Genomic DNA, 57,671 nt, shown 5'->3' on the forward strand with positions numbered 1-57,671 from the left:
AAAATACAAACTTGGCTGATCAATTCCTTGTGGCGGCAAAGGCTCACCTTCACGCACATAACAGATACTGATCTGATTAATAACCTGACCAATAGCACTATCTGATAATTGATTAAATGGTTCTATCGCTTTGATAAAATCATGAATGTCTGCCAACTCTGTACTCATCTAAAGTTCAACCTAGTTATATCGCATACTAATAGTTTTACTTGATCACCGAAGTTAACTCAACCAATAGCCACAAAACCTAGACTAAAGGTGTAGACCAAGGTGTCTGACACCTTGATATTGAGTTGCTCTTGACTAAAGCCGATAGGCTTCTGTTGATAAGCTTTATGATGAACTAATAAAGTATATGAAAACTCCAACCGCAGGTTGCTGTCGTCAGGATTTATGAGGTACGAATAAATATGCTATAGACTCTTTTTTGACTAAAGCTGAAAGCTAATATAAAAAATCAAGGTGTCTGACACCTTGATGTAAACTCGCTCTTGACTAAAGCCGATAGGCTTCTGTTGATAAGCTTTATGATGAACCAATAAAGCATATGAAAACTCCAACCGATAGGCTTCTGTCGTATAGGTTTAATAAGAATTATTAAACCTGTTATAGACTTGCTCTTGACTACAACCGACAGGTTGCTGTCGATAGGGTTTATGAGGTACGAATAAATCCGGTATAGACTAAAGTTTAATATTCTTCCCTCCCCATCATTGCTAGTGTGTTAGTTAGAAAAAGATTTTGCCGATGATTTGTAGGTCTTTTTGCCTAACTAATTAGCTTCAACATTAGTATGTTAGGTAAAAGCTCCAATAGATGCAGTATCGCTAGTCTTCTTCCTTAACTGATACTTACAACAAGATTTAATAATTATAAAAATATCTATAACGAGGAGAACATTGTGGAGAATAACGCAAATTATTGGCGCGAAAATCTACGCCTAATACTTATCTGCCTTGTCATTTGGTTTGTAGTTTCATTTGGCTTTGGCTTGCTTTTAGTTGAGCCGTTAAATGAAATCAGACTCGGTGGTTACAAGCTAGGTTTCTGGTTCGCGCAACAAGGCTCTATTTACACGTTTGTTGCTTTAGTTTTCTGGTATTCATCGCAGATGAACAAACTAGACAAAAAATATAACGTCGAGGAATAAGCAATGGATGAGTTAAAACTATATACATATATTGCCGTATTTGGCTCGTTTGCCATTTATTTCGGTATCGCTTGGTGGGCTCGAGCAGGCTCAACTAGTGATTTCTACGTTGCTGGTGGTGGCGTTACGCCAATACAAAACGGTATGGCGATTGGTGCCGATTGGATGAGTGCTGCATCATTCATTTCAATGGCTGGTCTTATTGCTTTCTTAGGTTACGGTGGCTCAGTATTCTTAATGGGTTGGACTGGTGGCTACGTATTACTTGCAACATTGCTTGCACCATACATGCGTAAACACGGTAAGTTCACTGTACCTGAGTTTATTAGTGATCGTTATTACTCAAAAACGGCACGTGTTGTAGCTGTTGTTTGTTTAATTATTGCCTCGCTAACTTACATCATTGGTCAAATGAAAGGTGTAGGTGTTGCCTTCTCTCGCTTCTTAGAAGTTGATTACGGCTTAGGTTTAGGCATAGGTATGATGGTTGTTTGGGTGTATGCAGTACTTGGTGGTATGAAAGGTATTACTTACACGCAAATCGCGCAATATTGTGTACTTATTTTTGCTTACACAATTCCTGCAGTATTCATTTCATTACAACTAACTGGTAACCCTATTCCGCAACTTGGTTTAGGTAGTACTTTAGCTGACGGTAGTGGCGTTTACTTACTTGATAAACTTGACTTAGTTGTTACTGATTTAGGCTTTAAAGAGTACACCACAGACAATATGGGCGGCACATTAAACATGTTCGCTTACACTATGTCTCTTATGATCGGTACTGCTGGTTTACCTCATGTAATTATGCGCTTCTTCACTGTACCTTCAGTACAAGCAGCTCGTTCTTCAGCAGGGTACGCTTTAGTATTTATCGCTTTACTTTACACTGTTGCTCCTGCAGTAGGTGCAATGGCTCGCTTTAACTTAATGAACACAATTGAACCAGAAGCTGGTCAACACATGGTTTATGAAGAGCGTCCACAGTGGTTTAAAGACTGGGAAAATACTGGTTTACTTAAGTTTGAAGATAAAAACGGTGACGGTAAAGTTCAATACGTAGCGGATGCTGAGAAAAATGAAATGGTTAAAGTTGACCGTGACATTATGGTTCTTGCAAACCCTGCGATTGCAAACTTACCTAACTGGGTTATAGCTTTAGTTGCCGCCGGTGGTTTAGCCGCTGCACTATCAACAGCAGCCGGTTTATTATTAGCAATATCATCCTCTATTTCACATGATTTAATGAAAGGGGTGCTTACGCCAGACTTGTCGGAGAAAGCAGAGCTTAGAGCCAGTCGTATTGTAATGACCATCTCTATCTTAATATCTGGTTATCTCGGTCTCAACCCGCCTGGATTTGCCGCCGGTACGGTTGCTCTAGCCTTTGGTTTAGCTGCATCGTCAATATTCCCGGCATTAATGATGGGTATCTTCTCGAAGAAGATCAGTGGTAAAGCTGCAGTAGCTGGTATGTGTTCTGGTATCGGTGTAACTATGCTGTACGTGTTCCAACACAAGGGCATTATGTTTATCCCTGGCACTTCATTTATGGGTGGCTTAGAGCAAAACTGGTTCTTCGGTATTTCACCAAACGCATTTGGTGCAGTTGGTGCATTAGTTAACTTTGCTGTTGCATTTGCAGTATGTAAAGCAACTGGTGAAGCGCCTGAAGAAATTCAACATTTAGTTGAAAACATGCGTATACCAAAAGGTGCAGGTGAAGCTCACGCTCACTAATAACCTTGAGTAATTAATAAAGGCTCCTACGGGAGTCTTTATTTTATCAAAATTAAAATAAATCAAATTAAAACAATAAACTATAAGCATTTGTTATTTTATACTCGCAATTAATATGAAATACTAAATACATATAGTTTCCAATCTCTGCCAAGCTCGATAATGATCAATTTTGGCATTTTTGCTTAGCATTCATTCATAGGAAAATGTTTGATGAACAGACACACAAAACTTGCCATTCTTATTGCACCAATTTTAGCTATTGGTGGCTATATCGCCTCTGACTTTTATTTAGCGCACGATGCAGAGCAAACAAAATTTATTCAACTAACGACGGAAAGCTCTTGTGATGTGCTCGCCGGTAAGTGTGTATTAAGCAGTGGCGAGTTCAAAGCCAACGTATATGATGAAAATGGCGTAACTCATGTAAACACTACATTTCCTCTTGATACTGCAACATTATTTTTAGTTGATTCATCTGATGTAGCAACGGTTTACCCTTTACAAATGAGTGACTCTCCTTATTATTGGTTTAATAAAACCCCACTTAGAGAGCTAAATGGTACACAAGGTGATAGTCAAAAAATGCGATTAGTGTTACAAATAAAGGGTGGGCAATATATAAGCGAGTTTTATACTCAAAATGGTGGCTAGCGGCCATTTGCTAACACATTAAACAATAATAGAGAGCAATTAAATGTTCCAAAACTGGCAATTAGCCACATTAAGTTTAGTTTATATCGGTTTACTCTTTATTATTGCCTATTTAGGCGATAAATATAGACATAAATTAGTCGGCAATGCCAAAGCGATAATTTACGCTCTTACCTTAGGGGTGTATTGTACTTCTTGGAGTTTCTTAGGAACTACAGCACAAGCCTCAACCAATATATTTTCTCATATCCCTATCTATTTAGGCCCTATTTTACTGTTTGTTTTTGCTTGGCCTTTCATCCAGCGCATTATTAGAGTCAGCTTAAAACTAAATTTAACATCGATTGCCGACTTACTTGCCGCCCGCTTTGGTAAGTCACATAACTTAGCCATTCTTGTGACTATAGTTGCTTTGATTGGAACCTTGCCATACATGGCTTTACAGCTTAAAGCGATAGTCTACTCTTTCGAGTTGTTGCAAATAAACAATAACGTTAATGCATGGCAGTTAGGTTTAATCATTTCCCTGGTGTTAGCGGTATTTACTGTCGTTTTCGGCATTAGAAATATCGATGTTCATGAATGTCACCCTGGGGTTATGTTGGCTATTGCATTTGAATCATTGGTTAAGCTTTTTGCCTTTATTGCTGTAGGCATTTTTGTCTGTTTTATGCTGTTCGATTCCCCTTCTCAATTATGGCAAAAAGCAAATATCGATACCGAACAACAACTATCCCTACCAAATATTTCAGCCATGCTCGGCATGTTAATTATCGCCATGGCAGCGTTTCTGTCATTACCAAGACAATTCCAAGTGATGGTGGTTGAAGCTAGAGGTGAAAGCGATACTAAGTTTAGCCGCAGAGTATTTCCAATTTATATTTTGATATTTGCATTACTCGCGATTCCTCTTGGTTTAGCTGGTGAAATGTTATTTGATAGCAGCATAGCTGAAGATTCGTATGTGCTATTGCTGCCAGGCTTAGAGAATCAGTTTTGGCTTTCATTACTGGTTTTCCTTGGCGCAATTTCAGCAGCAAGTTCTATGCTGATCATCTCATCAATTGCCCTTAGTACTATGATCAGTAACGAGATAGTGTTCCCGCTATTATTCCGCAGCGGTCAGCAGCAGAATAATTATGAGAGTTTCCGCTTAAAGCTACTGAACATAAGAAAATTCTTAGTCTTACTCATTATTATGCTTGGTTACGGTGCTTTTTTAATGGTTTCACCTGGCGCGCTTTCCTCTCTAGGTGAAATATCATTTGGTGCTATAGCGCAATTAACTCCAGCTCTGGTAGCCGCATTTTACTGGCGACATGCTAGTTTAACCGGTGTATTTAGTGGTATTGCTACCGGATTTTCTTTGTGGTGTTTGTTGAACTTTTTACCCGCTCTAGGTTTTTATCAACAACCATTAAGTGGCGTTTCTTTATCGGTAAATACTAGCTCTACGTTAATCAGTTTAGGCTGTAACATCATTGTTATGTGGGCAATTTCATTATTAAGCCGTCAAAGCGTACATGAACGAGTACAAGCAGCTTTCTTCTCAGAAGATTCAACCAATGTAGCTATCCCACAAAGAAAAAGCAGCATTGATAGCTCCGAATTAAAGTTGTTATTAGCAAACTTTGTTGGTGAAGATAAAGCCGAATTAAGCTTTGTAGAGTTTGAACAAAGCATTGATAAAAGTGCAATGAACAACAACCAATATAAACAAGCACTATTGCAGCATTGTGAACAAACACTGGCAGCGGTAATGGGCTCAGCCTCAGCAAAGTTGGTATTAAAATCGGCCTTACAAGGACGAAACATCAACCTAACTGAACTAGCGAAATTAGTTGAAGAAACCTCAACTCAGCAGCAGCAATTTAATCAAAACGTATTACAAAGTGCCATCGAAAACGCCAGCGAAGGTATTTCCATTGTCGATAAAAACTTAAACTTGATGGCATGGAATAAAAAATATCTAGAGCTATTTAATTACCCTGAAGAGATGATTTACATCGGCAGTCCAGTTGAAAATTTAATACGTTACAACGCGTTGCAGGGCTTTTGTGGTGATGGTGATATTGACAATGAGGTAGAGAAACGCCTTAACCATTTACGGGCAGGTACATCACATATTTCTGAAAAAGAGCACAACACAGGCCAAGTTATCCGTATTGAGGGCAACCCTTTACCTGATGGCGGCTTTGTTATGATTTTTAGGGATATAACTAAATACCGCCAAGCAGAAAAAATATTAAAAGCAGAAAACTTAGATCTAGAAAGCTTAGTTGCCGAGCGCACTAAAAAACTTGAATCAGTTAATAGTGAGCTTGCTATAGCTCGAGAAAAAGCAGAGCAAGCTAACCGTAAAAAAAGTTTATATTTAAAAGCATGTAGCCATGATCTAATGCAACCATTAGAAGCGGCACGCTTGTTTACTTCGGCATTAACTGATGAAAACAAGCTCAGTGATAGCCAAAAACGACAAGTAAATAATATTGATCATGCCTTGCGCGTAGCCAACGATTTACTGGCAAATTTAGGTGAAATGGCTCGCATTGAAGGCGGTAGCATAAAGCCAAATATCGAGTCTTTTTGTTTAAATGATATCTTAAGCCAACTCGAACAAGAGTTCTCTGCTGCAGCGCTTGAATACAATATTGAATTTAAAGTGTTCACCTCACATCAATGGATCCGCTCAGACAAACACTTACTGCGTCGTATACTGCAAAACTTATTAACCAACGCATTTCGTTATGCCAGTCCAGGCAAGGTGGTGGTTGCGGCAAAATTATTTGAGGATCAGTTAAAAATTCAAGTCGTTGATAACGGCCCAGGTATTCCTCTTGATAAGCAAAAGCTAGTATTTGAACAATTTACACAATTGCATACCAATGCCAGTCAAAGCGCTAAAGGGTTAGGTTTAGGCTTAAGTATTACGCAATCTTTGGCACAAATGTTAGGCCACCAACTACAGCTAGAGTCTGAGCCTGATCATGGCTGTAACTTTTCAATAATGGTGCCACAAACAGGCGCAGAGCAAATCGTAGATATAGCGCCAACTCCTAAGGTTGGCTTACAAGGTGTTACGGTAATGTGTATCGATAACGACCCTAAAGTTTTAGAGGGGATGCTAGACCTACTTAACGCTTGGCAATGTAATGTTTATGGGGCAAGTTCAATTCAACAAGCCAAAGACCTTTATGCACGCCACTCTAATATTGAAATCTTGTTAGTTGATTATCAACTAGATAATGATGAAGATGGCCTTACGTTAATCAAAGAAATTCGCTTGCAAGCACAACGGAAACTACCAGCAATACTTATTACAGCAACTACAGAGCATGATATACAGGATAAAACCGAAAATGCAGGCGTAGGCTATATGAGAAAAATGGTTAAACCTGCAGCCCTAAGGGCTATGATGAGTGCTATGCTAACTGAGTCTTTACAACAAAATTATTCACCGAAATAGGATATCACTCATAGGTAGGTAACTTTTGTTAATAAAATTCTACTTTACTGCATCACACAAATAAAAATTAACATTATTGAAACAATAGTTTATCCTTAAAAATTGATTATAAAAACAAGGATGTAACTATTGTACCAATTCTTTATTTCCGACCTTAACCTCCCATACACCATAGCTTTAACGATCGTTTTTGGTGTAGCAATGTTAGAAGGTTTAGCTCTCCTTATTGGCGCTAGCTTGATGAGCCTACTCGATGACCTAGTTGATATCGATATTGACACGCAAGCCAATATATCAAATGGCGGACTAACCTCATTACTTGGTTGGTTATGCTTAAATAAACTACCCCTTTTAGTTTGGTTAGTATTACTACTCACTAGTTTTGCATTGGGCGGGTTAATTTATAATTACATAGTAATTACTACGATACAGTTTGAATTTTTATTTTGGCTAAGCAAGCCTGTAGCGTTAATTACTGCTCTTATTAGTACGCATTACTTAGGCGCAAGGATTGCAAAAGTAATTCCTAAAAATGAATCATCAGCCACCTCTACAACTGAGTTTGCTGGTCGAGTTGCAACAATCACCTTAGGCAAAGCATCTAGTGGAAATGCTGCACAAGCTGTATTAATTGATGATTACCAACAAAAACACTATGTCATGGTGGAACCTGAGCAAAAAACGCAAGAATTTCCACAAGGCACTGACGTAGTATTACTCGAGAAAAAGGCTAGCAGTTGGATTGCTGCGAGCTTAAAACAATAACAACTAATAAAATTTAATAACAAGGACTCTTCATGAACCAATTTGCCACAGGCGATAACTTAACATTCATTGCCATTATTGCTGGAGCTATTTTAATTTCATTGCTCACAATCGGCCTTATTTTCGCTAAACTTTATATTCGAGCGACTAAAGAAATTGCTTTTGTTCGAACCGGAATGGGCGGTGAGAAAGTAGTAAAAGACGGAGGGGCAATTGTACTACCAGTTGTACATGAGACTATTCCTGTAAACATGAACACCCTACGGATTGAAGTTGAAAAAACACAAAAAGATGCACTTATCACTAAAGATAGAATGCGTGTTGATGTAAAGTCTGATTTCTACTTACGAGTTGCGCCAAACTCTGAAGGCATCTCTATGGCGGCACAAACGTTAGGTACTCGTACCATGCGAGTTGAAGAGCTTAAAAAACTAATGGAATCTAAATTTGTTGATGTACTTCGAGCCGTAGCAGCAGAAATGAGCATGACTGAAATGCACGAACAACGTACGGAGTTTGTACAAAAGGTACAACAAAGTGTGATGTCTGATCTTGAAAAGAATGGCCTAGAGCTTGAATCAGTATCTTTAACAGGGTTTGATCAAACCGACCTACAATTTTTCAATGAAAACAACGCGTTTGATGCTGAAGGCCGAGCTCGTTTAGCTAAAATCATTGAAGAAAAGCGTAAAGAAACTAACGATATTGAACAAGAAAACCGCATAAAAATAGAGCAGCGTAATTTAGATGCAGAAAAGCAATCTCTAGAAATTCAGCAATCACAAAAAGAAGCGCAGTTAGCTCAAGAACAAGCGATTGAATTTAAACGTGTAGAACAACAAGCAGAAATTGTTAAACAACGAGAGTTACGTGAGCGTGAAGAGCGTGAAGCTGAAATTTCAAAAGAAAAAGCTGTTGAAGCAGCTGAAATTGAAAAGTCTAAACAAATAGAAACTCAACAAATAGATAAAAGAAAAGCTATCGAGCAAGCGCGGATTCAGCAAGAAAAAGACATCGAAGTTTCAAATCAAGATAAGCAAATTGCAATTGCAGAAAAATCAGAAGAAGAATCAGCCGCACGAGCAAAAGCAGCTGAAGCAGAGAAAAGTAAAGTAGAAAAAGAAGAAGCCGTAATAACAACCCAGCAAGTTGCTCAAGCAAATCGTAAAAAAGAAATAGAAGTCATCGATGCAACAAAAGAAGCTGAACGCGAAGCTGTTGGAATTACAGTTCAAGCACAAGCGGAAATGAAAGCGGCAGAAGATAGATCTCAAGCAGTGCTTATAGAAGCAAAAGCTGACGCTGAATCGAAAAAACTGTCTGCAGAAGCTGATGAAAAAGTATACGCTGTTGAAGCTGCAGGTAAAGAGGCTCTTTATGAAGCAGAAAACAAACTTAGGGACGAGCAAGTTGAACTTCAAAAATCACTAGCAATACTTTCTGCACTACCAGAGATTGTTTCTAATGCAGTTAAACCTTTAGAAAACATAGATGGAATTAAAATTTTACAAGGTTTTGGGACCAATGCTGGTAACACGGTCGTTAATAATGGTGAAGGTAGCGGAGCAACAAGCGGAGGCCTTGCTGAGCAGATAACCTCAGCAGCATTAGGTTATAGAGCTAACGCACCTTTAATTGATACTATGATGCGTGAACTTGGCATAGTGGATGCTAAGACAGGGACCCTAGATGATTTAATCACTGGCAACCATAATCTCGCCAACGATGCTATTACAGTTACCAAACAAACGTTAAACGGAAGCAATCAGGCTCCGAACGCCGAGTAATTTCAATAAAAAAACCAGCACAAATGGTGCTGGTTTTTGTTGATTGCAAGTAAGCTAAAAGCAGAGCGCTATTACAGACTTATCTCTTGTGAAAAATCTGTTTCAGTTAAATCTAACTGACCTAATACAATCACCGCTTGTGTACGGTTTCGTACATCTAACTTTTTAAATATTGCTGTTGCGTGCGCTTTAATGGTCGCTTCAGAAACATTTAAATCATAAGCAATTTGCTTATTTAACAGGCCTTCAGCAAACATAAGTAAAATTTTATATTGTTGTTGGGTAAGGCTAGCAATACGTTTAGCAACTAATGCTTTACTGTCAGGTTGCGTGCTAGAAGAGGTTGTCTCAGGAGTCCATAGTTCACCAGACAGCACCTTATTAATGGCTGTGAATATAGTTGAAACATCTGTAGATTTAGGAATAAAACCTGCTGCACCATAATTCATAGCTTGGGTTATGGTGTCGATATCTTCATAAGCTGAAACCACAACAACAGGAATTTGAGGAAAATGCTGGCGAACATGAATTAAGGTATTAAAGCCATGAGCTCCAGGAATATTAAGATCAAGTAAAAGTAGGTCTGAATCACTATCTGATAATAGCAATTTATCTAATTCTTCGACCGTTTCGGCTTGTAACCATTTGGTGCTCGACATCCGCTCTTTTAAGGTTTCTAGCAATGCTTGCCTAAACAGTGGATGGTCATCGGCAATGATAACTTTCTCTGGTGAAAACATTTTATATTGTCCCTACTATTATTTCCCTATTCATTGTAAGGGTTTTGTAAAGATAATGTTATAAGACTTTAGGCTAATAGCAAATGTTTTTCGACTAAATGGTTGTAGTAAATAAAAAACCGCCTAAATAACATTAGACGGTTTGAAGAAGTGATATTAAGAATGTAACTGAGTTTGTTGGTATTGCTCTCGTAATCGAGCTTTCGTTAATTTAGCCGGGTTTTTATTTTGTAAACCAAGTTTAAGCTTGATCCGATTCATCCAAGTCAAATAAGAAACCAACAGCAACAAATGAAATGCCATAGCAGCAACTTCACTATATAAATAACTTAAAGGAAAGTTAAACACACTAACTTGCATTAACCATTCGTTTAAAACGATACCAAAGCCAAATGTAACCATAAGCCAGATACCAGTTAATATATAAAATACTTTTTTACTTGCTTGCCAATACAAATCTAAACGTTCGTCCATGGATTTTAGAGATGTGTATTGCGATATATTTTCTTTCGCCATATATTTCCCCATTTTTCTGCAAAGCTATTTGGATTTTATTATTATTTTTATATTTTTTTATATTATTAAGCGCTCGTATTTTTACTTGTTATTGCTTTTGAAATAGTACGAGTGTTCAAACACAATATACTAGCTTGATGAAAAATAAAATAGCCAATAGAAAAAAAACAAAAAAAAGGCACCCCGCAGGATGCCTCTTGCATTACAAATTACTGACTACAGTTGCTTTACGCCCATATTGTAAAGGGTAAAGCTAAAGATATCTGCGTATTGTTCAATGGTTTTAGCAACAGGTGTCCCTGCACCATGACCAGCATTAGTTTCAATACGAATAAGCGTTGGCGCACTGCCTGCTTGCTTATCTTGTAAGTGGGCAGCAAACTTAAATGAGTGTGCTGGCACAACTCGATCATCATGATCTCCAGTTGTGACCATAGTCGCAGGATAACTAACTCCAGGTTTTACATTATGTACTGGTGAGTAAGCTTGTAAATATTCAAACATTTCTTTACTTTGCTCAGCTGTACCGTAATCGTAAGCCCAACCAGCACCTGCCGTAAAAGTATGGTAGCGCAGCATGTCTAATACACCAACGGCTGGCAAAGCAACTTGCATTAAGTCTGGACGTTGCGTCATCACAGCGCCAACCAATAAGCCACCATTAGAGCCACCACGAACGGCTAGATAGTCACTCGAAGTATATTGTTCTTTAATTAAATATTCGGCTGCGGCTATAAAGTCATCAAACACATTTTGTTTTTGCAGTTTCGTACCAGCATCATGCCATTTTTTACCGTATTCACCACCGCCACGTAAGTTGGCAACAGCGTAAATACCACCTTGCTCCATCCACACAGCATTAGCAATTGAGAAACTTGGCGTTAGACTAATATTAAAACCACCGTAACCATATAAAATAGTTGGGTTATTACCATTAAGTTCTATATCTTTTTTATGGGTAATAATCATTGGTACCTTAGTACCATCTTTCGATGTGTAAAATACTTGTTTTGACACATAGTCATCACTATTAAATTTAGCGCCAGAGGCTAAATAAACTTCCGACTTACCTGATGCAACATCAAAACGATAGATTGTTGATGCTACTTTGTAGTTAGTGAAAGAGTAGTACAAGGTGCTTGCGCTAGCTTTACCAGAAATGCTTGAAACACTACCTACACCTGGCAAGGTTACTTCTCTAACTAATTTACCATTGAAGTCATACTGGTTAACTTTTGAAATCGCATCAACCATATACTCAGTAAAAATAAAGCCACCACCAACAGATGGTACTAATACGTTTTCAGTTTCAGCAATCAAATCTATCCAGTTTTCAACACTTGGATTATTCGCATCTACGGTAACGATTTTTTTATTTGGCGCATTTAAATTAGTAACAAAGAAAAGCTTATCACCTTCATTATGAAGTAAATAAGTATCTGATTTTTGGTGATCGAGAATGTTAATTAGCTTGCTATCAGCTTTAGTTAAATCTTTTATGTATAGATCGTTACCTGACGTTGATTGCGCACCAGTAACAATTAAAAAGCGATTATCTTCGCTAACTTCACCAGCAATATAACGACGTTTTTCATCTTCGCTAGCACCAAATATAACTTGGTCTTGTGATTGTGCTTGACCTAACTTGTGGTAATACAATTTATGTTGATCAGTTTTAGCCGATAACTCACTACCTTTTGGCTTGTCGTAGCTAGAGTAATAGAAACCTTCGTTTTTATACCAAGAAATCCCTGAGAATTTAACGTCTACTAACGCTTCTTCTAGAGGCTGCTTAGTTTCAACGTCAATAACAATAATTTTACGCCAGTCACTACCGCCTTCAGAAATAGCGTATGCAGCAATAGAACCATCTTTTGAAAAACTCAACGTACTTAATGAAGTAGTTCCATCGGCACTAAATTTATTTGGATCGAGGAAAAGTTCAACTTCACCACCATCTTTTTGACGATAAACAGCATATTGATTTTGCAGACCATCATTTTTATAGAAATAAGTATATTCACCTTCGGTAAAAGGTGCGCTGAACTTCTCATAATTCCAAAGCTCTTCTAAACGAGATTTGATTTTGTTTTTATATGGAATAGCATTTAAATAATCAAAGGTTACTTTATTTTCTGCTGTAACCCATGCCGCAGTTTCTTCACTACGGTCATCTTCTAACCAACGGTATGGGTCGGCTACTTCAGTATCAAAATACTTATCAACCACATCACCTTTGCGAGTAATTGGGTAATTAATTGAATGATTTGGTTCTACTTGAGAGGTTGTAACTTGTTGCTCGGCATTGTCATTACCACAAGCGGTTAACAGGCCTGCAAGGCATAATAAGGTCATTTTTTTCATAGTTATTCTTAGTTTGTTTTTGTAATCGGCTCAAGAATAAAGACTCAGGCACTATATGTCTATCAACAAACATTAAAAATGCGACCGACTCCTTGTAAAGCAAGATAAACACTTGATTAATACAAGGTAACTAAAATAAAAAATATCCAAGCAAGGCAAAACTAATTACATAGGTCAAGATAGGTAACTTGGTAAAGCGCAATAGTACAAAACCTATTAAGACAATCACAAGCTGACTAATAGACAGCACAGCACTGATGAAAACAGGGTTATACAAAGCGGCTAATAATAAACCGACAACGGCTGCATTTACGCCAACAATAGCATTAGCTATATTTTTATTTTGAGCCAAGTTAGACCAACTTTCTTGTAAGCTCAGTATTAATAAAAACCCCGGTAAAAAAACTCCCAAAGTAGCTATAGTTGCGCCAAGAAGAGCTTGTTCAGGTAAAGAACTAGCACCTAAAAAAGTAGCTAAAGTAAACATAGGGCCAGGAACGGCTTGTGCAGCTGCATAGCCCGTTAAAAAATTATCGGTAGTAACTGCGCTTCCAAGTGTTTCTTGTAATAACGGTAAAACCACATGGCCGCCACCAAACACTAAGCTACCCGCAAGGTAGAAGTCATTGAATAAGTTAAGTAATGGCCAAGGTAAAGAGATAAAAGGTAGTACGATTAATAAGCTCAAAAACAGTATCATTGGTAGCTTATTAAAACCCATATGCTTTGCTGTCGACGATGTTTGTTCAACTATCGAGGGGTTAGCTTTTGATTTTGCTACTTTTTGATATACAAGCGCAATTAATGCGCTAGCAACCAATACCAACAATTGGCTTAACAAGCTTGGAAAAAGCATTAAAAACAGAGCACTAGCGGCAAATATAAAAATAGTTAATCTGTTGGTGCAAAACATTTTAAACATAGTTAATGTAGCATCGGCGACGACAACAACAGCTAGCAGTTTTAAACCATGAATAACACCATCAAGAAACACTTGCTCGCTGTGCTGACTAGTTGTTAAGGCAAAAAAATAGAGCAATAAAAAAGAAGGTAAGGTAAAGCCAATAAATGCCGAAATAGCACCTGCTAAGCCAGCTCGTTGGTAGCCAATACTAAAGCCAATCTGGCTAGAGCCAGGCCCAGGCAAGAACTGACTCAAAGCGATAAGGCGTGCGTAAGCAGATTCATCTAGCCACTTTAACTGCTCGACAAATGTTTTCCTAAAATAGCCAATATGAGCAGCAGGACCACCAAAGCTGATACAGCCTAGTAAAAGAAATCGCCAGAACACTTCAACACATTGATTCATCGAGTTTTTCATTGGTTAATTAATTTAATAGCTCATTTTAGTATGCATATATTACAAGCATATGTCAGCAAATATAGCGTTGGTTAAAGAACTCAAATCTTTAGGGCACAACTCAACTTCTAAACCTCTTCTACCTGCACTTACATAGATACTAGGAAATTGTTTAGCGGAACTGTCTATAACTGTTTTCAACCGCTTCTTTTGCCCCAAAGGGCTCACTCCACCTAAAACATAACCTGTACTTCGTGCAACTGCAGCTTTATCTGCCATCACAGATTTTTTCGCTTTAACAGCTTTGGCAATTAGCTTTAAACTGAGCTTAAAAGACACCGGAACTATCGCTACAGCAAGTTCATTATTATCTAAACTAACAACTAAGGTTTTAAATACACGCTCGGCAGGTAAAGAAAGTTTTTCAACGGCTTCTAAACCAAACGAGTCACAAAGTGGGTCGTGCTGATACTCATGCACTGTATGCGCTATTTTGTGTTTGTTTAACAAATTAATTGCTGGAGTCATAACAATACAGCCTAAAGGTGCAGTGAATTTTCTATTTTCGTTCTTTCAATATTTGCATCAGATTTAAAGGCTACCTGTTCGATCTGTGCAATGTACTCCTTGGGTAAAGCCGATTCTCTAGCACCAATTAATACATGTTTTTTATACCAGCAATATGGCACCGCCTCGCTATCTATCGTGATTGCATAATACGTTGAAGCTTGTGCTTGATTGCCAAATTCATCTTCAACAAGTACTGTTTTTTCATTATAGCCAACGCCCAAACCTTCAACTTTATCTAAGTAAGGCTTTTCATTTTCAGCTATTTCAAACAAAGCGCCAATGACTTTATCATGCTTATTTTGAGTAAAATATGCATCGCATTTACCTGAGCCGTCATGACTTACTTTATGAAATTTTAATGTATGCTGCTTTAAAATAAATGTACCTAAGCGTTTAGCACTTGGCACACGAGCACTTAATCTTGCAATTGACATATTCGAGCCATAGGCAAAGTATTTCATTTTTTTCCTTATGTAGTTTTATACCAAGTTAATTAACCAAGTGGGTATTTTCTAATTAGACGGTTATTGTACCTTGCAAGTATTGCACAGCCTTGCCTGAGACTAAAACCCGGTCATCACTAATACGGCAAGTTAACTCGCCGCCACGCTGCGATGCCTGATAAGCACTAAGGTTATCCTTATTTAACTGCTTAGCCCAAAATGGCGCAAGACCAGCATGAATAGAACCAGTAACAGGGTCTTCATCACCACCGTTAGCCGGCCAAAAATAACGCGATATAAAATCATATTTACTCGCAGGCGCAGTAACAACCACATCATAAGGCTTCAGCTTTTTAAGCTCGTTAGAGTTTTGTACTACTTGAATAACATCAGACTCATGCTCATAAACGGCAAAGTAAGCTTGCTGATTTTTAAGCACTTGCTTAGGCTTAATAGATAACCCATTAAGTAAGTCTTCAGGTATATGGTCAACATGTTTAGGGGCGCAATTAGGAAAGCTCATTTCAATTAAGCCATCATTTTTGCGTTTAACTGTTAACTCTCCAACATGTAATGTTTGAAAGACAACTTGCAATAAAGACTTATCTTGTGCAAACAAAGTAAAAGCGGCAGCTAAAGTAGCATGCCCACAAAAATCTATTTCGGTAATTGGCGAAAACCAACGTATTTGAAAAGAATTCTTAGCCAGTGGCTTTACAAATGCCGTTTCTGATAGATTGTTTTCTATCGCAATATTTTGCATTAACTCATCACTAAGGTTGTGCTCAGTAATAAGAACTGCCGCAGAATTACCTTTAAACGCTACGCTAGTAAAAGCATCCACAATATTTATATTTAAAATCATAGTTTACCGTATTTTATGTTGCTACATTTTTAATCATAGGTCATATACATGTTTGATAATAAAAATAATACCATCACTGCGTCATTTAATGAGGTATTTTCTCCTTAAAAGTGTTAACTTTCGTTTTTATTTTTTAATCATTAAGCTGTAATTTATGACTATAGAAACTACACAGCAGGCACCTAAAGATACTTGGTTTAATCGATTTTTAGCTTCGGTTGAATTTTTAGGTAACTTGCTACCTCACCCAATCACACTCTTTGCCCTATTTTGCTTATTCATCATTGTCTTTAGTGGCATTGCTGATTGGTTCGGATTGAGCGCAATTGACCCTCGCCCAATAGGCTCTTCAGGACGAGATCCTGATGGTGTTATTGAAGTGGTTAGCCTAATGAGCGCCGACGGTTTGCAAAAAATTGTCACTGGCTTAGTTACTAACTTTACTAACTTTGCACCTCTAGGCACTGTTTTAGTTGCATTGCTTGGTGTTAGTGTTGCTGAACATTCAGGCTTTTTATCTGCGGCATTACGCGGCATGGTTATGGGAGCATCTAAGCGCTTAGTAACCTTTATGATAGTGTTTGCAGCTATCTTATCAAATACAGCTTCGGAGCTTGGTTATGTAGTTTTAATTCCACTTGCAGCCATGATCTTTCATAGCTTAGGTCGCCATCCGTTAGCTGGTTTAGCTGCTGCCTTTGCTGGTGTTTCAGGTGGTTATAGTGCCAACTTATTACTTGGTACAATTGACCCTCTGCTTGCAGGTATAACAACGCCAGCTGCGCAAATGATCGCCCCTGATTACCAAGTTGGTCCTGAAGCCAACTGGTACTTTATGATGATCTCAACCTTCCTTATTGCAATCTTAGGTACCTTTATTACTGAAAAAGTAGTTGAACCTAGATTAGGAAAATACAATGAAGATGAGGCAAGTGAAGTGCTAGACACTAATATTGAACACTTGTCTGCAATTGAGCGTAAAGGCTTAATGTATGCTGGCTTAACTTTTCTTGGCTTAGCAATACTACTCGCGCTTACTATCGTTCCTGACGACGGTATTTTAAGACACCCTGAAACTGGTTTAGTAAAAGGCTCTCCGTTTTTAAAAGGCATAGTCGCTTTTATCTTTATTACCTTTGCCATCCCTGGTTTTGTTTACGGTAAAGTGGTTGGCACCATGAAAAACGATCGTGATGTGATTAACGCTATGAGTAAAAGTATGGGCTCGTTAAGCATGTATATTGTGCTAGTATTTTTTGCGGCACAGTTTGTTGCGTTTTTTAAATGGACCAATTTAGGCACCATTTTAGCAATTAATGGTGCTGAACTATTACAAGCATTAAGCATGACTGGCCCTGAGGTCTTTGTTTTATTTATTTTAATGTGTGCGGTAATTAACCTAACATTAGGCTCGTCATCTGCACAGTGGGCAGCTACCGCTCCTATATTTGTGCCTATGTTAATGCTGATCGGCTATGCACCTGAAACCATTCAAGCGGCTTACCGTATTGGCGACTCGGTCACCAATTTAATCACCCCTATGATGAGCTATTTTGGTTTGATACTTGCGGTTGCAACTAAGTACAAAAAAGACATGGGTATAGGAACATTAATAGCGACTATGTTGCCATATAGTCTGGCTTTCTTAGCCGGTTGGGTAGCGTTATTCTATATTTGGGTATTTGCTTTTGGTTTACCAGTAGGTCCTGGTTCACCTATTTATTTTCAGCCTTAAATAAAGCGAGTTAATGTTCTAGCTTAAACTTATTAGCTAGAACATTAACGGCTAATAAAGCCAAACATTAATTAGATGGTGTAAGTTGTAGCAAGCGAGCATTTTCACCATCTTCTAAAACCCAGATAGCTCCTTTAGGTCCTTGCTCTACCTCGCGTATGCGTTTTTTCATATCAAAACGCTCAGCCTCTTTTACTTGAATACCTGCAATATGCATTCGTAGCAGTGACTCAGATTTAAGCCCGCCGATAAACACATCGCCTTGCCATTGAGGAAAAATTGAACCGCTGTAGACAATCAAACCAGAGGGAGCTACCGTTGGTACCCAACTAACCTTGGGCGCACTAAATTCTGGACGGGTATCATGATTAGGTATTTTTACACCCGAATATTGATTGCCCTCAGATACAATAGGCCAACCATAATTACCTCCACCAACAACTAGGTTAAACTCATCACCGTGTCTAGGGCCCATTTCATGGCTCCACAACTGGCCTTTGTTATCAAAAGCAATGCCGAGCATATTACGATGACCTGTTGACCAAAAAGTCTTTGCTAGTTCACCTTTGTGCTGGAATGGATTATCTTCAGGTACACTGCCATCGCTATTAAGCCTAATGATTTTACCTAAATTTTGTTCCCAGCTTTGTGCTGGCTCTTGCTTTTGTCTATCGCCAGAAGTAATCATTAAATAACCATCGGGACTGAATGCCATTTTATGCGAATAATGGCCACTACCGCTAACCTTAGGTGTTTGTTGCCAAAGAGTTTCGATATTTTCTAATTTAGGTTTACCTGAGGGTAATTTAAGTTGCGCACGAATAACTACAGCACCTTTTTTACCAGAGCTATCCTGATCTGCATATGACAAGTAAACCAAGTTATTATCTTGATAGTTAGGGTGAATAATAATATCGCCCAAACCACCTTGGCCGCCATAAGCGACTTTCGGCACTCCTGCAACGGTTACCTTGGTGCGCTTGTCTAAATTAACAAGTATCAACTTACCTTCTTTTTCAGTAACCAGTAGCTCGCCATTAGGTAAAAATGTCATTGCCCAAGGTTGATCAAATGTAGCAAACTCTGTGGCATTAAGCTTTGAACCTTTATTGCTACTAAACACATCGTCAACTGATTGTGCATAAGCTTTATTTGCAAACATTGAAAACAGAATACATAAATAACTTATTAAACGTATTGGCTGCATAGTTTTATTTTCCTTAATTATCTTGATTTGTTACGTGCATTGTTTTTTTGCCTGTAAATTTATCATAAATACTTTGATGAGCGACTTTAGAGAAGGTATCTGTTCGAAGATCATATTGTGAAATCCAATCGATTAACATATCCAAGTTTGCATCTTGGGCTGCTTTACTTTCGTATTTATGAGCTTCCCAAGGTCTATTTTTTGCATTTTTAATACAGTTTGGTACAGGTAAATTTAAAAAAATCATTTCACTCGCATATGGGATGATCATTTCAATTAAATCTGAATAGCAGCCTTCAACAATCCAGTTATCGTTGGCATTTAAAAATTGTGTAATTAACGTATTTGATTGTGCAAGAGGCATACGTTCAGGTTGAGGAGAAGAATTCCAAGCAACTGTATCTAAATCTAAATGAGACAAGCCACCTTTACTAGCAAGTTGTTTTGCTAGCGTTGATTTACCCGAACCAGAATTTCCAAAAATTATAATTTTTGTCAAACTTTCCCCTTAATAGTGAGACTTAACATTAAGCTTTATAATATTAATCGAGTTTTACTACTTTAGGATGCTTATCTGACGAATACTCATGGAATATATCATCAAGATAAGTAGCAAGTTCTGCTATATCTAAGTCTTGAGGAATAACCACATCATAAACACGCGAGCGCATACCCGTATCTGATTCATTAAATAGTAACCATTGTTGGTCTTTTTTAACAACAGACATCTTTTTACCAAACACATTAAACTTAATCATGATCACACTCGCGTTATTTGATGTAAGTAATTTACCTTAATAGTCCTAAAACTTCTTCGCCATTAAAACTTACGTTTAATTGTTTACACCCTTTAGACGTAATCAATACATCAACAAAAGTATCTTCTGCAGCACGTTTCTATAAATACTCATTTAAGTTAACGATATTTAGCGGACGTAATAAATTCTCCAAAGGCCTCACACCAAACCACAACAGTATTAAATTGCGATAACTTAACGCTAGCCTCTAGCTTTACCATGAAATTGTCAAAAGTATCTACATCGCCAACAAGTTGCATTGAGGGCTTCAAGAGTTCAAATTCAGCTTCGGTTTCAACAAATTTAGGAGATAAATAAAGTTTGTATTCTGGGCCAGGAGCAAGCTCCCCCATTAAAGTTATATATTCTTGGCTAAGTGAGACCCGACCTTCTCCCCAGTGGAGCAGATCACTGCCCTTTAGATCTCGTGTAAATTCAGTCCTATATTCAGCCTGCAAAGCTATTGCTTTAATATCAGCAGCAGTTGGTGAAGGGGGAGCGATAAGTATAGGTAATAGATAAATTCCTATGATAAAGCCAAAGGCCAACATAGAAAGGTGTGTAAAGCTTAGTAAGATTAACTTTTGAATTTTCATAATACTCGTATACATTCCTTTAAAGCCGATTTAAAGGCCAATTTCTTTTGATTAAAACCTTAAGAGCTTGAAAATCTAAGTTTGATAAATAGTTGTTTTAGCCATAACTAGGTGATTTTCAACTCCATGTAATAAAACTTTTCATCCTCACTGACCACACTAAACCTCTGTCTTTTATATAGGTGATATGCAGGGCTAATTTTAAACACCTTCAAACTTAGCTTTGTAGCAGCTAAATTTCGAGCCAACCGCACTGATTCATGCAATGCTTGGGCGCCAATACCTCGATTCTGAAATGAAGCACTAATTTGCAGATCTCTTAGATAACAGCCATCACTATCGAATGACAACCGTAAAACTCCTATTAGCTCGCCATTAAGTAAAATATCCCAATTATCTAGATCTTGAATTTGCTCCAGAATTTTAGCTTGTTCCCAATCGACAGAGTGATGAGCATAATAAGAACGCATATTGTCATAAGTAATTTCAGCTGATTTTAATAAATCATCGGTTGCTCGATATGAAATCATAACTAATCTCCTAATGCTAAGTTAACACTCTGCCAACTAGAATCCAGCTTTAAACTCTTGTTATAACGCTTTTACAAGGCAGAAGGTTACATGACCTTGGGGATGATCGACTAACTCACCATAAACTTTATAGCCTCGTTTTTCATAAAAAGGCTTTGCTTGGAAACTTAATGTTTCAGTGCGCATATATTTGAAGCCTTTTTCTTTTGCAAAGCTTTCTGCTGCGTCCATTAATTTGTTGCCAACACCTTTACCTCTAGTTTCATCAGATAACCAGAGTAACTCTAAAATACAGTAATTCCAAAATGCTGTAGCTCTCACGCCACCTAACACTTTGCCATCATCATCTCTAACAAATGCAGCAAATTTGGTATCGGCTTCAAATACAACATCATCAGGAATATGTCGTTGGTTAAAAGATTGAATACCTTTACTTATGGTTTCAAGGTCGCTTTCTGTTGGGGAGGTTGTTACATCAATCTTCATCTTTCTTCCGTGCTTTATAAAGCTATAACGCTGTAGTAGGAGGTTAATAATGCTTGTCTAAGTTTAATAATGGAACCCTTAACCTGTCTAAAGCTATTGAACTTTGAACACTCAAAACCAACGCCGCCTTAAGAAGCTAATGATACTGACACATGTTTTTGTGTTATTTATCCTATTAAGTGACTCGTTATATTGTTATACGCCTAGTAATTAACCATAAGCTAAGCAGTGGGATTAGCACTAAAAAAATAGGTTGTCCGAATAATTTATAAAGAGCCCATACTTCTTCGTTGACCACTTGATTAACAATGTAGGCAATGATTGCTAACGCAAAAAAAAGAGATATATTCATCAGGTTAAACCTACACCAAACCTTATTGGATAAGTGCAATCTGCTACCTAAAAACACATATGGCAATCCTTTATTTTGAAATAGCGTAATCAAAATAAAGAATACGGCTAAGATGCACCAAAAAACTGTTGGCATTAAGCTAAAATTATTAATTAGATTCAATAAGTTCAGTTGCTCACTTATAAACGCAACGAGAAGTGATGAAAAGAAAATTGAAAGTAGATATCGCCAGTACATTCCCCACAAACTAATTTCCACCTATTGATTCAAACGCAAAAGTTTAATAAAAAGATAACATCGCCTTAAGTGTCTTAAAACTGTTGTCTAAAGCTAGCTAGGTACGAGTAGAAAGCCAACTGTTTTTGTCCGTTTAATTGCCTTGCTATATTTTTTATACCATAATCTAATATATATTGGTATTTAAAAGGTTTTACATTATGGCTAAGAATACAAGCGTAACATTGGGCGAGCATTTCGATAAATTTATAAATAAACAACTTAACTCCGGTCGTTATGGTTCAGCAAGTGAAGTAGTACGTGCTGGTTTAAGAGCTCTAGAAGATCAGGAAACAAAGATAATGAGTTTACGAAATATGCTAATTGAAGGTGAAAATAGTGGCATCTCAGATTACTCGTATGATTCTTTGATTTCTGAGTTGGACAAAGATAATCTCTAATGTCGAAATTCGAATTATCAGGAAAAGCTAAAAATGATTTAATAAAAATAGCAAAGTATACTCAATTAACTTGGGGAACAAAGCAAAGAAATGATTACTTAAAGTTGATAGATAATACTTTCAATCAATTAGCCGACGAACCAATGTTGGGAGTCAATTGCGACTATATAAGAGAAGGTTATCGAAAACAACCTCAAGGTAGTCACGTAATTTATTATAAAGAGCACAAAAAAAACCAAGTTTTAATCGTTAGAATATTACACAAAAGTATGGATGTTAACCGCGGGCTATGAGATATAGAGGCCCTCTTGAGCGACTTGTTATATAACAAAACACCCACATTACTTGGCAAATAATTTTTTAAATAGTTCTTCAGATTTTTTAAGCCCCTCATCAGTAAAACAAACTGATTTGACTTTACCCTTAGGGTCATAAATTAAACCTTTATCGAACAGCCTGTTTGTAACTTCCCAATCCATTTGCTTCCAGGCTCTGAATTCATCATGTAACGTCAAATATAATAAAGCGAGTGCTGCTTCATCTATTTTGTCTTCATCGAACTCCATATTACCTCCAAATTATAATTGGTATATAACGCCTTACTAAGAGGCTAATGATACTGCTTTTTGCGTTGTTTGCATAAACTGTGACAGTGTTATTTGTCCTATTGAGTAACTTGTTATTTAGATATTACCCAGTTTTTTCTTTTTTTAGGTGCTCCATTTATAGGAACCCATTCACTCGTTTCACTTACATATTGCAAGGTATATAGTATTTCTGGGTTTTGGTTAGACACTATTAAACCACACCGAAATCCAACATCCTCTTGTGGAACGAAATACAACTTAGAGCCATTCTCAGTTTTTATGTTTTCTAGAAAAGTTTTCTCCAGTTTAGAATTAAGCACTTCTTCTAAACCATTAAGCTCGTTTTGTATTTTTAGCAAAAGGATGTCTGTTTTCTCAGTTGCCACAGCACCTATAGAAATTATGCTTAATATCAAAGCAATGGTTAAATTTTTCATCCTATCCTTTAATCTTAATAACGCCCCACTAAGGGGCAAATAAATGCTTGGCTAAAATTCTGGCACGCAGTGACAAAAGCCAAGCTTTATTTGTCCTGCTTTATTGCCTTGTTAGGTATTATTTAGTCTAGTGCTAAATTTAAACTTATGAATACCATACGTAATTAATGCAAACCCAACAAATGAAAACAGCCCAAAAGTAGTATCTTTTTCATCTATCAAGGATGTAAAAGCGACAAGTGTTAATAGTAAAAAAAACCATTCAAAGCTTTGCGCGATTAGTTTAACAAAGGTATGCACAAATGGTTCTTCCGACTTGTTTGAAACTAAAACTATGCCTGCTAAACCAAGTAATATAATAATGAACTCTCTTGCAAGAGAAACAACCTCTATAACTTCACTTAAACCAGTTAAATTAAATAAAGACATTCCGATAGCGAAGCATGAAACATGCAAAATTATAGCGAGAAATGTTCTGAATACTTCACTCATGTTTGAGTAATACCTAACGCCTCATTAAGAGGCAAAAAATAGTTGGTTAAAATAAGCGACGCAGGAGCAAAAACCAACTGTTTTTTGTCCTTTTGAATGACTTGTTAGCCTTTCTTTTGCTTGGGTATTAATAAGAAGCGTGCATCTTTACGGACACTTTCAAGACCGATTCGAGCACCTTTTCTTTTTTGAGGACTCCATGCTTCACCGTCTTGCCAAAACCTACTTTTTAGGGAAAACCTACTAGATAAATTCCGATCAAATGGTCTAGTTAAATTTGCAACTCGATCCCACTTATGAGCCAATTCAATTTGTGCTCTTCTAGTATCTGGTGATGGTGCTTCATAATAAGTCACAGTAGAAAAGTAGGCATCACTTAAAGCATCAAGTGTTTCATTTACCCGATCATGCTCTTTTTCTTTACGTGCTTCTAGTGTTGGTAATAAAGCTACAACATAGCCTAATAATACTTCCCAGCTCAATAAATTCTCCTTGAAAGGCTAACGCCCCATTAATGGGCAATTTTTAGTTGGCTAAAATAATGAGCGAAGCGAACAAAGCCAACTGTAAATTGTCCGATTGAATGCCTTGTTAGGTAGCTGCTTAACCTAAGCTTTCTTTTTTAAACTTACGGCGTTTGATTAGGTTAATAAAATAAAACACTGTGCACCACACTAAACCAATAATTACACCGGATATAACCGATGTTGCTCCAGATACACCTGGCGTATAATTTGAATCAAAGTACATTAAAGCCTCTAGCCTAAATACAACACTTAACTCAAATAAAACAGCTCCTGCGGCTAAGCCCCATAGCTGATATTTGTATGCTACAAATGCTGAAACAACAAATCCAACAATAGGTATAAACCAGTTTACAAACTCAGCCATGTTTAAAGCTACCTAACAGCTTATTAGATGGAAAAAATCCTTAATTTTACGAATTTGAATTTCCACCTTTTATTTTTATTAACACTACTTTAACTTGTACTTACTTGATATTCAAAGAGAAAATAAATTGTCTTTGTTTAAACACGGAATTATTCCTTATTTACTGTTAAAAGGCGGAATTAGCATTGTTTTTTATGATCTATAATTAGTTTTGATTAATTGAAAAGGAATTCAAATTATGAAATCTAAATTTTTATTAGATGTAGAAAAACAAATGTGGACGCGTCAGTATGCAAAGAAAACTATAGAGGCCTATTTATACTGGATTAAAGCGTTTATTAATTTTAATAATAAAGCTCACCCGGATACTCTTCACAATGATGATGTTGAATTATTTCTCAGCTTCTTAGCGAATGAAATGCATGTTGCACCTCGTACTCAAGCTCTTGCGTTAAATGCATTAGTATTTTTATATCGAGAAATATTTTCTAATCCGTTAACTTTAAAATTAAACTTTAATAAAAGCACTGCTCCAACTAAGTTACCTGTAGTTTTAACCAAGCAAGAAATAAAGCAGTTTTTTAATTTCCTGCCTCCTAAAATGGTGCTTCCTTGCCAGCTAATGTACGGAAGTGGTTTAAGGCTTATGGAAGTTGTTAGGTTGCGAGTTCAAGATATAGATTTTGACTATATATCACTACAGATTTGGCAAGCTAAAGGAGGTAAGAACAGACGAGTTACTTTAGCTAAAGAATTAGTAACGTCTCTAAAACAGCAGATAAATAAGGCGACTTATTATTATCAACAAGACTTAAAAAATAATAATTATGATGGCGTTTGGTTACCGTTTGCTTTAGCGAAAAAATATCCTAGCGCACGTAAACAGTTAGGGTGGCATTTTTTATTTCCATCTAATCGTTTAAGTCTTGACCCTGCAAGTCAAGTTCAGCGGCGTCATCACATAGATGCTTCAGGAATACAAAAGGCGGTAAGAAAAGCAGCAAGCTTGGCTAAGATTCAAAAACGAGTTACTTGCCACACCCTTAGGCATTCATTTGCTACACATTTATTACAACGCGGTGCCGATATTCGAACTGTACAAGAACAACTTGGCCATAGTGATGTTCGTACTACACAAATTTATACGCACGTGATAGAACGAGGAGCTAGTGGCGTGCTTAGCCCCTTATCAGATTTACTTTAATGTTTTTGTTTTAATTATTAGTTGTCGTTGTATTTAAAAACTCTAAGACCATTTGACTATCTTTTATGTTGGCGAGCAAGTTGGTTCTGATCACCTCAAGTATTTGTTGTTCTTGGTAGCTAGTTTCTTCAAGGTTAAACGTAACTGGTACACCAACCGATAGAGCTTGGCCAACAAGTATTGAAAAAGTTAGATTGATCATAAATACTGGCCAGTTAAGTTCTCGCCAAAGAGGGTCAGTAGGTGAACCTTGCAAATGTGTTGCTAAACGTAGGTAATGCTGGCCAATGTTTTTATAGATATCGCCTTCTATTTCAGGAAGCTGATTATTCATCATTTCTTGCACTATGATGGCTGTGTACGTTTGCTCTTCTGTACTCCAGTCTTTAAAGCTGTGGCAAAACTGACTAAAGCGTTCAAGTACAGGTAAGCTTTGTTGATTTAAAATAAGGCTATCTACAAATTCGCCTAAGCTTTGTTCTAAATGCTGTTTAACCGCATTGTACAAACCAGCTTTCGATTTAAAGTAGTACATAATAGTTGAGTTTTTTACACCGACGGTTTCTCTGATCTTACTTAAACTTGCCCCCTGAAAGCCAAATTGTGCAAACTGTTGGGCAGCTGCCAAAATCAACTGCTGTTTAGTAGATGATGCATTACTTTGTTTTGGTGGTCTTGCCATTGCAGCTAGTTTCCTTGGTTTTTTTATCATATGACTTGGCTCGTAAGTGCCAATCATAACCTGTTTATCATGCTTATAAAATTGATCTTTACAACTTATGTACTGATTGATACATTATATACCAACTGGTACATAAACTAATTGGTAATATTATGACAACAGCAACTAAGGGGCATATTAATGAAGCGGCAATTGCCGATTTAACTTTGCTATCGCAACGCCCAGAATTTAAAAAATTACTGTACGTTCCTCAAATTAATTGGGTTATTGCTTTATCTTGTATTTCAGCGTTAATTGCCTGGGCTGGGCTTTCTTATTTTTGGCTACAAGGTGATATATCAGCTGTTTGGGTCACCATTTTAAGTACTTATACGTTTTTTATTTTTATATTAACGGTACATGAAGCGTCACATTTAATTATGTCACGCAATAGTACTTTTAATGATTGGTTTACTAATATTTTAACCTTTATTCCTTACCCTCATATGCCTATCGCGGTATTTAGACATCAACATTTAACCCATCATAGAGATACTTGTGGCGAAGAAGATCCTGATGAATATCTTTACCATGGTAATGCCTTGGTACGTACATTTAAGGTATTCACTCAAGACTTGTATTGGAATTATTGGTCATTTAAAAACCGAAAAGGTACCTCAAATAATACGCATTTAGTTAATGTGATTGGCTTTACTTCTTATATGGTTATTTTAGCGGTAGGTTTTTCATCAAGCTATTGGTATGAATTTACCATGCTTTACTTTATCCCTCAGCGTATTGGCGTGGCAGTAGCAATTTACATGTTTGCCTATGTACAACATCCTAGCGATAAATGTGAAGTAAAAGAATCAAGTCCATTTAAAACAACGTCTGTTATTCGAGGGTTTGATAGTGCCTTTGCTAAAGTGTATTTCGGTCAAAATCGCCACCTAATACATCACTTATATCCAAGTATGCCTATTTATCGAAATTGGCAAGCATGGCAATTAGGTAAAGATGTATTCGAACGTCAAGAGCTAGTGAACATAGGTATAGATGCCGAAAGTTACACAGAGAAAAACGCAACCAAGATAACTGAATACTTAACACAACAAGATAAGTTAGCTGTAACCATAACGGCAATAGCTACGGTTGCGAACGGCATTAAATCTTACACACTTTCACCTATTAATGCTGATGCCAAGCTACCTAAGTTTACCCCAGGTGCACATATTGACGTTGAAATAAAGCCAGGACTTATACGCCAATATTCGTTATGTAATGCGCCAAGTAACTCCGATGAATATGTTATTGCAGTACAAAAAGAAGAAAATGGCCGAGGCGGATCTAAGCAATTACACCAACAGTTTAGTATTGGCGATACCGTTATTATTAGTAAGCCACGTAACCTTTTTGCCTTAAAACCAGCAAATAAAGTTGTGCTGTTTGCTGGTGGCATAGGTATAACTCCAATGCTGTCAATGGCCTGGCAACTGCACCAAAGTAATACTGAGTTTGAGTTTCATTACTGTGTAGCAACACAGAGTAAGTGGGCATTTAGGGATCAGTGGCAGCAATTACCTTTTGCTGAGTCAATTAAGGTTTATATTGACGATGAAGACAGCGCTAATATAGATGCCGAGCAAGTGTTATTGGCAAATAAGCAAGCCGATGTGTATGTGTGTGGCCCTGCTGGTTTTATGAATTATATTGAGCGCAGCGTAGAAAGTGCAAGCTTAAATAGTAAACAGTTTAATAAAGAAAGTTTTGCTGGCGCAACGGTAGATAAGCATGCAAAACCGTTTCAATTAAGTATAAAGGGGCGCGATCAGGTGTTTGATATACCTGCAGATAAAAGCATAGTACAAGTACTAAAAGAGCATGAGATATTCATTCCTGTCTCATGTGAAAACGGTGTCTGTGGTACCTGTAAGTGTAAAGTAACCCAAGGTGAAGTAGATCATAAAGATATTGTTTTAAATGATAATGAACACCAAAAACAACGCCTATTTACACCTTGTATTACTCGAGCAAAAAGTGAGTATTTAGAAATAAGTTTATGATCTAATCTCTGAATATTTCCCTTCAGTAAAATTACACTTTACTGAAGGGAGCTATTACCAATGATAAGCAATATCAAGTGCTAAAGCATAAGGTGTATCTCTTTTGGTCACCACTCTACCTCTAGATAAGCTAGGGCCGGTATCAACTTTAGCGTCACCTTGTTTATAAATATTAAAATTGACGTCCCACTTATTTTCACCTTCATCTAATGTAAAGCCAGCACCAACTCCCCACAGCTCATCTATTGGCATAGAAAGCGAACGATACTCATCATCAATACCTGAAGTAACATGCATAACACCTACTTTGTAAGTTAAATTATCCTCAGCTTGCCAGCCATAACCTAAAGACATAAACCAAACATCTTTATAATTACTAGTGACCGATATAGTGTCGCTTTCATTGATTGAAACATCACCCGAGCCAAATTCAGAAAAATCGGCCCAAACTGTATCGAATGTAAAGAAGTCACCTTGTTCCGTTTCGTGATAAAGACCAAATTGCACTCTTTGCGGGATAATATTTTCAACTTCAAACTCTCCATCTTGCAGGTTAGCGAGTTGTTCTTCTCTATTAGCATCTAAACCAGAAAATTCTAAATCGCCTTCTAAATCAGCGCTACCTTCGGTGCCATAAACTAAGCCTATTCGGGTATATTGATTGAATTCGTAAAGCATAGAAACTGAAGTATTTATAGCGAGAGCGCCAGCTTCGTACTCTAACTTGCCATCGGCTGAATCTGGGCCTGTGTTTTTAACGGCTGAAGTACTTGATGAATAGTTATAAGTGAATGATATTGCCGCCCCAAGAGACAGATTGTCATTAACCTTGTATGCAATAGCTGGTGTTGCGGCTATGTATATTAAAGAGAATTCATCACTATAATATCGACCAGCCCACTTATTACCATTGTCTGCACCAACACCACTTGGGATATTAGCACTAAAACCAAAACGCCAATCTTCATTTAATTCGGTTACGTAATAGTAGCCAGGAACAACAACAGGTAAATAGTCTGAGTCAGGGTCGCCACCATCGTATGTACTTTGGTCTTGATTAACTTCTACGCTTGATAACCCTAACGCGACTATGGCGTGTAACTCATGATGAGTTCCCTTTAATCGAGTCATTCCGGCAGGGTTAGTTGCAGAGGTTCCTGCGCCATCAGCTTGAGCAAAGAAACCTGTTTGTGCAGGTGATCCCGCCAATACAGGGGCAGATAAAATAAAACTTGTTGCTAGGGCTAAGGAGATTAAATTCCGTGTCATTATTACTTCCTACAAATTTATAAAAACTTATATTTACAGTGGTATTACCAGTAAGAGTACAAATAAAAATAATATTAAGCTATTAGTTTAGTTAGTATTTTCTTTTTTTTGCTTTTTCTTATCATTTTCTCGTTTAACTAAAACAAAGGTTAAGTACATTTTGGTCGGTAACGATAGAATTAAGCCAAAGGCAATACAACTGGCACTAATGACCATTCCTGTTACACCCATTTTTTCTGGTAAATTGGCATACTCTAATAGGTAATGACCGAGTAACAATAAGCATAAACCTAGTACAATGACGTACTTTAAAATCTTAATTAATTTTTCTTCTGTCACAAGTGCACCTCAATAAGTATCTATTTATAAGATAACCTAGTTAAAGCCACCTGTTGTTGATTAACATCATATTTACAACAGTTATTTTATTCAATAAAAAAAGCAGCCTAAGCTGCTTTGATTTTATCAATTAGGACTAACAGCACTATTTTTTAGTCGGGCGTTTCCAACCATCTAAATTACGTTGCTTAGGACGAGCGATAGCCAACTGTGCATCTTCAACGTCTTTGCCTATAGTAGAACCTGCACCTGTAGTAGCCATTTTACCTATAGTAACAGGGGCTACTAATGAGGCATTAGAACCTATAAAGGCGCCATCACCAATAATAGTTTTTGACTTATTTACGCCGTCATAATTACACGTAATAGTACCAGCACCAATATTTACCTTTTTACCTATTTCTGCATCGCCAAGGTAGGTTAAGTGCCCTGCTTTTGCGCCTTCATCCATAGTAGTGTTTTTCATTTCAACAAAGTTACCTACATGTGAATCGGCTTTCATTACAGTGCCAGGACGAATGCGGGCAAAAGGACCTGCTGAACAGGCTTCGCCAATTTGAGCATTTTCAATAATGCTATTTGGCTTTATGGTTGCACCCTTGCCTATTTGGCTATTAATGATAATGCAGTTAGCACCAATGGTTACGTCATCAGCTAAGCTTACCTCACCTTCAAAAATACAATTAATATCAATTTGTACTTCACTACCTATGGTTACGTTACCGCGTACATCGATACGATTAGGATCACGTAAGCTAGCGCCAGCAATCATTAACTCTTCAGCTTTACGCAATTGGTAAGCACGCTCTAAGTTAGCCAATTGCACGCGGTTATTTGCGCCTTCCACTTCTATTTCAGTATCAGGATGAGCTGTGCTTATTTCAACACCTTCACTGTGTGCCATAGCAATAATATCGGTAAGATAATATTCACCTTGTGCATTGTCATTTGAAAGGTTTGATAACCAGCGTTTTAAATCACCGCCATTAGCAAGCAAAATACCAGTATTACACTCATCAATAAGTAGTTGCTCTGCAGAAGCATCTTTTTGCTCAACAATACCAACTACGTGGCCACCTAAACGCATAATACGACCATAGCCAGTTGGGTTTTCTAGCTTAACTGTTAATAACGCCATGCCGCCATCTTGCTTAGCCGAAATTAACTTTTCTAAAGTCGATACTTTGGTTAATGGTACATCACCATAAAGTACAAGTACGTCTTCATCATCTTTTAAGAAAGGGCTAGCCATATCAACTGCATGGCCAGTTCCTAGTTGTTCTTTTTGCTCAACGAAAGTTAAATCATCACCTTGAACTCGGGCTTGCAATAACTCGCCGCCAAAACCATAGACTAAATAAATATTATCTGAATTAACCGAGCGAGCAGAGTCGATAACATGTTCAACCATAGACTGGTGAGCAACAGGGTGTAAAACCTTTGGTAAGTTTGAGCGCATGCGAGTGCCTTTACCTGCGGCTAAGATCACAACGGAAAGAGACATAAAAAATCCAAATAATATAATGAAATAAATTGCGTTTATTCTAGCGCTGATCCGCTTAAATTTCTAATCTAATTACATTTTTATGTATTTAAATGAACGGGATTAGTCAGTAAATTTTTGACAAAAAAAAGCCACCTAAGGTAGGTGGCATAAAAATATAGCATTTCAGGGAGGAAAACTATGAAAGTTAACTGTGTTAAATAATAGCTTTAGCACTGAAATAAGTCCGTTAACCAAATGTAAAACACTGCAATAGTTTGTTGTAAGTAAATTGTTAAGGTTTAACTAAAATTAATAAATTTTAACTTATTACTACTTTGCTAATGATTGATCTGGGTGTTTTTTTAGTAAGTGTTGTGACAATCCATAGCGCCAGCTTCGCATTGCCAAGACCACCGTAACGCCAAAGCGCTGCTCTAACGGTAAGTTAGAATCTTCTTGATTAAGTACTTCAAACTCTTGTGCAATACGTTTTAGTTTGCGTTGAAATTCACTATTACTGGCACTGGCAAGCATGCCATTGAGTACTATGAGGCTTTCCTCGTCTTGATTAAAACGTGAGTTAAAAAACTCTTGTCCTATAGTATGTTGAAAAAACTCCTGGATAGGGCCATTGTCACGCCAACCAAAATTAGGAGCAACTAACAGCTTAATCCGATTACCGGGTAACAATTCGATAATCTTAAGCTTGTCTAAACGAGCTAGCTTTTGAATACAGTAATGAGTTTCAAGTTCATAATGTTCAATAATTTCATCCATGGTCCATTTATTAAGGACCGACAAAGCTATTAATAGTAAGCCAAGATCTTGGCTTAACTCCTGCTCTTGCTCAACGCTCAATTGTTGCAGCTGAGATTGTTGCTCATTCATCAACAGAACAAGATCTGAGATTTCTAAGTCCATCATTTGGCATATTTGATCAAGACGCTGTAATGAAATATTTTCTTCACTAAACAAGCGCTTAATACTCGCTTGCGTTAATCCTATGTGCTTAGCAACATCGGCATAAGTATAACCATGAGCTTTAAGTGATTTTTTCAAAGAAATTAACAGTGAACTTGTTTGTGCCATAATGTACTCTAATTATTGTTGTATTATTTTTAGACTAAGTATTAAATATTTATACCTAATGGCGAATATATTGCAACAACTAAATTATTGGTAGAAGAATATACAATAAATAGTCACACTAAATACGTGTTAACAACCAATAAATAAAGATTAAGGGAAATTATGAAACAGTTATTCGCTTTTAAGGGATTTTTTGCTTATATCGCCATGGTATTTATTAATGCCTTTGTTGATTTAGGCCACAAAATTATTGTGCAAAATACCGTATTTAAAATTTATGATGGCGATATACAAATAGTATTAACGGCAGTATTAAATGCCTTAATACTTTTACCGTTTATTTTATTATTTTCTCCTGCTGGTTTTATTGCCGACAAATACCCTAAACCTACAGTAATGCGCAACAGTGCTTTAGTTGCCATTGTCGCTACTTTATTAATCACCTTGTGCTATTACCAAGGTTGGTTTATCGGCGCATTTTGTTTAACGCTATTAATGGGTATTCAATCAGCACTTTATTCGCCAGCTAAATATGGCTATTTAAAAGAGTTAATTGGTGTGGATAATTTAGCCCAAGGTAATGCTTTAGTGCAGGCTGTTACTATTGTTTCTATTTTATCAGGCACCTTTGTGTTTTCAGCATTTTTTGAATTATTACTTGCCGGCGTTGATTTAACTAATAGTAGTATCATTTTGCAAGGCGTTGTAGCTCTTGGTTGGGTTATGGTTGCTCTTTCAGTTATTGAGTGGTGGTTTTCTTGTCAAATAAAAGACACTAAGGGCGTTGATCATGGTATGACTTTTTCATCTAAAACTTATCTTCAAGGTCAGTATCTAACTAAAAACTTAAAAATGATTGTGAGCAATAGAACCATATGGTTATCAATTGTTGGTTTATCTATGTTTTGGTCTGTATCACAAGTAATGCTGGCAACATTTCCTGCTTTTGCTAAAGAAGTTTTATCTGAAAATAATACCTTAATTATCCAAGGCATTATGGCTAGTACAGGTATTGGTATTGTATTGGGCTCATTGTTTGCAGCTCGGATATCTAAGCACCATATCGAACTAGGTTTAATTCCAGTTTCTGCGATAAGTTTTGCTCTTTTACTTGGCAATATCGCTTCTCTAAACTCAAGCTTTTCTATGGCGCTAACTTTTCTTGGTTTAGGTATAAGTGGAGGTTTGTTTATTGTACCGCTTAATTCTTTAATCCAATATACAGCTAAAGAAGATGAGTTAGGAACCGTGCTAGCAGGAAATAACTGGGTGCAAAATGTTGCCATGCTAAGCTTTTTGATTATCACAATCGCACTAGTATCCTATGGCGTAAGTAGTGTCGGTATTTTTTATGTTTTAATGGCCATAGCTTTAGCTGGTGCAATATTTACTGTTTATCAGTTACCACACTCATTGATGCGAATGATCACCACATTTATTATTCAGCATAGATACAAATTACAAATATTAGGTTTTGATAATTTACCGGCTAATGGTGGGCTTTTATTACTCGGTAATCATATTAGTTGGATTGACGGATTAGTAGTGCAAATGGCTTGTCCACGCAAAGTCCGATTTGTCATGCTACGCAGTATTTATAATCGTTGGTACCTTAAGCCTATCGTTAAGTTTTTTGGTGCTATTCCAATTAGTGAAGGTAATAGTAAAGAGTCATTGGCATTAGTAAATCAGGCACTAAAAGATGGCGAAGTTGTTTGTTTATTTCCTGAAGGTGCAATTAGCCGTACTGGCGCACTTGGTGTGTTTAGAACTGGCTTTGAGCGTGTAGTTGACGATGTTGATGGTGTTATTGTGCCATTTTACTTACACGGCTTGTGGGGCAGTCGTTTATCTCGTGCGAATAGCAGTAAACTTAGAGAAAATACTCAGCAAGGTTTCCGCCGTGATGTATCAATTAGTTTTGGTAAACAATTATCAATGCAAACGCCTGCTAGCGATCTAAAACAAAAGGTATTTGAATTAGCCTTTAATGCTTGGGAACACCAAACTAGCTATGCCGATCCACTACCTTTAGCTTGGATTAAATCGGCTAAACATAGTTTATTTAAACTGGCAGTAAAAGATACTAGTGGTAGCCGTTTTTCAAACTTACAATTATTAGCTGCCACAGCAACATTGGCCGCTAAAATAAAGCAGTTAGATAACAGTCAAAATATTGGACTCATGTTGCCAGCAAGTAGTGCGGCAGTTATGGCTAATGGTGCTGTATTACTTAATGGTCAAACTGCGGTTAATTTAAATTATAGTACCAGTGTTGATGCGGTGTGTTCAGGTATTAAAAACGCTGAAATATCTACCGTTTTAACTTCTAAAAAATTTATTGATAAGTTAAATGCTAAAGGCATTGATTGCGATACCATGCTTGCTAATACTAATATTGTTTTTATGGAAGATCTTAAGCAGCAATTATCAAAAGCGCGTTATATTTGCGCCATTATTGCTAGTTTTATACTGCCATCGAATAGCTTCTACAAGGTATTTGGTAAAGTGGTTGATATAAACTCACCAGCATGTATTTTGTTTTCTAGTGGTAGTGAAGGTACACCAAAGGGCATTGTACTTAGCCATAAAAATTTCTTGGCCAATGTTAAGCAAATAAGTGATGTTTTACGCACAGATGACAAAGAAGTAGTTATGGGGTCATTGCCACCATTCCATTCTTTTGGCTTAACAGTTACTACCTTTTTACCCTTGATAGAAGGCATCCCGGTAATTTGTCATCCAGATCCTACCGATGCACTCAATATTGCCAAAGCAATAGCTAAAAACAAGGCAACCTTACTGTGTGCTACTGCTACTTTTTTAAGGTTATACACGCTTAATCGCAAGATTAATCCATTGATGCTAGAAAACTTAAGACTGGTTGTTGCTGGTGCTGAAAAGCTACCTGAAGATACTCGTCAAAGCTTTAAAGATAAATTCAATAAAACCATTTACGAAGGCTATGGCGCAACTGAAACAACACCAGTGGCAAGTGTAAATATTCCAGATCAGTTAGATCCAAATGATTTAAAAGTTCAGTCGGGCAGTAAAGTTGGCACTGTAGGTATGCCTTTACCAGGTTGTTCGTTTAGAATTGTTGACCCGCTAACTATGCAAACCTTACCTACTGGCGAGCAAGGGTTGATCTTAATATCAGGTAGCCAACTGATGCTCGGTTACTTAAATGACGAAGCAAAAACCAAAGAGGTTATTGTTACGCTTGATAATCGTCGTTGGTATAAAACCGGAGATAAAGGCTCACTTGATAGTGACGGCTTTTTAACAATTGTCGATCGCTACTCGCGATTTGCCAAAATTGGTGGTGAGATGATCAGTTTGCAAGCTGTTGAACAAGAAGTAAATAACGTAATAAGCGACGATATGGGCGAGTTTATGGCTGTTAATCTACCCGACTCTAAGAAAGGTGAGAAAATCGTTATTTTGACTACTACAGATATCACAGTCGATGAATTAAGACAGACTTTACTCGACAATAGCACCAATCCTCTAATGATCCCTACAGCTGTATATAAAGTAGAGCAAGTGCCTAAACTAGGCAGTGGTAAGTCTGACTTTGCTGGCGCTAAGAAATTAGCGTTAAGCTTTGCTTAGCCAAGAGCAATCAAGTTGATCTGACCCCCTTGATTTAGGCAATAAAAAAGGCACCCTAAGGTGCCTTTTTACTGAGATTATACATGGTTAAACCAAGTAATTATCTCTTGTGTTTGCTTGCTTCTTGGATAACACGTAATTGCGCTACCGCTCTGGCTAGTTCTGCAGCAACTTCTGCATAGTCTACATCGCCAACTGCGTTGTTGATGTGTTCTTCAGCACGTTGCTTAGCGTTTAGAGCAGATTGTTCATCTAAGTCGTCACTACGTACAGCCACATCGGCTAATACTGTTACGCTGTTAGGTTGAACTTCCAACATGCCACCAGAAAGATAAATAATTTCTTCCTGGCCATGTTGTTTAACAATACGCGCCATACCCGGTTTTAAGGCCGTTAATAAAGGTGCGTGACCAGGCATAATACCTAGCTCACCTTCCGTACCTGAAATTTGTAATGATTCGATGCGGCCAGAGAATAAACTCTCTTCTGCACTTACTACATCCAAATGAACCGTCATAGCTGACATATTAATCTCCTGTGCCTAAACTAGGCAAAATTACATTTTGCTAGCTTTCTCAGCCGCTTCGTCGATTGAACCAACCATGTAGAACGCTTGTTCTGGAAGCTCATCGTAGTCACCCGCTAAGATGCCTTTGAAGCCTGAAATTGTATCTTTAAGAGATACGTACTTACCAGGTGAACCAGTGAATACTTCAGCAACGAAGAACGGTTGAGATAAGAAACGCTCAATCTTACGGGCACGGGCTACAGTTTGCTTATCTTCTTCAGAAAGCTCGTCCATACCTAAGATAGCGATGATATCTTTAAGTTCTTTATAACGTTGAAGTGTCGACTGTACGCCACGAGCAGTTTCGTAGTGCTCTGCACCAACTACTAATGGGTCAAGTTGACGTGAAGTAGAATCTAGTGGATCGATTGCAGGGTAGATACCTTGCGATGCGATGTCACGAGAAAGTACAACTGTTGCATCTAAGTGAGCAAAGGTAGTCGCTGGAGATGGATCCGTTAAATCATCCGCAGGTACGTATACCGCTTGGATTGATGTAATTGAACCATTCTTCGTTGACGTAATACGCTCTTGTAGTACACCCATCTCTTCTGCAAGAGTTGGTTGGTAACCTACGGCAGATGGCATACGACCTAGAAGTGCAGATACCTCAGTACCAGCAAGAGTGTAACGATAGATGTTATCTACGAAAAATAGTACATCACGACCTTCGTCACGGAACTTCTCAGCCATTGTTAAACCTGTCATGGCAACACGTAAACGGTTTCCAGGAGGCTCGTTCATTTGACCATAAACTAACGCTACTTTATCAAGTACGTTAGATTCGCTCATTTCATGGTAGAAATCGTTACCCTCACGAGTACGCTCACCAACACCAGCGAATACAGAGTAACCACTGTGCTCGATTGCGATGTTACGGATTAATTCCATCATGTTAACGGTTTTACCAACACCAGCACCACCGAATAAACCTACTTTACCACCCTTTGCGAATGGACAAACTAAGTCGATTACTTTGATACCAGTTTCTAGTAATTCGTTTGAAGCTGATTGCTCTTCATAAGAAGGCGCTTCACGGTGAATGATCCAACTTTCGTCAGCTCCGATTTCACCAGCTTCATCAATTGGTTCACCTAAAACATTCATAATACGACCAAGAGTTTTTACACCCACTGGTACTTGAATTGCTGAACCTGTATTTTCTACATTCAGACCACGACGCAAACCGTCAGATGTACCCATAGCAATGGCACGTACAACGCCACCACCTAGTTGCTGTTGTACTTCTAGTACTAAACCAGCAAGGTCACCTTCAGTTATTTTTAATGCATCATATACCTGAGGTACGGCATCTTGTGGAAACTCAACGTCCACAACTGCGCCAATGATTTGGACGACTTTACCTGCACTCATGTTTATTCCTCTAAACTATTAATTAAACTCTTTGCCTATACCGCAGCTGCACCAGCAACAATCTCACCCAATTCTTGAGTAATACTTGCTTGACGAGCTTTGTTGTATATCAACTGTAAATCATCGATTAAGTCACCAGCATTATCTGTAGCGGCTTTCATCGCTACCATACGGGCAGCTTGTTCACTGGCTAGGTTTTCAACCACGCCTTGATATACTTGAGACTCCACGTAACGAACCAGTAATTGGTCAAGCAATGCTTGCGCATCTGGTTCGTAAATGTAGTCCCAACGATGGGTAATAGCGTCATCATCTGACTTAGGCAAAGGTAACAATTGATCGATTGTTGGCTTTTGCGTCATAGTGTTTACAAACTTGTTGCAAACAACGTATAACTTATCGATTTCACCGTTGTCATAGGCGTCTAACATCACTTTAACTGAACCGATTAAATCGGTAACAGAAGGTGTGTCGCCTAAACCTGATTTTTGCGCAACAATATTTGCGCCAACGCCGCCAAAGAATGCAGAGGCTTTAGAACCTACTACAGCTAAGTCAACATCAACGCCTTGTTCTTGCCATTTGGCTGAATCTTTTAATACAGATTTGAACAAGTTAATATTTAAGCCGCCACAAAGACCACGGTCGGTAGAAATAACGATATAGCCTACACGCTTAACTTCACGCTCTTCCAAATAAGGATGGCGATATTCAAGTTGGCCGCGTGCAATGTGACCGATCACGTTTCTAATGTTTTCAGCGTATGGGCGTGATGATGCCATCAAATCTTGCGCTCTGCGCATCTTTGAAGCAGCAACCATTTCCATTGCGCTTGTGATCTTCTGTGTATTTTTTACACTTCCGATCTTAGTTTTTATTTCTTTACCACCGGCCATGACTATTCACTCCGAAACTATTAATTACCAGGTTTGCGTTGCTTTGAATGATTCAAGCAATTTAGTTAAACCCGCTTCGATATCTTTATCGTAGTTACCAGTTTCGTTGATGGTAGCCATAAGCTCAGCATGCTCATTGTTTGCATAAGTCAGTAGAGATGCTTCAAAATCAACGATTTTGTTTAGTTCTACATCATTTAAGAAACCTTTCTCAGCTGCAAATAATGAAACACCAGTTTCAGCTACAGACATAGGGCTGTACTGCTTCTGCTTCATCAATTCAGTAACGCGTTGACCGTGCTCTAATTGTGCACGAGTAGCGTCATCTAAATCAGATGCGAATTGAGCGAAAGCCGCTAATTCTGCATATTGAGCTAATGCTAAACGGATACCACCACCAAGTTTCTTGATGATCTTAGTTTGTGCAGCACCACCAACACGAGATACCGAGATACCAGCGTTAACAGCTGGACGGATACCTGAGTTGAATAGGTTTGACTCTAAGAAAATCTGACCATCAGTGATAGAGATTACGTTAGTTGGAACGAATGCTGATACGTCACCGGCTTGCGTTTCAATGATAGGAAGAGCAGTTAAAGAACCAGTCTTACCTTTCACTTCACCGTTGGTGAACTTTTCAACGTATTCTGCGTTTACACGAGAAGCACGTTCTAATAAACGAGAGTGAAGATAGAAAACATCACCTGGGTATGCTTCACGGCCTGGCGGACGACGTAAAAGTAATGAGATTTGACGGTAAGCAACAGCTTGCTTAGATAAATCATCATATACGATTAGTGCATCTTCACCGCGGTCACGGAAGTATTCACCCATAGTACAACCAGAGTATGGTGCTAAGTATTGTAATGCTGCAGCTTCAGAAGCTGATGCAACTACAACGATAGTATTTGATAACGCGCCGTGCTCTTCAAGAGAACGTACAACGTTAGCAACAGTTGACGCTTTTTGGCCAATTGCTACGTAAATACTCTTAATACCAGTATTCTTTTGGTTAATAATTGCGTCAAGTGCGATCGCAGATTTACCAATTTGACGGTCACCGATGATTAGCTCACGCTGACCACGACCGATTGGAATCATTGAGTCAATTGATTTGATACCAGTTTGAACTGGCTCATCAACAGACTTACGATCGATAACACCTGGTGCGATGCGCTCAACTGGTGCGTAACCATCGTTTTCGATTGGTCCTTTACCGTCGATTGGCTCACCAAGAGTGTTAACAACACGACCTAAAAGGCCACGTCCTACTGGTACTTCTAAAATACGACCAGTACTTTTAACTTTTAAGCCTTCGTGTAGGTCCGCGTAAGGACCCATAACTACCGCACCTACCGAGTCACGGTCAAGGTTTAACGCGATAGCGAAACGATTGCCAGGAAGTTCGATCATCTCACCTTGCATTGCGTCAGCAAGGCCGTGGATGCGAATGATACCATCAGTTACAGAAACGATAGTACCTTCGTTACGAGCTTCACTAACAACGTCAAATTGATCGATACGATTTTTGATCAATTCAGCGATTTCAGTGGAATTCAGTTGCATGCTCTGTTCCCCAATTAGGATTGTAGTGTAGCTGCTAAACGGTTCAGTTTACCACGAACTGAGCCATCAATTACCATGTCGCCTGCCTTGATAACAAGACCAGAAACGATGGTAGCATCTACTGTACAATTTAGCTTAACTTTACGTGCCAGACGCTTTTCAAGCGCGGCGCTCAATGTTTTTACTTCAGCTACTTTCAGTTTTTTAGCAGAAGTAACATCAACAGATATTTCTTTTTCAAGGTCTGCTTTTAATTCAACAAACTGTGAAACTACCTGTGGTAGCACCAATAAGCGTTCGTTTTCAGCCATCACTTTAATAAAGTTTTGACCTTGCTCATTTAGCTGTTCGCCACAAACGTTTAAGAACAAAGTTTGCACTTGTTCAGTACCCATGCCACCTGAAAGGTAGTTAGCAATGGTTTCGTTTTGGCTTACTTCAGCGGCAAACACTAGCATTTCTAACCAAGTGTCTATCGCGTTAGCTTCAACGGCATAATCGAACGCTGCTTTAGCATAAGGACGAGCAACGGTTGTCAATTCAGACATAGCTCATTCCCCTTAAAGTTCAGCGACTAGTTTATCTAAGATGTCGCTATGTGCAGCGGCATCAATAGAGCGATCGAGAATTTTCTCTGCACCAGCAACGGCAAGAACAGCAACTTGAGTGCGTAATTCTTCACGTGCGCGGTGACGCTCTGATTCAATTTCTGCGTGTCCTGAAGCGATGATTTTCTCACGCTCAACTTGCGCTTTAGCAGCAGCTTCTTCAATCATTTGAGTTTCGCGTTTTTTCGCGGCATCAACGATGTCAGCAGCTTGAGCTTTTGCTTCTTTTAATTGTGCTTTAGCATTGTCTTGAGCAAGCTCTAGATCTTTAGCAGCACGTTCAGAAGCAGCAAGTCCGTCAGCAATAGTTTTTTGACGGTCTTCGATAGCAGCCATAATTGGCGGCCATACGAACTTCATGCAGAACATTACAAATACGACAAATGCGATTAATTCACCAACTAGGGTTACGTTAATATTCATTTGTGTACCTCCTTAAAGTTATTCAAGTTTAATAAAAAATGTCTTATTAAAGAGCGAATAACATGTATAGACCAATACCTACACCGATCATCGCGATAGCATCGATAAGACCCGCTACGATGAACATTTTTACTTGAAGTTGAGGTGCTAATTCAGGTTGACGAGCAGCTGATTCTAGGAATTTGCCACCAAGTAGACCGAAACCAATCGCAGTACCTAAAGCACCTAAACCGATTAGTAAAGCAACAGCAATATATAACATGTGTATCTCCAGTTATTATTTAGTTAGTTAAGTTAAAAATTAAAGTATTTAATAAAATTAAATTTGTTTTCTAAGCATCCTTGCTCAATTAACCCTTCGGGTTGACTCTTAAACCTTAAGAGCCGTTAGCTCAGTCCTTTTGCTCGTATTTCAGGCTTCCTGCCGTCGCCCCCGAAGGGATCGAATACGTTTCCTAAATAGCAGTAATGCTACTTAGTGATCTTCGTGCGCTAAGCTTAAATACACGATGGTTAACATCATGAAGATAAACGCTTGAAGAGGAATTACTAATAAATGGAACGCAGCCCATAAAAAGTGTACTGGTAATTGGAATAAACCAATTGTCGCAATCAAAATAAAGATCAACTCACCAGCATACAAGTTACCAAATAAACGTAGTGCCAATGATAATGGACGCGCTAATAAAGTTACTGTTTCTAAGATGAAGTTCACTGGAATAAATGCCCAGTGACCAAATGGTTGTAGTGTTAGTTCTTTAACGAATCCACCAAAACCTTTTACTTTGATTGAGTAGTATATAACAAGGAAAAACACACCTAATGAAAGTGCAAATGTCATATTTAAATCAGTAGTAGGAACAGATTTGATGTAAACATCATGTGGATCAACACCCATAAAGCCACCAATAAAGCCAGCAATTGTAGGTATTAAGTCAACAGGAACCCAATCCATTGCGTTCATTAACAATACCCACACAAAGATAGTTAATGATAAAGGTGCGATTAGTTTGTTTTTACCGTGGAATGTTTCTTTAACAGAGCTGTCAACGAAACCTACGATTAATTCAACTGCACATTGCAATTTACCTGGGACACCGGAAGTTGCTTTTTTTGCAACTGAACGGAATGTTAAGAGAAAGATCAAACCAAGTACAATTGACCAAAGTAACGTATCAATGTTCAACGTCATGAAACCGGCGTTTTCACATGCTTTGTTAAAAGCAATACCAGCATCAGTTGAACACATTTGCGCATTGGTCAAATGGTGTTTGATATAAGAGCCTGTATCTGCAGCCATCTTCTATCCTAATTATTGTTGATTAAAGTTAAAATTTATTAACAACGGCAGTTAGCCAAGGCGCTACCATTGTTAAGGAATATGTTGTAAAAAATACTATCGGCGTTAAAACCAAAAATTTAAAACACAATACAAATAAGATTGCCGTAAGTATCATTTTTATTTTTACGCCCTTGTTAAACGAGTCGACGACTTGTTTTGCGGCGCTAGCTCCAGCAAATTTAAATGCTTTCTGAGCAAATATGATGTTCGGTATTATACTTACAGCGCCACCAGCTAAAGCTGATTGTGAAGCAGTAAAACCCCAACAAAAATAAACGGTTACAAAGCTTAGAAGGGTAACAACAAGTTGCATTATAAGTTGCAGATTTGCGTATTTTTTACCGGGTTTTGTAAGAATATTTACCACCGGTAACTCCTAAGAAACACTATAAAATTTAATATTTTTTTAGCAATTATTATTTTTCTAGCTAAAAGCAAGCGCAAGTATACTGATTTACAGTATTTTTGCAACTTTAAAGACTAATACTTTCGTCACTAAAGGTGTCGATTTTTGTTCTAATTATTATCTATTTAACTTTATTTGATCTTGGACAAAATACCGTCAAGCTCATCAAGAGAAGCATAAGAAATAACCATAGTTCCTTTGCCTTTTTTATTGTGCTTAATTTGCACAGGTGAACCAATTCGAGTCGCTAAATCATCAGATAACTTAATAATATCTGGATCGATTGCTTTTTCTTGTTTTTCAACAATAGGTTCTTGTACTTTTTTAACTAACTTTTCAGTTTCACGAACAGTTAATTCTTTTGCTGCAACAGTTCTTGCAGTAGTAGTTTGTAAGTCACCTTGTAAACTTAGCAAAGCACGAGCATGACCCATTTCAATGTCACCATTTTCTAAAAATGTTTTAACATCGTCGTTTAAGCTATTTAAACGCAGTAGGTTGGTTACCGTAGTTCGAGATTTACCTACAGCAGTAGCAACTTCTTGGTGGGTTAATTCAAATTCATTAAGTAAACGGTCTAATGCAACCGCTTCTTCCATAGCATTTAAATCTTCACGCTGAATATTTTCAATCAGGGCGATAGCAACCGCTGATTCATCAGGAACGTCTTTGACTAAACATGGCACCATGTCTATTTCGGCAAGTTGTGATGCACGCCATCTGCGCTCACCAGCGATTATCTCATATTTTTTTTCACCAATAGGGCGGACTACGATAGGTTGAATAATGCCTTGAGAACGAATTGAATTTGATAAATCTTCAAGGGCATCAGGGGACATGTCTTTACGAGGTTGATATTTACCTGGCTGTAATTGCTCTATAGGTAAATTTTGTAATTCACTTTTTTCAACAACTTCGGTAACGGCTTCGGTTGTAGTTTCGACGGCCTTTTCTTGGTTTTTTCTTGGTGCTGAGGTTAATAGGGCATCTAAGCCTCTACCTAAGCCGCGACGTTTCGACGTGCTCATGGAAATCCTTGATTAATTATTTAAGCTATTTCTTCTTGTTGTATTTGTTGCTGTTTTTTTAATACTTCTCCAGCCAGAGCTAAATACGCTTTAGCGCCAGTGGCAGATTTATCATAATACATTGCCGGAGCGCCAAAACTTGGTGCTTCCGCTAAACGAACGTTACGTGGAATCACAGTACGGTAAACTTTATCACCAAAATGGCGCTTTAATTGTTCAGATACGTCATTGGCCAATCGGTTTCTAGGATCGTACATAGTGCGTAATATGCCTTCGATGTGTAAATCTTTATTCACTACAGAAGATAATTTAGAGATGGTATCCATCAACGCAGTTAAACCTTCAAGAGCGTAATATTCACATTGCATTGGCACTAATACCGAATCGGCAGCAGCCATGGCATTAACAGTTAGCATGTTTAAAGAAGGAGGGCAGTCGATGATAATGAAATCGTACTCGTCTTTGTATGGCTCAAGAGCATTTCTTAAGCGCAATTCGCGAGCATAGACTTCCATTAATTTAATTTCAGCAGCGGTAACGTCTGTATTGGCTGCAATTAAATCATAAAGCCCTGTTGTTTCCTTACAAATAACGTCTGTAAGAGGTTGTTCTTCAATAAGTAATTCGTAACTTGTGGCGTGAACTTCGTATTTATCTATACCGCTACCCATAGTAGCGTTACCTTGTGGATCAAGGTCGATAAGTAATACTTTACGTTTTGTGGCAGCTAAAGAAGCAGCTAAATTAACCGATGTAGTCGTTTTTCCAACGCCACCTTTTTGGTTAGCAATTGCAATTGTTTTTCCCACAATGTCCCCACAAAATTTTAAATTAAAAACAGGTATAAACTTCACCTGTTTATTATTATTTGTTTTTAAAGTTTTTTATACTTTTTTTAATTCAATTAAATGACGCTGACCTTCAAGCTCTGGTACATTGATCACTTCACTGTTTGTTAGCTCAATGCCAGCAGGTAATGCGTTCAACTCATCTTCAGGATACAAACCTTTTAGAGCATAAAAACGGCCGTCATTATCAATCAAATGCTTACACCAGTTAATCATATCTTCAAGCGAAGCGAAAGCTCTACTTAACACACCATCAAAAGGTACTTCAGGTTGATATTGTTCAACACGCGATAATACAGGCGTTACGTTTTCTAATTTTAGCTGAAAAACAACTTGCCGTAAAAATGTAATTCGCTTGCCTAAGCTATCAAGTAAAACAAAGTTTTTCTCAGGATATAAAATAGCTAATGGAATACCAGGTAGTCCAGGTCCTGTGCCAACGTCAATGAAGTTCTCACCTTTAAGGTGTGGGCCATTCATTAAAGAATCTAAAATATGTTTAACTAGCATGTCACGTGGATTACGAACAGAAGTTAAATTGTACGCTTTATTCCATTTATCAAGAAGTTGCACATAGGCAACCAATTTTTCAACTTGTTCGTCGCTTAAGGTTAGGCCCGATTTTTTTATCAGGACATGAAGTTCTTTAAGTAAATCCATAAATTCTATTAATTACCTAGTGGGTCGTTGGTTTAGCGTTTAAGCTGATTTACGTAATAAACCATGTTTTTTTAAATAAACTAGCAACAAAGACACTGCTGCGGGAGTTATCCCTGATATTCTTGATGCTTTACCTAACGTTTCAGGACGAGCGTCTGAAAGTTTCGCTACCACTTCATTTGATAAACCAGATATTTTACTAAAATCAAAATCGACAGGAATTAACGTATTTTCATGACGCTTTTTCTTATTGATCTCGTCCATTTGACGATCAATATAACCCGCGTATTTAGTTTGGATCTCAAGTTGTTCAGCTGCTTGCGTATCAGCGATTGCCGGACCTAAGTCAGTTATTGACATTAAATCTTCGTAACGAGTTTCAGGTCTACGTAATAATTCTTCTACATTAGACTCTTTGCTTAATGGATTTTTAAGCATGGTGTTTAATTGCTCAACACCAACATGTTCCTTATGAACCCAAGTGGAGCGTAAGCGCTGACGTTCTAATTCGATATTTTCCATTTTTTCACAGAAACGAGCCCAACGAGCATCACCTACAATGCCTAATTCACGGCCTTTTTCTGTTAAACGAATATCAGCGTTATCTTCGCGCAATAACAAACGGTATTCAGCACGAGATGTGAACATGCGGTATGGTTCTTTTGTACCTAAAGTTGAAAGATCGTCTATAAGTACGCCCATGTAAGCTTCTTCACGGCCTGGGGTAAAACCGTCTTTACCTTGGCTACGTAAACCGGCATTTAAACCAGCAATTAAACCTTGAGCTCCAGCTTCTTCGTAACCGGTAGTTCCATTAATTTGGCCAGCAAAGAATAAGTTTTCAACAAATTTAGTTTCTAGAGTTTGTTTTAAATCACGAGGATCAAAGTAATCGTATTCAATTGCGTAACCAGGGCGGGTTATATGAGCATTTTCAAAACCTTTGATCGATCTAACCAGATCCATTTGTACATCAAACGGTAAACTTGTAGAAATACCATTTGGATAAATTTCATGAGTAGTTAAACCTTCAGGCTCAACAAAAATTTGATGCGAGTCTTTATCGCTAAAGCGCATTATTTTGTCTTCAATTGAAGGGCAGTAACGAGGACCTACACCTTCAATAACACCAGTATACATAGGAGAACGGTCAAGTCCGCCACGAATAATATCGTGAGTATTGGTGTTAGTATGTGTGATGTAACAAGGAATTTGCTGCGGGTGATGCTCTTTTTTGCCCATAAACGAGAATGTTGGCAAAGGGGTGTCACCAGGTTGCTCTTGCATCACCGAAAAATCTAATGATCTTGCATCTAATCTTGGTGGAGTACCGGTTTTTAAACGCTCGATCCTAAATGGCATATCACGTAAACGCTCAGCTAAGTTTACCGATGCTGGATCACCCGCACGACCACCTTGATAATTATTTAAACCAATGTGGATCTGGCCTGCAAGGAAAGTACCTACAGTTAAGACAACTGTTTTACCTTTAAATTTAAGGCCCATTTGCGTTGATACACCAACCACTCGATCCTGTTCAAGGATCAAATCATCACATGGCTGTTGGAAAATAGTTAAGTTTTCTTGGTTTTCTAGGAAATTACGAACATAGTTTTTATAAAGTAATCTATCGGCTTGCGCACGTGTTGCGCGAACGGCAGGGCCTTTAGAAGAGTTTAGAGTACGAAATTGGATCCCAGCATGATCAATAGCTTCAGCCATCAAGCCACCAAGGGCATCAATCTCTTTCACTAAATGGCCTTTACCAATACCACCAATTGCAGGGTTACATGACATTGCACCAAGAGTATCAATGTTATGAGTAAGCAATAATGTTTTACTGCCCATGCGAGCTGATGCAAGAGCTGCTTCTGTACCTGCGTGTCCGCCTCCGACTACGATAACGTCAAAGGATTCTTGATACCACATGCTTTTGCACCTCTAAAAAATTAATGAAAACGAATAAAACTTTAAGAAGAGTATTCTACCGTTATTTTTAGCTAAGTGAAACGATCAAAATGTTAAAAAGATCTTAGCCATGGATCATTAATAATATATAAAGATCTTTATATAGATCTTATTACTATTACTATTAACGATCCGTTTTTCTGTGGTTAACTCTATATTTATTATATATTACAGTAGTTTAAGTTAGATCCTAAACTGTGATCAAACGTGGATCAAGTGGCAAATAACCTCTGTTTAAATAGGCCTTTTATCCACAACACGATCTTGTTTTTATTTAGTACACTGAATAACAACGTTAAATCAATATGTTTTACACAGATTTATGCACAATACAGTTATTTTAGATCGTAAAATGTGCATAACTCGTTATAACTGATCTAAATTTTTAGTAATCCAGATCTTAGCACTCTCTTCTGGATCATCATCAGCGACCATATCGATCATGAAAATATCGATTAATTTATTAGCTGACTTAGATAACATTGTGTTTTCTAAAGACTTTCCGGCATAACAAAAAGTATCGTAACTACTATCACCAACAGCGATCACTAAAAATTTTAGATCGCTAAGGTCTTGATCCGTAGATTTTAGATCGTGGATAAAGTTTTCTATGTTTTCAGGAAAATCACCAGCTCCATGGGTTGAGGTACACAAAACCCAAGTCTGATCTTTTTGTTCAATTTCAAAAAAATTTGGCTGAAAATGAATTTTTGTACTGTGATTTTGCTCTTTTAAGACTTCTTCAACAGCTTCTGCAACATATTCTGTGCCACCTAACATGCTGCCGACGATGATTTGAAACGATGACATTTGGGTTCTCTTGCTTATTATTTGAGTGTTTATGGGAGGATATTATAGCTGAAATATGGGGGAATTAGAGTGGTTTTATAAAAATATGCACGCTGTCAAGCGAGGGGGTCCCGCACAAAAGCACTGCGGGATGACGCGGTGTAAATTAACAATTTAAGCTGAACATTCTGAGAAAAAATACTCCGTCATCCCTGAGGAGCACTAGCGACATCAGGGACCTCCTGACTTGTACAGTGCATTAATTAAAATATGTTTTTAGCTATGGTTAAATATCATTTACCAATACAAAACGATGAAAAGATCTGGCCAAGTAGGTCATCAGAGGTAAAATCACCGGTAATTTCATTAAGGTGTTGCTGACAAATTCTGAGTTCTTCAGCTAATATTTCACCTGCAACAAAAGATTCTAATTGATCTAATCCGGTGATTAGATGCTGGTGTGCTTGCTCAAGTGCGGTTAAATGACGACGTCTGGCCATAAAACTACCTTCCATTGAACCTTGGTAGCCCATACATTGCTTTAAATGATCTTTTAGCTGCTGTACGCCATCACCTGTTTTAGCAGATAGCGCTATAGTATCTGTGCCATGCTCAAGTGATTTACCAGTAGTAATCCCACTCACATCAGCTTTGTTTTTAACTATGGTTACGCCCATATCTTTAGGTAAGCGATCAAAAAATTCAGGCCAAAATGCTTTTGGGTTACTGTGATCTTCTTTTTCTGAATCAATCATAAGTAAAACGCGATCTGCTTGTTCTATTTCTTTCCAAGCTCGTTCAATACCTATTTGTTCTACTTTATCAGGGCTTTCCCTTAAGCCTGCAGTATCAATAATATGCAGTGGCATGCCATCTATATGTATTTGCTCTGTAAGTACATCACGTGTTGTCCCTTCAATGTCGGTAACTATGGCAGAGTCTTTACCACTTAATGCATTAAGCAGGCTAGATTTACCAGCATTAGGGCGTCCAGCGATAACTACACGCATACCTTCACGGATAATTGCACCTTGTTGAGCTTGCTTTAATACTTGATAAACACTGTCGATAATTGCTTGTAGATCTGTATTTATTTTAGTGTCGGCAAGAAAATCAATCTCTTCTTCAGGAAAGTCGATGGCGGCTTCAACGTACATTCGTAGATGAATTACATCTTCAACGAGTTGGTGAACTAACTTAGAAAAGTCACCCTGCAATGAGTGTAGGGCAGCTCTTGCTGCTTGTTCCGAGCTTGAGTTAATTAAATCTGCGATTGCTTCTGCCTGGGTTAAATCAAGTTTATCATTTAAAAAGGCTTGCTCAGAGAATTCACCAGGTCGAGCCATACGTACGCCTGCGATTGCTAGAATATGATTAAGCAACATATCTAAAATTACGGGACCGCCGTGGCCTTGTAGTTCAATAACATCTTCACCGGTAAATGAATTTGGGCCTTTAAAATAAAGTGCTATACCTTGATCAATAACCTGTTGATTTTGATCATAGAAAGGTAAATATTCTGCCTTTCTTATTTCTGGTACTTTACCAAGTACCTTTTCGGCAACCATAGTAGCTAATGGCCCCGATACTCGGATAATGCCAACACCACCTCGACCTGGCGCAGTTGCCTGTGCTGCTATGGTTTCAGTGTTTTGGCTTAAGGTACTTGAGTTTGGCATTGGATAATTCGCTACTAGGTTTTAATTTGATAATTGTTTGTATTATAAACATAAAAGAATGGAGAGACTAGAAATGAGGGCAAAGTTAATAGTTTAATTGTTTTTTGAAGTGATAAATATCTTAGTTATATGAAATATAAGCTATAAACCTGTTTGTTATAAGCACGCTGTCAAGCTGGGAGGTCCCTGATGTCGCTAGTGCTCCTCAAGGATGACGGCGTATTTTATCTGATTTTCACTATAAAATTATTAACTTACACCACGTCATCCCGTCGTGCTTTTGGACGGGACCTCATTCAGCGAACAGTGCTTAACTAAATTTACACTACATCGTGTGTGCTACCGATACTTCGCTCCTGGCGGTATCGGATTACGACCATCCCTGGTCGCAAAAAAAAGCGACCATAAGGTCGCTTTTATCAGAAGTATTGAGATTATTAACTCTTAGCAAGTTTCTCTTTTTCTTCTTTCTTATCAATGCCTCTAAATATAATTAGCATTTGGATAATAGTAATTACGTTTGAAATGAACCAGTAAAGAACTAAGCCTGATGGGAACCATAAGAAGAAGAACGTAAAGAATACTGGCATCCATTGCATCATTTTTTGTTGCATTGGATCTTGTGACATTGCCGGTTGTAATTTTTGCATCAAGAACATAGATGCACCCATAAGAATAGGTAGCACGAAGTATGGGTCTTTTGATGATAAATCTGTGATCCATAAACCAAATTCTGCGTGACGCAACTCTACACTTTCCATAAATACCCAGTATAAAGCTAGGAAAATAGGCATTTGTAGTAATAGTGGTAAACAACCACCAGCAGGGTTCACTTTTTCTTTCTTGTATAGTTCCATCATCGCTTGTGACATTTTTTGACGGTCACTGCCATGACGATCTTTTAATGCTGCAATCTTTGGCTGGATCTTACGCATTTTAGCCATTGAGGTATATTGCGTCTTAGTTAATGGGTACATTAATGTTTTCACTACAATAGTGATACAGATAATGGCAACACCCCAGTTAACAACAATACCTTGGATAAATATTAATAAGGCAAATAACGGTTGTGAAATCATCCATAAGAAACCGTAATCTACAGTTAAGTCGAGGCCATCAGCAATTTGTTCAAGTTTGTCTTGATCTTTAGGACCAACATAAAACTCTGCAGATGTTGTTTGCTGCGTACCAGGAGCAACAGAGATAAGAGGTGCTTTAAAACCAATTACAGCTTCACCATTATTAGCTAAATAAGTTGTGTAAATTTGATTAGTGTTATCTTTATTAGGTACCCATGCCGTTACAAAGTAATGTTGTAACATTGCAACCCAACCAGCTTTAGTAGTCTCGGTTAAGTTGGCATCTTCGATATCATCAAAGTCATATTTTTCATAACGAGTTTCAGTAGTTGAATAAGCAGCACCACGGTAAGTAGGCATCATCATTGAAGAGTCGTCATCAATATTAATTGATTGCTTTAATTGTGCATATAACTGCACGTTCGCGTCACTAGCACTGTTATTAATTACATTGTAAGCAACTGTTAAGTTGTACTTACCTTGTTCTAGGGTAAAGCTTTTAACGTATGTTACATCGTTATTTACATAGCTTAGCTCAACAACTAGTTTTTCATCACCCTCAGCTAAAGTGTAATCTTGTGCTGTAGAAGAATAAATAGGGCGACCAGCTGCGCTAGCATCAGGACCTTGATTGCCAATTAGACCGCTTTGGGCAACAAAAGTGAAACCTTCCTTGGTGATGATAGGCATAGCAATACCACTACCTTGCTCTGTTTCATAGGCTAGTAATTTAGCTGAAACAATATCTCCACCTTGCTTATCAATTTTAAGCTCTAATACATCTGAAGTAATGGTTATGATGCCACCAGCAGTTGCCGATTGGTTAACCGAACTTTTTGCATCACTTCCTGCAGGAACAAATTCATCATTTACTGCTGAACTTGTAGGAACATTATTTGAAGTAACTTGTTCTGTTTGAGGTTGTACTGGAGCATTATCCAGTTGCCATTGGTTGAAAAGTAAATAACTTACAACTAACAATGCTACAAATAGCAAACCGCGTTGTGATTCCATAATCTGTTAATTCTCTTTATTTGTGTTTTTTGGTACGTGGTCTTCACCACCTGCATGCAAGGGATGACATTTTAATATACGTTTGATAGCTAACCAACAACCTTTTATTACGCCAAAGCGATTAATAGCTTCAATAGCATAGGTCGAGCAGGTTGGGTCAAAGCGACAATTGTTACCTAATAAAGGGCTTATCCAGCGCTTGTAGGCAATAATAGGAGCAATAATTAACTTTTGTGCCGTTGAATTATTTTGCGCCATATTTTTTCCAATTGTTGATCGATTACCGCATTATCAAGCTTATCAATTCCTGACTTTACCATAACAACAAGGTCAACGGCAGGTAGTTTATGCTGATTTTTGCGAAAACTTTCACGAGTGAGGCGTTTTACACGATTTCGTTGCACTGCAAGCTTTACGCGTTTTTTGGCAATAGCCATACCTAATCGATTTTTTGAATCTGGATTTGATGTTACTAGAATGGTGAAATGGCTAGAACCATAACGAACAGGATTGTCAAAGACTTGTTTGAAATGACCGGGAGTCAACAAACGTGATTCCCGGTTAAATTCGTAGTTACCCATGAGGGTTTATTAACCTAAATACTTAAGTTAATAATTAAGCGGTAAGCTTAGCACGACCTTTTGCACGACGACGAGCAATAACTGCACGACCGTTTTTAGTTGCCATACGTGCACGGAAACCGTGGTTACGCTTACGTTTTAAGTTGCTAGGTTGAAATGTTCTTTTCATTACACTAATCCGTCTGTTTGTTTGCTTTACGAAAACAAACGTTTTCAAGCATTGTCTAAAAAATGAGGCCGAATTCTAAGTTTTATTGATGGTAAAGTCAACGCTTATTATGAAAAAACATTTAAAAGATCCTTATTTATTTAAAAAGATCTTTTTAGATCTAAAAATAGCGTTTTTTATCTGTTTTTCTTATATCCACAGTTTTATAACAATCAAGGATCTTAGCGTTTAATAACTTTTTAATGGTTATCATTAAAAATACAAGTTTACAGTGCTTATAAAAACTATTTTTTATAAAAAAAATTAATCATAATATATCTATTTTACAGCAACTTATGCAGTTGAATTGAAAAATAATTAATTAAATTAATTTGCCTTATTGCACTTGTGGATAAGTAGGGAGATAATGGTGCCAATCTAAAATAATCATTATAAATAAGATCTACTTAAGCAAGTATAAATAGCCTGTAAATCATCTGCTATTTTCATGTTAGATTCGCTTAATTAGTATCTGTAGGGGAATATTGAGTGGAACACTCACTCTGGCAAAGTTGTTTATCTGTTCTTGAAGAAGAATTACCTGCCCAGCAATTCAGTATGTGGATCCGACCACTGCAATGTGTTGTTCAAAATAATACCATGACACTTTATGCCCCAAATAGATTTGTACTTGATTGGGTGCGTGAGAAATATGTTAGTAGAATAACTCAGCTAGTTGAACTTCAAGATACGAATAATCCTGTACAAGTACGATTTGATGTTGGTAGTAAACCAGTTGAAAGTTCGCAACCTGTTAGTGAAAGCGCTAAGCCAGCTGCAACTAAAAGTTCTCAATCGGCAGAAGCCGTACCTAATATTAATAAACCGGCGAATGTACGTAATAAATATACTTTTGATAATTTTGTTGAAGGTAAGTCTAACCAATTAGCTCGAGCGGCAGCATCACAAGTTGCTGACAATCCTGGCCAAGCTTACAACCCTTTATTTATATATGGTGGCACAGGCTTAGGTAAAACCCATTTATTACATGCTGTTGGTAATGGTATTTTATTAAATAATCCTAAAGCTAAAATTGCTTATATGCACTCTGAGCGTTTCGTGCAAGATATGGTGCGAGCACTGCAAAACAATGAGATTGAGAAGTTTAAAAACTATTATCGCAGTGTTGACGCTCTGCTTATTGATGATATTCAATTTTTTGCTAATAAAGAGCGTACTCAAGAAGAATTCTTCCATACCTTCAATGCATTATTAGAAGGTAATCAACAAATAATACTAACAAGTGACCGTTATCCTAAAGAGATTTCAGGTGTCGAAGATAGATTAAAATCTCGATTTGGCTGGGGTCTTACGCTTGCAATAGAACCACCTGAATTAGAAACTCGTGTAGCGATCCTTAAACGTAAAGCACAAGAACATAAAATTAATCTTGCTGATGAAGTTGCTTTCTTCATAGCTAAGCGTTTGCGTTCAAATGTTCGAGAGTTAGAAGGGGCTCTAAATAGAGTTATCGCTAATGCTAATTTTACTGGTCGTCCTATTACTATCGATTTTGTACGCGAAGCATTAAGAGATCTACTGGCTTTACAAGATAAACTTGTTACTATCGACAATATACAAAGAACTGTTGCCGAATATTACAAAATAAAAGTGGCAGATCTATTATCTAAACGCCGAAATCGTAGTGTTGCTCGTCCAAGACAAATAGCAATGGCGTTAGCTAAAGAATTAACTAATCACAGTTTACCTGAGATTGGTGACGCATTTGGTGGTAGAGATCATACTACCGTACTACATGCGTGTCGTAAGGTGAAAGCTTTACGCGAAGAAACACATGATATAAAAGAAGATTATTCAAATCTAATAAGAACACTATCATCGTAGACAGGGTATAAAGAATGAAATTTTCATTAACTAGGGATTTACTTTTAAAACCACTTTTATTGGTTTCTGGTGCTGTTGAACGTAAGAGCACATTACCTATTCTAGGTAATATTTTACTTGAGGTTAGTGGGCAATCACTAACCATGACAGCCACTGATTTAGAGCTTGAAATGATTTCATCCACGCAAGTTAACAATCTTGGTGATGATGGCAGAATTACTGTTCCTGCTCGCAAGCTTTTAGATATTTGTAAAAGCTTACCTGATGATGCTGATATTGAATTTGAATTAGTTGATGACAATATCAATATAGCTTGTGGTCGAAGTCGTTATACCCTAGTTACATTACCTGCTGCTGATTTTCCAAATATTGAAGAGTGGCAGGGCGATGTTGAGTTTAGTTTGCAAAAACTACAACTACTACGTTTAATTGAAAGCACTCATTTCTCGATGGCTAACCAAGATGTTCGTTATTACCTTAATGGTATGTCAATAGAAACTGAAAATAATGAAATTCGCTCCGTTGCTACTGACGGTCACCGCTTAGCTATTTGTAAAATTGTTAATGACGGTCTTACTTTACCTGCTAGACAAGTTATTGTGCCAAGGAAGGGGATTTTAGAAATAATTCGCTTGCTTGATCCAATTGACCAGGAAATTCAAATATCACTTGGTAGTAATCATATCCGTATCGTAGATACTGACTTTTCATTTACTAGTAAATTAGTTGATGGTCGCTTCCCTGACTACCGTCGAGTTTTACCTCGTAATGGTGATAAGGTATTAGCAACTAATAAAGAACAGTTAAAGCAGGTACTTTCTCGTGCTTCAATTCTTTCTAATGAAAAGTTCAAAGGGGTACGTTTAAACTTTGCTCCAAATGAATTAAAAATTACTGCTAATAACCCTGAGCAGGAACATGCTGAAGAATATTTAGAAATCGATTTCCCTTTTGAAAGTTTAGAAATTGGTTTTAACGTAAGTTACATTCTTGATGTGTTAAATGCTGTAAAAGATGAATCGGTAAAATTTACTTTATCTGATGCAAATTCAAGTGTGGTTATTGAAGGTAATGAAACGGGTGAAGCATTGTATGTGATCATGCCAATGCGACTTTAATGTTGGATGAGCATTCAGACATTAACAACGAGTAACTTTAGAAATTTAAATTATGCCAACGTAAAATTTAATGAAAAATTAAATTTTATTGTTGGTGATAATGGTAGTGGTAAAAGTAGTTTATTAGAAAGTATTTTCTTTTTAGGACATGGTAAGTCTTTTCGAACCAGTAAAATTGAAAACTTAATTAATGCCGAATCTGATCATTTTGTGGTTAGTGTTAAAGATGACCAAAATCATCAGTTAGGTATTCAACGTGATAAACAGGCTAATTTTGATATTAAGATTAATGGCGATAGTAAATTCCGCCTTTCCGATTTAGCCAAACATATAGCTGTGCAAGTTATAACTCCTGAAACATTTAAACTGTTTTTTGGAGGTCCTAAGGAACGTCGTCGGTTCATTGATTTAGGATTGTTTCACGTGGAACATCAGTTTTCTGATCTCTGGCGAGATTTTCGAAAAGTATTAATGCAGCGTAATGCGTGTCTTAAAAATAAAATATTTGGTCAGCAATTTGATTTTTGGAATGATAGTTTTTGTCAACTTTCAAATCAAATTGCATTGGTTAGAGCAGGGTATGTTAAAGAGTTAAGTGCCGAGCTAGATACTTGGTTAGAAATTCTTTTACCTGAATTGGCGAGCAAAATAGATTTATCTTACTCGCAAGGCTGGAGTAATAAAAAACAACTTAGCCAAGTATTGATGGAAAATTCTGAGCGTGAAAGAATTTATGGTCACAGCATGTTTGGTGCTCATAAATTTGATGTTAAGTTTAATTTTAACAAACTAAATATT

59 protein-coding genes (2 of these 59 cut by a window edge) are annotated in these 57,671 nt (G+C 37.6%); 15 read left to right on the plus strand and 44 right to left on the minus strand.

Going from position 1 to position 57,671, the window contains the following annotated elements; genetic code table 11:
* On the minus strand, positions 1–168 hold the start of the coding sequence (locus FNN08_RS01460; protein ID WP_143582866.1) for a putative nucleotidyltransferase substrate binding domain-containing protein. The gene continues 1,692 nt to the left of window position 1, outside the view; the window shows 168 of its 1,860 coding nt (coding positions 1–168); it begins with the start codon at positions 166–168; the stop codon falls past the left edge of the window.
* 733 nt (positions 169–901) lie between these two features.
* Here FNN08_RS01460 and FNN08_RS01465 point away from each other — a divergent pair.
* From FNN08_RS01465 to FNN08_RS01490, 6 genes are all read left to right on the plus strand, one after another.
* Positions 902–1,150 carry a DUF4212 domain-containing protein gene (locus tag FNN08_RS01465; protein WP_143582867.1) on the plus strand — a complete coding sequence of 83 codons (249 nt, stop codon included), beginning with the start codon at positions 902–904 and terminating at the stop codon, positions 1,148–1,150.
* A 3-nt stretch (positions 1,151–1,153) separates the two neighbouring features.
* Positions 1,154–2,890: a sodium:solute symporter family protein gene (locus tag FNN08_RS01470; RefSeq protein WP_143582868.1), complete on the plus strand. Its 1,737-nt coding sequence runs from the start codon at positions 1,154–1,156 to the stop codon at positions 2,888–2,890.
* A gap of 213 nt (positions 2,891–3,103) precedes the next feature.
* The gene (locus tag FNN08_RS01475) at positions 3,104–3,544 is read left to right on the plus strand and encodes a hypothetical protein (RefSeq protein ID WP_143582869.1); all 441 of its coding nucleotides are present in this window, start codon (positions 3,104–3,106) and stop codon (positions 3,542–3,544) included.
* A 43-nt stretch (positions 3,545–3,587) separates the two neighbouring features.
* Positions 3,588–7,010 carry a PAS-domain containing protein gene (locus tag FNN08_RS01480; RefSeq protein WP_143582870.1) on the plus strand — a complete coding sequence of 1,141 codons (3,423 nt, stop codon included), beginning with the start codon at positions 3,588–3,590 and terminating at the stop codon, positions 7,008–7,010.
* A 129-nt stretch (positions 7,011–7,139) separates the two neighbouring features.
* Entirely contained in the window at positions 7,140–7,775 is a 636-nt protein-coding gene (locus tag FNN08_RS01485) for an OB-fold-containig protein (RefSeq protein WP_185962535.1), read from the plus strand.
* Between the two features lie 32 nt (positions 7,776–7,807).
* Positions 7,808–9,562: a flotillin family protein gene (locus tag FNN08_RS01490; protein ID WP_143582872.1), complete on the plus strand. Its 1,755-nt coding sequence runs from the start codon at positions 7,808–7,810 to the stop codon at positions 9,560–9,562.
* Between the two features lie 71 nt (positions 9,563–9,633).
* On the opposite strand, the gene FNN08_RS01495 is transcribed toward FNN08_RS01490, so the two are convergent.
* The 7 genes from FNN08_RS01495 to FNN08_RS01525 all read right to left on the minus strand — a co-directional run bounded on the left by FNN08_RS01495 (position 9,634) and on the right by FNN08_RS01525 (position 16,360).
* A complete protein-coding gene (locus FNN08_RS01495) occupies positions 9,634–10,302 on the minus strand; it encodes a response regulator transcription factor (protein ID WP_143582873.1) in 669 nt (222 codons plus the stop codon).
* Between the two features lie 156 nt (positions 10,303–10,458).
* The gene (locus FNN08_RS01500; RefSeq protein ID WP_185962536.1) at positions 10,459–10,818 is read right to left on the minus strand and encodes a DUF4212 domain-containing protein; all 360 of its coding nucleotides are present in this window, start codon (positions 10,816–10,818) and stop codon (positions 10,459–10,461) included.
* A gap of 216 nt (positions 10,819–11,034) precedes the next feature.
* On the minus strand, positions 11,035–13,182 hold the full coding sequence (locus FNN08_RS01505; protein ID WP_143582875.1) for a prolyl oligopeptidase family serine peptidase: 2,148 nt from the start codon (positions 13,180–13,182) through the stop codon (positions 11,035–11,037).
* Positions 13,183–13,312: 130 nt separating this feature from the next.
* Positions 13,313–14,491, minus strand: a complete 1,179-nt coding sequence (chrA, locus tag FNN08_RS01510) for a chromate efflux transporter (protein ID WP_143582876.1) — start codon at positions 14,489–14,491, stop codon at positions 13,313–13,315.
* 51 nt (positions 14,492–14,542) lie between these two features.
* On the minus strand, positions 14,543–15,010 hold the full coding sequence (gene ybaK, locus FNN08_RS01515; protein WP_143582877.1) for a Cys-tRNA(Pro) deacylase: 468 nt from the start codon (positions 15,008–15,010) through the stop codon (positions 14,543–14,545).
* Positions 15,011–15,021: 11 nt separating this feature from the next.
* On the minus strand, positions 15,022–15,513 hold the full coding sequence (locus tag FNN08_RS01520; RefSeq protein ID WP_143582878.1) for a gamma-glutamylcyclotransferase family protein: 492 nt from the start codon (positions 15,511–15,513) through the stop codon (positions 15,022–15,024).
* Between the two features lie 55 nt (positions 15,514–15,568).
* Positions 15,569–16,360, minus strand: coding sequence for a PhzF family phenazine biosynthesis protein (locus tag FNN08_RS01525; protein ID WP_143582879.1), 792 nt, complete (start codon positions 16,358–16,360; stop codon positions 15,569–15,571).
* A 154-nt stretch (positions 16,361–16,514) separates the two neighbouring features.
* On the opposite strand from FNN08_RS01525, the gene FNN08_RS01530 reads away from it, so the two are divergent.
* The gene (locus FNN08_RS01530) at positions 16,515–18,095 is read left to right on the plus strand and encodes an AbgT family transporter (protein ID WP_143582880.1); all 1,581 of its coding nucleotides are present in this window, start codon (positions 16,515–16,517) and stop codon (positions 18,093–18,095) included.
* A gap of 67 nt (positions 18,096–18,162) precedes the next feature.
* Here FNN08_RS01530 and FNN08_RS01535 read toward each other — a convergent pair whose 3' ends face one another.
* From FNN08_RS01535 to FNN08_RS16615, 7 genes are all read right to left on the minus strand, one after another.
* On the minus strand, positions 18,163–19,302 hold the full coding sequence (locus FNN08_RS01535; protein WP_143582881.1) for a PQQ-dependent sugar dehydrogenase: 1,140 nt from the start codon (positions 19,300–19,302) through the stop codon (positions 18,163–18,165).
* Positions 19,303–19,315: 13 nt separating this feature from the next.
* A complete protein-coding gene (locus FNN08_RS01540; RefSeq protein WP_143582882.1) occupies positions 19,316–19,801 on the minus strand; it encodes an AAA family ATPase in 486 nt (161 codons plus the stop codon).
* Positions 19,802–19,844: 43 nt separating this feature from the next.
* Complete coding sequence (locus FNN08_RS01545; protein WP_260679255.1) at positions 19,845–20,060, minus strand: hypothetical protein; 216 nt, start codon at positions 20,058–20,060, stop codon at positions 19,845–19,847.
* 158 nt (positions 20,061–20,218) lie between these two features.
* Positions 20,219–20,695 carry a DM13 domain-containing protein gene (locus FNN08_RS01550; RefSeq protein WP_143582883.1) on the minus strand — a complete coding sequence of 159 codons (477 nt, stop codon included), beginning with the start codon at positions 20,693–20,695 and terminating at the stop codon, positions 20,219–20,221.
* Positions 20,696–20,802: 107 nt separating this feature from the next.
* Positions 20,803–21,225 (minus strand): GNAT family N-acetyltransferase, encoded by a 423-nt coding sequence (locus FNN08_RS01555; RefSeq protein WP_143582884.1) that lies wholly within the window; start codon positions 21,223–21,225, stop codon positions 20,803–20,805.
* A gap of 60 nt (positions 21,226–21,285) precedes the next feature.
* The gene (locus tag FNN08_RS01560; RefSeq protein WP_143582885.1) at positions 21,286–21,711 is read right to left on the minus strand and encodes a GNAT family N-acetyltransferase; all 426 of its coding nucleotides are present in this window, start codon (positions 21,709–21,711) and stop codon (positions 21,286–21,288) included.
* A gap of 187 nt (positions 21,712–21,898) precedes the next feature.
* A complete protein-coding gene (locus tag FNN08_RS16615) occupies positions 21,899–22,300 on the minus strand; it encodes a septation protein IspZ (RefSeq protein WP_409574590.1) in 402 nt (133 codons plus the stop codon).
* Positions 22,301–22,500: 200 nt separating this feature from the next.
* On the opposite strand from FNN08_RS16615, the gene FNN08_RS01570 reads away from it, so the two are divergent.
* A complete protein-coding gene (locus FNN08_RS01570; protein ID WP_143582887.1) occupies positions 22,501–22,740 on the plus strand; it encodes a type II toxin-antitoxin system ParD family antitoxin in 240 nt (79 codons plus the stop codon).
* Positions 22,740–23,033: a type II toxin-antitoxin system RelE/ParE family toxin gene (locus FNN08_RS01575; protein WP_143582888.1), complete on the plus strand. Its 294-nt coding sequence runs from the start codon at positions 22,740–22,742 to the stop codon at positions 23,031–23,033. The genes FNN08_RS01570 and FNN08_RS01575 overlap by 1 nt, the downstream gene beginning before the upstream one ends.
* A 48-nt stretch (positions 23,034–23,081) precedes the next feature.
* On the opposite strand, the gene FNN08_RS01580 is transcribed toward FNN08_RS01575, so the two are convergent.
* From FNN08_RS01580 to FNN08_RS01600, 5 genes are all read right to left on the minus strand, one after another.
* Positions 23,082–23,306, minus strand: a complete 225-nt coding sequence (locus tag FNN08_RS01580) for a DUF6429 family protein (protein ID WP_143582889.1) — start codon at positions 23,304–23,306, stop codon at positions 23,082–23,084.
* A 113-nt stretch (positions 23,307–23,419) separates the two neighbouring features.
* Positions 23,420–23,764: a hypothetical protein gene (locus FNN08_RS01585; RefSeq protein WP_143582890.1), complete on the minus strand. Its 345-nt coding sequence runs from the start codon at positions 23,762–23,764 to the stop codon at positions 23,420–23,422.
* A gap of 111 nt (positions 23,765–23,875) precedes the next feature.
* Positions 23,876–24,256, minus strand: a complete 381-nt coding sequence (locus FNN08_RS01590; protein WP_143582891.1) for a hypothetical protein — start codon at positions 24,254–24,256, stop codon at positions 23,876–23,878.
* Positions 24,257–24,360: 104 nt separating this feature from the next.
* A complete protein-coding gene (locus tag FNN08_RS01595) occupies positions 24,361–24,738 on the minus strand; it encodes a hypothetical protein (RefSeq protein ID WP_143582892.1) in 378 nt (125 codons plus the stop codon).
* 121 nt (positions 24,739–24,859) lie between these two features.
* Entirely contained in the window at positions 24,860–25,147 is a 288-nt protein-coding gene (locus tag FNN08_RS01600; protein WP_143582893.1) for a hypothetical protein, read from the minus strand.
* A 238-nt stretch (positions 25,148–25,385) separates the two neighbouring features.
* On the opposite strand from FNN08_RS01600, the gene FNN08_RS01605 reads away from it, so the two are divergent.
* A complete protein-coding gene (locus FNN08_RS01605; RefSeq protein WP_143582894.1) occupies positions 25,386–26,351 on the plus strand; it encodes an integron integrase in 966 nt (321 codons plus the stop codon).
* A 10-nt stretch (positions 26,352–26,361) separates the two neighbouring features.
* On the opposite strand, the gene FNN08_RS01610 is transcribed toward FNN08_RS01605, so the two are convergent.
* Positions 26,362–27,033, minus strand: coding sequence for a TetR/AcrR family transcriptional regulator (locus FNN08_RS01610; protein WP_185962537.1), 672 nt, complete (start codon positions 27,031–27,033; stop codon positions 26,362–26,364).
* 152 nt (positions 27,034–27,185) lie between these two features.
* Between FNN08_RS01610 and FNN08_RS01615 the strand changes: the two genes are divergently transcribed.
* Positions 27,186–29,075, plus strand: coding sequence for a fatty acid desaturase (locus tag FNN08_RS01615; RefSeq protein ID WP_143582896.1), 1,890 nt, complete (start codon positions 27,186–27,188; stop codon positions 29,073–29,075).
* Between the two features lie 54 nt (positions 29,076–29,129).
* On the opposite strand, the gene FNN08_RS01620 is transcribed toward FNN08_RS01615, so the two are convergent.
* From FNN08_RS01620 to FNN08_RS01635, 4 genes are all read right to left on the minus strand, one after another.
* The gene (locus FNN08_RS01620) at positions 29,130–30,344 is read right to left on the minus strand and encodes an OmpP1/FadL family transporter (RefSeq protein ID WP_143582897.1); all 1,215 of its coding nucleotides are present in this window, start codon (positions 30,342–30,344) and stop codon (positions 29,130–29,132) included.
* An 87-nt stretch (positions 30,345–30,431) separates the two neighbouring features.
* Positions 30,432–30,683 (minus strand): hypothetical protein, encoded by a 252-nt coding sequence (locus FNN08_RS01625; protein ID WP_143582898.1) that lies wholly within the window; start codon positions 30,681–30,683, stop codon positions 30,432–30,434.
* 145 nt (positions 30,684–30,828) lie between these two features.
* Positions 30,829–32,187 carry a bifunctional UDP-N-acetylglucosamine diphosphorylase/glucosamine-1-phosphate N-acetyltransferase GlmU gene (glmU, locus tag FNN08_RS01630; protein ID WP_143582899.1) on the minus strand — a complete coding sequence of 453 codons (1,359 nt, stop codon included), beginning with the start codon at positions 32,185–32,187 and terminating at the stop codon, positions 30,829–30,831.
* Positions 32,188–32,499: 312 nt separating this feature from the next.
* Entirely contained in the window at positions 32,500–33,258 is a 759-nt protein-coding gene (locus tag FNN08_RS01635; protein ID WP_143582900.1) for a helix-turn-helix domain-containing protein, read from the minus strand.
* Between the two features lie 162 nt (positions 33,259–33,420).
* On the opposite strand from FNN08_RS01635, the gene FNN08_RS01640 reads away from it, so the two are divergent.
* Positions 33,421–36,873, plus strand: a complete 3,453-nt coding sequence (locus tag FNN08_RS01640) for an acyl-[ACP]--phospholipid O-acyltransferase (RefSeq protein ID WP_143582901.1) — start codon at positions 33,421–33,423, stop codon at positions 36,871–36,873.
* Between the two features lie 100 nt (positions 36,874–36,973).
* Here the strand turns inward: FNN08_RS01640 and FNN08_RS01645 are convergent, their stop codons facing one another.
* The 19 genes from FNN08_RS01645 to rpmH form a co-directional block, all read right to left on the minus strand.
* Positions 36,974–37,399, minus strand: a complete 426-nt coding sequence (locus tag FNN08_RS01645) for a F0F1 ATP synthase subunit epsilon (protein ID WP_143582902.1) — start codon at positions 37,397–37,399, stop codon at positions 36,974–36,976.
* A gap of 30 nt (positions 37,400–37,429) precedes the next feature.
* Entirely contained in the window at positions 37,430–38,815 is a 1,386-nt protein-coding gene (gene atpD / locus FNN08_RS01650; RefSeq protein ID WP_143582903.1) for a F0F1 ATP synthase subunit beta, read from the minus strand.
* Positions 38,816–38,850: 35 nt separating this feature from the next.
* Complete coding sequence (gene atpG / locus FNN08_RS01655) at positions 38,851–39,711, minus strand: F0F1 ATP synthase subunit gamma (protein ID WP_143582904.1); 861 nt, start codon at positions 39,709–39,711, stop codon at positions 38,851–38,853.
* A gap of 24 nt (positions 39,712–39,735) precedes the next feature.
* Positions 39,736–41,277, minus strand: a complete 1,542-nt coding sequence (gene atpA / locus FNN08_RS01660) for a F0F1 ATP synthase subunit alpha (RefSeq protein ID WP_143582905.1) — start codon at positions 41,275–41,277, stop codon at positions 39,736–39,738.
* A gap of 14 nt (positions 41,278–41,291) precedes the next feature.
* Positions 41,292–41,825 carry a F0F1 ATP synthase subunit delta gene (atpH, locus tag FNN08_RS01665; RefSeq protein WP_143582906.1) on the minus strand — a complete coding sequence of 178 codons (534 nt, stop codon included), beginning with the start codon at positions 41,823–41,825 and terminating at the stop codon, positions 41,292–41,294.
* Between the two features lie 12 nt (positions 41,826–41,837).
* Positions 41,838–42,308 (minus strand): F0F1 ATP synthase subunit B, encoded by a 471-nt coding sequence (gene atpF, locus FNN08_RS01670; protein ID WP_143582907.1) that lies wholly within the window; start codon positions 42,306–42,308, stop codon positions 41,838–41,840.
* 46 nt (positions 42,309–42,354) lie between these two features.
* Positions 42,355–42,570 (minus strand): F0F1 ATP synthase subunit C, encoded by a 216-nt coding sequence (atpE, locus tag FNN08_RS01675; protein WP_143582908.1) that lies wholly within the window; start codon positions 42,568–42,570, stop codon positions 42,355–42,357.
* A gap of 213 nt (positions 42,571–42,783) precedes the next feature.
* On the minus strand, positions 42,784–43,608 hold the full coding sequence (atpB, locus tag FNN08_RS01680) for a F0F1 ATP synthase subunit A (protein WP_143582909.1): 825 nt from the start codon (positions 43,606–43,608) through the stop codon (positions 42,784–42,786).
* Positions 43,609–43,636: 28 nt separating this feature from the next.
* Positions 43,637–43,963, minus strand: coding sequence for an ATP synthase subunit I (locus FNN08_RS16620; protein WP_409574591.1), 327 nt, complete (start codon positions 43,961–43,963; stop codon positions 43,637–43,639).
* A gap of 224 nt (positions 43,964–44,187) precedes the next feature.
* On the minus strand, positions 44,188–45,084 hold the full coding sequence (locus FNN08_RS01690) for a ParB/RepB/Spo0J family partition protein (protein ID WP_143582911.1): 897 nt from the start codon (positions 45,082–45,084) through the stop codon (positions 44,188–44,190).
* Positions 45,085–45,104: 20 nt separating this feature from the next.
* The gene (locus FNN08_RS01695) at positions 45,105–45,893 is read right to left on the minus strand and encodes a ParA family protein (protein ID WP_143582912.1); all 789 of its coding nucleotides are present in this window, start codon (positions 45,891–45,893) and stop codon (positions 45,105–45,107) included.
* A 75-nt stretch (positions 45,894–45,968) separates the two neighbouring features.
* Complete coding sequence (rsmG, locus tag FNN08_RS01700; RefSeq protein WP_143582913.1) at positions 45,969–46,592, minus strand: 16S rRNA (guanine(527)-N(7))-methyltransferase RsmG; 624 nt, start codon at positions 46,590–46,592, stop codon at positions 45,969–45,971.
* A 39-nt stretch (positions 46,593–46,631) separates the two neighbouring features.
* A complete protein-coding gene (gene mnmG / locus FNN08_RS01705; RefSeq protein WP_143582914.1) occupies positions 46,632–48,521 on the minus strand; it encodes a tRNA uridine-5-carboxymethylaminomethyl(34) synthesis enzyme MnmG in 1,890 nt (629 codons plus the stop codon).
* A gap of 405 nt (positions 48,522–48,926) precedes the next feature.
* Positions 48,927–49,370, minus strand: a complete 444-nt coding sequence (mioC, locus tag FNN08_RS01710) for an FMN-binding protein MioC (RefSeq protein WP_143582915.1) — start codon at positions 49,368–49,370, stop codon at positions 48,927–48,929.
* A 272-nt stretch (positions 49,371–49,642) separates the two neighbouring features.
* Positions 49,643–51,028, minus strand: a complete 1,386-nt coding sequence (gene mnmE / locus FNN08_RS01715) for a tRNA uridine-5-carboxymethylaminomethyl(34) synthesis GTPase MnmE (protein ID WP_143582916.1) — start codon at positions 51,026–51,028, stop codon at positions 49,643–49,645.
* Positions 51,029–51,465: 437 nt separating this feature from the next.
* On the minus strand, positions 51,466–53,121 hold the full coding sequence (yidC, locus tag FNN08_RS01720; RefSeq protein WP_143582917.1) for a membrane protein insertase YidC: 1,656 nt from the start codon (positions 53,119–53,121) through the stop codon (positions 51,466–51,468).
* Between the two features lie 6 nt (positions 53,122–53,127).
* Entirely contained in the window at positions 53,128–53,379 is a 252-nt protein-coding gene (gene yidD / locus FNN08_RS01725; protein ID WP_143582918.1) for a membrane protein insertion efficiency factor YidD, read from the minus strand.
* Positions 53,346–53,669, minus strand: coding sequence for a ribonuclease P protein component (gene rnpA / locus FNN08_RS01730; protein ID WP_260679256.1), 324 nt, complete (start codon positions 53,667–53,669; stop codon positions 53,346–53,348). The genes yidD and rnpA overlap by 34 nt, the downstream gene beginning before the upstream one ends.
* Positions 53,670–53,736: 67 nt before the next feature.
* Complete coding sequence (gene rpmH / locus FNN08_RS01735; RefSeq protein ID WP_143582920.1) at positions 53,737–53,871, minus strand: 50S ribosomal protein L34; 135 nt, start codon at positions 53,869–53,871, stop codon at positions 53,737–53,739.
* Positions 53,872–54,399: 528 nt separating this feature from the next.
* Here rpmH and dnaA point away from each other — a divergent pair.
* The 3 genes in view from dnaA to recF are tightly spaced (at most 14 nt apart) and all read left to right on the plus strand, a layout consistent with a single transcriptional unit that may run on beyond the window.
* Positions 54,400–55,755 carry a chromosomal replication initiator protein DnaA gene (dnaA, locus tag FNN08_RS01740; RefSeq protein WP_143582921.1) on the plus strand — a complete coding sequence of 452 codons (1,356 nt, stop codon included), beginning with the start codon at positions 54,400–54,402 and terminating at the stop codon, positions 55,753–55,755.
* A gap of 14 nt (positions 55,756–55,769) precedes the next feature.
* Entirely contained in the window at positions 55,770–56,873 is a 1,104-nt protein-coding gene (gene dnaN / locus FNN08_RS01745) for a DNA polymerase III subunit beta (protein WP_143582922.1), read from the plus strand.
* Between the two features lie 6 nt (positions 56,874–56,879).
* Positions 56,880–57,671 carry the 5' portion of a DNA replication/repair protein RecF gene (gene recF / locus FNN08_RS01750; protein ID WP_143582923.1) on the plus strand. The gene runs 294 nt beyond the window's last position, so 792 of the gene's 1,086 nt are visible here — the first part of the coding sequence; it begins with the start codon at positions 56,880–56,882; its stop codon lies beyond the right edge, outside the window.

The sequence above is a fragment of the Thalassomonas sp. M1454 genome (assembly GCF_007097525.1).
Classification (GTDB): Bacteria; Pseudomonadota; Gammaproteobacteria; order Enterobacterales; family Alteromonadaceae; genus Thalassotalea_A.

What these genes read in the sequence shown, in the direction of transcription:
- FNN08_RS01495 (WP_143582873.1), bottom strand. Translation starts at nt 10,302, where the DNA reads ATGTTTTCACCAGAGAAAGTTATCATTGCCGATGACCATCCACTGTTT.
- FNN08_RS01520 (WP_143582878.1), bottom strand. Translation starts at nt 15,513, where the DNA reads ATGAAATACTTTGCCTATGGCTCGAATATGTCAATTGCAAGATTAAGT.
- FNN08_RS01490 (WP_143582872.1), top strand. Translation starts at nt 7,808, where the DNA reads ATGAACCAATTTGCCACAGGCGATAACTTAACATTCATTGCCATTATT.
- dnaN (WP_143582922.1), top strand. Translation starts at nt 55,770, where the DNA reads ATGAAATTTTCATTAACTAGGGATTTACTTTTAAAACCACTTTTATTG.
- FNN08_RS16615 (WP_409574590.1), bottom strand. Translation starts at nt 22,300, where the DNA reads ATGTACTGGCGATATCTACTTTCAATTTTCTTTTCATCACTTCTCGTT.
- FNN08_RS01635 (WP_143582900.1), bottom strand. Translation starts at nt 33,258, where the DNA reads ATGGCACAAACAAGTTCACTGTTAATTTCTTTGAAAAAATCACTTAAA.
- FNN08_RS01470 (WP_143582868.1), top strand. Translation starts at nt 1,154, where the DNA reads ATGGATGAGTTAAAACTATATACATATATTGCCGTATTTGGCTCGTTT.
- mnmG (WP_143582914.1), bottom strand. Translation starts at nt 48,521, where the DNA reads ATGTGGTATCAAGAATCCTTTGACGTTATCGTAGTCGGAGGCGGACAC.
- atpH (WP_143582906.1), bottom strand. Translation starts at nt 41,825, where the DNA reads ATGTCTGAATTGACAACCGTTGCTCGTCCTTATGCTAAAGCAGCGTTC.
- FNN08_RS16620 (WP_409574591.1), bottom strand. Translation starts at nt 43,963, where the DNA reads ATGCAACTTGTTGTTACCCTTCTAAGCTTTGTAACCGTTTATTTTTGT.
- FNN08_RS01525 (WP_143582879.1), bottom strand. Translation starts at nt 16,360, where the DNA reads ATGATTTTAAATATAAATATTGTGGATGCTTTTACTAGCGTAGCGTTT.
- FNN08_RS01480 (WP_143582870.1), top strand. Translation starts at nt 3,588, where the DNA reads ATGTTCCAAAACTGGCAATTAGCCACATTAAGTTTAGTTTATATCGGT.
- FNN08_RS01500 (WP_185962536.1), bottom strand. Translation starts at nt 10,818, where the DNA reads ATGGCGAAAGAAAATATATCGCAATACACATCTCTAAAATCCATGGAC.
- atpF (WP_143582907.1), bottom strand. Translation starts at nt 42,308, where the DNA reads ATGAATATTAACGTAACCCTAGTTGGTGAATTAATCGCATTTGTCGTA.
- FNN08_RS01555 (WP_143582884.1), bottom strand. Translation starts at nt 21,225, where the DNA reads ATGATTTCATATCGAGCAACCGATGATTTATTAAAATCAGCTGAAATT.
- chrA (WP_143582876.1), bottom strand. Translation starts at nt 14,491, where the DNA reads ATGAATCAATGTGTTGAAGTGTTCTGGCGATTTCTTTTACTAGGCTGT.
- FNN08_RS01620 (WP_143582897.1), bottom strand. Translation starts at nt 30,344, where the DNA reads ATGACACGGAATTTAATCTCCTTAGCCCTAGCAACAAGTTTTATTTTA.
- rsmG (WP_143582913.1), bottom strand. Translation starts at nt 46,592, where the DNA reads ATGGATTTACTTAAAGAACTTCATGTCCTGATAAAAAAATCGGGCCTA.
- atpD (WP_143582903.1), bottom strand. Translation starts at nt 38,815, where the DNA reads ATGAGTGCAGGTAAAGTCGTCCAAATCATTGGCGCAGTTGTGGACGTT.
- FNN08_RS01560 (WP_143582885.1), bottom strand. Translation starts at nt 21,711, where the DNA reads ATGAAGATTGATGTAACAACCTCCCCAACAGAAAGCGACCTTGAAACC.
- rpmH (WP_143582920.1), bottom strand. Translation starts at nt 53,871, where the DNA reads ATGAAAAGAACATTTCAACCTAGCAACTTAAAACGTAAGCGTAACCAC.
- FNN08_RS01600 (WP_143582893.1), bottom strand. Translation starts at nt 25,147, where the DNA reads ATGGCTGAGTTTGTAAACTGGTTTATACCTATTGTTGGATTTGTTGTT.
- FNN08_RS01545 (WP_260679255.1), bottom strand. Translation starts at nt 20,060, where the DNA reads ATGATTAAGTTTAATGTGTTTGGTAAAAAGATGTCTGTTGTTAAAAAA.
- FNN08_RS01645 (WP_143582902.1), bottom strand. Translation starts at nt 37,399, where the DNA reads ATGTCAGCTATGACGGTTCATTTGGATGTAGTAAGTGCAGAAGAGAGT.
- FNN08_RS01580 (WP_143582889.1), bottom strand. Translation starts at nt 23,306, where the DNA reads ATGGAGTTCGATGAAGACAAAATAGATGAAGCAGCACTCGCTTTATTA.
- FNN08_RS01640 (WP_143582901.1), top strand. Translation starts at nt 33,421, where the DNA reads ATGAAACAGTTATTCGCTTTTAAGGGATTTTTTGCTTATATCGCCATG.
- FNN08_RS01585 (WP_143582890.1), bottom strand. Translation starts at nt 23,764, where the DNA reads ATGAAAAATTTAACCATTGCTTTGATATTAAGCATAATTTCTATAGGT.
- mioC (WP_143582915.1), bottom strand. Translation starts at nt 49,370, where the DNA reads ATGTCATCGTTTCAAATCATCGTCGGCAGCATGTTAGGTGGCACAGAA.
- FNN08_RS01570 (WP_143582887.1), top strand. Translation starts at nt 22,501, where the DNA reads ATGGCTAAGAATACAAGCGTAACATTGGGCGAGCATTTCGATAAATTT.
- ybaK (WP_143582877.1), bottom strand. Translation starts at nt 15,010, where the DNA reads ATGACTCCAGCAATTAATTTGTTAAACAAACACAAAATAGCGCATACA.
- atpG (WP_143582904.1), bottom strand. Translation starts at nt 39,711, where the DNA reads ATGGCCGGTGGTAAAGAAATAAAAACTAAGATCGGAAGTGTAAAAAAT.
- FNN08_RS01530 (WP_143582880.1), top strand. Translation starts at nt 16,515, where the DNA reads ATGACTATAGAAACTACACAGCAGGCACCTAAAGATACTTGGTTTAAT.
- FNN08_RS01505 (WP_143582875.1), bottom strand. Translation starts at nt 13,182, where the DNA reads ATGAAAAAAATGACCTTATTATGCCTTGCAGGCCTGTTAACCGCTTGT.
- FNN08_RS01615 (WP_143582896.1), top strand. Translation starts at nt 27,186, where the DNA reads ATGACAACAGCAACTAAGGGGCATATTAATGAAGCGGCAATTGCCGAT.
- atpE (WP_143582908.1), bottom strand. Translation starts at nt 42,570, where the DNA reads ATGTTATATATTGCTGTTGCTTTACTAATCGGTTTAGGTGCTTTAGGT.
- FNN08_RS01575 (WP_143582888.1), top strand. Translation starts at nt 22,740, where the DNA reads ATGTCGAAATTCGAATTATCAGGAAAAGCTAAAAATGATTTAATAAAA.
- yidC (WP_143582917.1), bottom strand. Translation starts at nt 53,121, where the DNA reads ATGGAATCACAACGCGGTTTGCTATTTGTAGCATTGTTAGTTGTAAGT.
- FNN08_RS01590 (WP_143582891.1), bottom strand. Translation starts at nt 24,256, where the DNA reads ATGAGTGAAGTATTCAGAACATTTCTCGCTATAATTTTGCATGTTTCA.
- FNN08_RS01605 (WP_143582894.1), top strand. Translation starts at nt 25,386, where the DNA reads ATGAAATCTAAATTTTTATTAGATGTAGAAAAACAAATGTGGACGCGT.
- atpA (WP_143582905.1), bottom strand. Translation starts at nt 41,277, where the DNA reads ATGCAACTGAATTCCACTGAAATCGCTGAATTGATCAAAAATCGTATC.
- FNN08_RS01475 (WP_143582869.1), top strand. Translation starts at nt 3,104, where the DNA reads ATGAACAGACACACAAAACTTGCCATTCTTATTGCACCAATTTTAGCT.
- yidD (WP_143582918.1), bottom strand. Translation starts at nt 53,379, where the DNA reads ATGGCGCAAAATAATTCAACGGCACAAAAGTTAATTATTGCTCCTATT.
- mnmE (WP_143582916.1), bottom strand. Translation starts at nt 51,028, where the DNA reads ATGCCAAACTCAAGTACCTTAAGCCAAAACACTGAAACCATAGCAGCA.
- FNN08_RS01610 (WP_185962537.1), bottom strand. Translation starts at nt 27,033, where the DNA reads ATGGCAAGACCACCAAAACAAAGTAATGCATCATCTACTAAACAGCAG.
- glmU (WP_143582899.1), bottom strand. Translation starts at nt 32,187, where the DNA reads ATGTCTCTTTCCGTTGTGATCTTAGCCGCAGGTAAAGGCACTCGCATG.
- FNN08_RS01550 (WP_143582883.1), bottom strand. Translation starts at nt 20,695, where the DNA reads ATGAAAATTCAAAAGTTAATCTTACTAAGCTTTACACACCTTTCTATG.
- FNN08_RS01690 (WP_143582911.1), bottom strand. Translation starts at nt 45,084, where the DNA reads ATGAGCACGTCGAAACGTCGCGGCTTAGGTAGAGGCTTAGATGCCCTA.
- FNN08_RS01535 (WP_143582881.1), bottom strand. Translation starts at nt 19,302, where the DNA reads ATGCAGCCAATACGTTTAATAAGTTATTTATGTATTCTGTTTTCAATG.
- atpB (WP_143582909.1), bottom strand. Translation starts at nt 43,608, where the DNA reads ATGGCTGCAGATACAGGCTCTTATATCAAACACCATTTGACCAATGCG.